The sequence below is a fragment of the Leclercia sp. GLN_9 genome, from assembly GCF_043105735.1.
Classification (GTDB): domain Bacteria; phylum Pseudomonadota; class Gammaproteobacteria; order Enterobacterales; family Enterobacteriaceae; genus Enterobacter; species Enterobacter adecarboxylatus.
The window spans coordinates 57,015-114,419 of the sequence record NZ_JBICLV010000010.1 but is presented as its reverse complement, the minus strand read 5'-3'; the positions used below and the strand labels follow the sequence as shown (position 1 = coordinate 114,419).

General features: G+C 56.9%; 52 protein-coding genes, 1 other RNA gene, 1 pseudogene and 1 other annotated feature (1 of these 55 cut by a window edge). Of the genes and pseudogenes, 25 read left to right on the top strand and 29 right to left on the bottom strand.

All coding sequences use genetic code 11. The features are described 5' to 3' along the window. Position 1 precedes the first annotated feature (1 nt). Positions 2-316, bottom strand: a pseudogene (locus tag ACF8PE_RS05585) (MGMT family protein); the annotation flags it as partial. Between the two features lie 176 nt (positions 317-492). Between ACF8PE_RS05585 and ffs the strand changes: the two are divergent. The 3 genes from ffs to ACF8PE_RS05570 all read left to right on the top strand — a co-directional run bounded on the left by ffs (position 493) and on the right by ACF8PE_RS05570 (position 1,357). Continuing rightward, positions 493-589, top strand: an RNA gene (ffs, locus tag ACF8PE_RS05580) — signal recognition particle sRNA small type. A 301-nt stretch (positions 590-890) separates the two neighbouring features. Next, positions 891-1,142 (top strand): hypothetical protein, encoded by a 252-nt coding sequence (locus ACF8PE_RS05575; protein ID WP_032616854.1) that lies wholly within the window; start codon positions 891-893, stop codon positions 1,140-1,142. Further along, positions 1,139-1,357, top strand: a complete 219-nt coding sequence (locus tag ACF8PE_RS05570; protein WP_032616855.1) for a hypothetical protein — start codon at positions 1,139-1,141, stop codon at positions 1,355-1,357. Before ACF8PE_RS05575 ends, ACF8PE_RS05570 begins: the two co-directional genes overlap by 4 nt. A 127-nt stretch (positions 1,358-1,484) precedes the next feature. On the opposite strand, the gene ACF8PE_RS05565 is transcribed toward ACF8PE_RS05570, so the two are convergent. Beyond that, entirely contained in the window at positions 1,485-2,906 is a 1,422-nt protein-coding gene (locus ACF8PE_RS05565; RefSeq protein ID WP_130589229.1) for a PLP-dependent aminotransferase family protein, read from the bottom strand. Between the two features lie 84 nt (positions 2,907-2,990). On the opposite strand from ACF8PE_RS05565, the gene ACF8PE_RS05560 reads away from it, so the two are divergent. The 4 genes from ACF8PE_RS05560 (at position 2,991) to ACF8PE_RS05545 (ending at position 8,355) form a co-directional block, all read left to right on the top strand. Next, the gene (locus tag ACF8PE_RS05560) at positions 2,991-3,599 is read left to right on the top strand and encodes a YitT family protein (RefSeq protein ID WP_032616857.1); all 609 of its coding nucleotides are present in this window, start codon (positions 2,991-2,993) and stop codon (positions 3,597-3,599) included. Positions 3,600-3,675: 76 nt separating this feature from the next. Further along, positions 3,676-4,749, top strand: coding sequence for a LacI family DNA-binding transcriptional regulator (locus tag ACF8PE_RS05555; RefSeq protein WP_392494672.1), 1,074 nt, complete (start codon positions 3,676-3,678; stop codon positions 4,747-4,749). A 106-nt stretch (positions 4,750-4,855) separates the two neighbouring features. After that, positions 4,856-7,942 (top strand): beta-galactosidase, encoded by a 3,087-nt coding sequence (locus ACF8PE_RS05550; protein WP_392494671.1) that lies wholly within the window; start codon positions 4,856-4,858, stop codon positions 7,940-7,942. Between the two features lie 59 nt (positions 7,943-8,001). Continuing rightward, positions 8,002-8,355: a DUF1428 domain-containing protein gene (locus ACF8PE_RS05545; RefSeq protein WP_059308601.1), complete on the top strand. Its 354-nt coding sequence runs from the start codon at positions 8,002-8,004 to the stop codon at positions 8,353-8,355. A 32-nt stretch (positions 8,356-8,387) separates the two neighbouring features. On the opposite strand, the gene ACF8PE_RS05540 is transcribed toward ACF8PE_RS05545, so the two are convergent. Next, positions 8,388-9,956, bottom strand: a complete 1,569-nt coding sequence (locus ACF8PE_RS05540) for an EAL domain-containing protein (RefSeq protein WP_077226235.1) — start codon at positions 9,954-9,956, stop codon at positions 8,388-8,390. Positions 9,957-10,221: 265 nt separating this feature from the next. Here ACF8PE_RS05540 and ykgO point away from each other — a divergent pair, with 265 nt between their 5' ends. Further along, positions 10,222-10,362, top strand: coding sequence for a type B 50S ribosomal protein L36 (gene ykgO, locus ACF8PE_RS05535; protein WP_032616862.1), 141 nt, complete (start codon positions 10,222-10,224; stop codon positions 10,360-10,362). A 59-nt stretch (positions 10,363-10,421) separates the two neighbouring features. Here the strand turns inward: ykgO and ACF8PE_RS05530 are convergent, their stop codons facing one another. The 5 genes from ACF8PE_RS05530 to acrA form a co-directional block, all read right to left on the bottom strand. Further along, a complete protein-coding gene (locus ACF8PE_RS05530; RefSeq protein WP_032616863.1) occupies positions 10,422-10,886 on the bottom strand; it encodes a YlaC family protein in 465 nt (154 codons plus the stop codon). 271 nt (positions 10,887-11,157) lie between these two features. Then, entirely contained in the window at positions 11,158-11,376 is a 219-nt protein-coding gene (locus tag ACF8PE_RS05525; protein WP_032616864.1) for an HHA domain-containing protein, read from the bottom strand. Between the two features lie 8 nt (positions 11,377-11,384). Beyond that, a complete protein-coding gene (tomB, locus tag ACF8PE_RS05520) occupies positions 11,385-11,777 on the bottom strand; it encodes an Hha toxicity modulator TomB (protein WP_032616865.1) in 393 nt (130 codons plus the stop codon). A gap of 491 nt (positions 11,778-12,268) precedes the next feature. Beyond that, positions 12,269-15,409 (bottom strand): multidrug efflux RND transporter permease subunit AcrB, encoded by a 3,141-nt coding sequence (gene acrB, locus ACF8PE_RS05515; RefSeq protein ID WP_059308599.1) that lies wholly within the window; start codon positions 15,407-15,409, stop codon positions 12,269-12,271. A gap of 22 nt (positions 15,410-15,431) precedes the next feature. Next, positions 15,432-16,625, bottom strand: coding sequence for a multidrug efflux RND transporter periplasmic adaptor subunit AcrA (gene acrA / locus ACF8PE_RS05510; RefSeq protein WP_032616867.1), 1,194 nt, complete (start codon positions 16,623-16,625; stop codon positions 15,432-15,434). A gap of 142 nt (positions 16,626-16,767) precedes the next feature. Between acrA and acrR the strand changes: the two genes are divergently transcribed. Together acrR and mscK are read left to right on the top strand one after the other, a co-directional pair. Further along, positions 16,768-17,421, top strand: coding sequence for a multidrug efflux transporter transcriptional repressor AcrR (acrR, locus tag ACF8PE_RS05505; protein ID WP_392494670.1), 654 nt, complete (start codon positions 16,768-16,770; stop codon positions 17,419-17,421). 109 nt (positions 17,422-17,530) lie between these two features. Next, positions 17,531-20,878, top strand: a complete 3,348-nt coding sequence (gene mscK / locus ACF8PE_RS05500) for a mechanosensitive channel MscK (RefSeq protein WP_163603722.1) — start codon at positions 17,531-17,533, stop codon at positions 20,876-20,878. Between the two features lie 49 nt (positions 20,879-20,927). On the opposite strand, the gene rsmS is transcribed toward mscK, so the two are convergent. Both rsmS and priC read right to left on the bottom strand, forming a co-directional pair. Continuing rightward, a complete protein-coding gene (rsmS, locus tag ACF8PE_RS05495; protein ID WP_032616870.1) occupies positions 20,928-21,086 on the bottom strand; it encodes a pleiotropic regulatory protein RsmS in 159 nt (52 codons plus the stop codon). A 12-nt stretch (positions 21,087-21,098) separates the two neighbouring features. Then, a complete protein-coding gene (priC, locus tag ACF8PE_RS05490) occupies positions 21,099-21,626 on the bottom strand; it encodes a primosomal replication protein N'' (RefSeq protein WP_117385929.1) in 528 nt (175 codons plus the stop codon). A 50-nt stretch (positions 21,627-21,676) separates the two neighbouring features. Here priC and ACF8PE_RS05485 point away from each other — a divergent pair, with 50 nt between their 5' ends. The 9 genes from ACF8PE_RS05485 (at position 21,677) to gsk (ending at position 31,208) form a co-directional block, all read left to right on the top strand. Next, a complete protein-coding gene (locus ACF8PE_RS05485; protein ID WP_032616872.1) occupies positions 21,677-22,054 on the top strand; it encodes a DUF454 family protein in 378 nt (125 codons plus the stop codon). Positions 22,055-22,206: 152 nt separating this feature from the next. Then, positions 22,207-22,758 (top strand): adenine phosphoribosyltransferase, encoded by a 552-nt coding sequence (gene apt / locus ACF8PE_RS05480; RefSeq protein ID WP_000127359.1) that lies wholly within the window; start codon positions 22,207-22,209, stop codon positions 22,756-22,758. An 88-nt stretch (positions 22,759-22,846) separates the two neighbouring features. Beyond that, positions 22,847-24,781, top strand: a complete 1,935-nt coding sequence (dnaX, locus tag ACF8PE_RS05475) for a DNA polymerase III subunit gamma/tau (protein ID WP_032616873.1) — start codon at positions 22,847-22,849, stop codon at positions 24,779-24,781. Further along, positions 24,111-24,175 (top strand) — a sequence feature (DnaX frameshifting element). Its footprint overlaps the gene before it by 65 nt. Before the next feature lie 53 nt (positions 24,782-24,834). After that, positions 24,835-25,167, top strand: coding sequence for a YbaB/EbfC family nucleoid-associated protein (locus tag ACF8PE_RS05470; protein ID WP_032616874.1), 333 nt, complete (start codon positions 24,835-24,837; stop codon positions 25,165-25,167). Further along, on the top strand, positions 25,167-25,772 hold the full coding sequence (recR, locus tag ACF8PE_RS05465) for a recombination mediator RecR (RefSeq protein ID WP_032616875.1): 606 nt from the start codon (positions 25,167-25,169) through the stop codon (positions 25,770-25,772). Before ACF8PE_RS05470 ends, recR begins: the two co-directional genes overlap by 1 nt. 111 nt (positions 25,773-25,883) lie before the next feature. Further along, a complete protein-coding gene (gene htpG / locus ACF8PE_RS05460; RefSeq protein ID WP_392494669.1) occupies positions 25,884-27,758 on the top strand; it encodes a molecular chaperone HtpG in 1,875 nt (624 codons plus the stop codon). Positions 27,759-27,987: 229 nt separating this feature from the next. After that, entirely contained in the window at positions 27,988-28,632 is a 645-nt protein-coding gene (gene adk / locus ACF8PE_RS05455; RefSeq protein ID WP_032616878.1) for an adenylate kinase, read from the top strand. Between the two features lie 246 nt (positions 28,633-28,878). Continuing rightward, positions 28,879-29,841 carry a ferrochelatase gene (hemH, locus tag ACF8PE_RS05450; protein WP_032616879.1) on the top strand — a complete coding sequence of 321 codons (963 nt, stop codon included), beginning with the start codon at positions 28,879-28,881 and terminating at the stop codon, positions 29,839-29,841. A 62-nt stretch (positions 29,842-29,903) separates the two neighbouring features. Next, entirely contained in the window at positions 29,904-31,208 is a 1,305-nt protein-coding gene (gsk, locus tag ACF8PE_RS05445; protein WP_144883513.1) for an inosine/guanosine kinase, read from the top strand. A gap of 91 nt (positions 31,209-31,299) precedes the next feature. Here gsk and ybaL read toward each other — a convergent pair whose 3' ends face one another. Both ybaL and ACF8PE_RS05435 read right to left on the bottom strand, forming a co-directional pair. After that, positions 31,300-32,976 (bottom strand): YbaL family putative K(+) efflux transporter, encoded by a 1,677-nt coding sequence (ybaL, locus tag ACF8PE_RS05440; protein ID WP_103791845.1) that lies wholly within the window; start codon positions 32,974-32,976, stop codon positions 31,300-31,302. A 233-nt stretch (positions 32,977-33,209) separates the two neighbouring features. Then, positions 33,210-34,415: an MFS transporter gene (locus ACF8PE_RS05435; protein WP_392494668.1), complete on the bottom strand. Its 1,206-nt coding sequence runs from the start codon at positions 34,413-34,415 to the stop codon at positions 33,210-33,212. A 163-nt stretch (positions 34,416-34,578) separates the two neighbouring features. Here ACF8PE_RS05435 and ushA point away from each other — a divergent pair, with 163 nt between their 5' ends. Further along, entirely contained in the window at positions 34,579-36,231 is a 1,653-nt protein-coding gene (ushA, locus tag ACF8PE_RS05430; RefSeq protein WP_392494667.1) for a bifunctional UDP-sugar hydrolase/5'-nucleotidase UshA, read from the top strand. A gap of 97 nt (positions 36,232-36,328) precedes the next feature. On the opposite strand, the gene ybaK is transcribed toward ushA, so the two are convergent. The 3 genes from ybaK to copA all read right to left on the bottom strand — a co-directional run bounded on the left by ybaK (position 36,329) and on the right by copA (position 40,380). Then, positions 36,329-36,808: a Cys-tRNA(Pro)/Cys-tRNA(Cys) deacylase YbaK gene (gene ybaK / locus ACF8PE_RS05425; RefSeq protein ID WP_191153087.1), complete on the bottom strand. Its 480-nt coding sequence runs from the start codon at positions 36,806-36,808 to the stop codon at positions 36,329-36,331. Between the two features lie 200 nt (positions 36,809-37,008). Next, positions 37,009-37,803: a TraB/GumN family protein gene (locus tag ACF8PE_RS05420; protein ID WP_144838285.1), complete on the bottom strand. Its 795-nt coding sequence runs from the start codon at positions 37,801-37,803 to the stop codon at positions 37,009-37,011. Between the two features lie 78 nt (positions 37,804-37,881). Continuing rightward, a complete protein-coding gene (gene copA, locus ACF8PE_RS05415) occupies positions 37,882-40,380 on the bottom strand; it encodes a copper-exporting P-type ATPase CopA (protein ID WP_392494666.1) in 2,499 nt (832 codons plus the stop codon). 107 nt (positions 40,381-40,487) lie between these two features. On the opposite strand from copA, the gene cueR reads away from it, so the two are divergent. Beyond that, the gene (gene cueR / locus ACF8PE_RS05410; protein WP_032616888.1) at positions 40,488-40,898 is read left to right on the top strand and encodes a Cu(I)-responsive transcriptional regulator; all 411 of its coding nucleotides are present in this window, start codon (positions 40,488-40,490) and stop codon (positions 40,896-40,898) included. Here cueR and ACF8PE_RS05405 read toward each other — a convergent pair. The 7 genes from ACF8PE_RS05405 to tesA form a co-directional block, all read right to left on the bottom strand. Then, complete coding sequence (locus tag ACF8PE_RS05405) at positions 40,895-41,608, bottom strand: DUF3142 domain-containing protein (protein ID WP_032616890.1); 714 nt, start codon at positions 41,606-41,608, stop codon at positions 40,895-40,897. The genes cueR and ACF8PE_RS05405 overlap by 4 nt on opposite strands. Beyond that, entirely contained in the window at positions 41,578-43,722 is a 2,145-nt protein-coding gene (locus ACF8PE_RS05400) for a hypothetical protein (RefSeq protein ID WP_032616891.1), read from the bottom strand. Before ACF8PE_RS05400 ends, ACF8PE_RS05405 begins: the two co-directional genes overlap by 31 nt. A 16-nt stretch (positions 43,723-43,738) precedes the next feature. After that, positions 43,739-44,197 (bottom strand): NfeD family protein, encoded by a 459-nt coding sequence (locus ACF8PE_RS05395; RefSeq protein WP_032616892.1) that lies wholly within the window; start codon positions 44,195-44,197, stop codon positions 43,739-43,741. After that, positions 44,194-45,108 carry an SPFH domain-containing protein gene (locus tag ACF8PE_RS05390; RefSeq protein WP_032616893.1) on the bottom strand — a complete coding sequence of 305 codons (915 nt, stop codon included), beginning with the start codon at positions 45,106-45,108 and terminating at the stop codon, positions 44,194-44,196. Before ACF8PE_RS05390 ends, ACF8PE_RS05395 begins: the two co-directional genes overlap by 4 nt. A gap of 213 nt (positions 45,109-45,321) precedes the next feature. Beyond that, positions 45,322-46,176, bottom strand: coding sequence for a co-chaperone YbbN (locus ACF8PE_RS05385; RefSeq protein WP_032616895.1), 855 nt, complete (start codon positions 46,174-46,176; stop codon positions 45,322-45,324). Between the two features lie 57 nt (positions 46,177-46,233). Continuing rightward, on the bottom strand, positions 46,234-47,043 hold the full coding sequence (locus tag ACF8PE_RS05380; protein WP_103791850.1) for an SDR family oxidoreductase: 810 nt from the start codon (positions 47,041-47,043) through the stop codon (positions 46,234-46,236). Then, the gene (gene tesA / locus ACF8PE_RS05375) at positions 47,033-47,659 is read right to left on the bottom strand and encodes a multifunctional acyl-CoA thioesterase I/protease I/lysophospholipase L1 (RefSeq protein ID WP_130589218.1); all 627 of its coding nucleotides are present in this window, start codon (positions 47,657-47,659) and stop codon (positions 47,033-47,035) included. Before tesA ends, ACF8PE_RS05380 begins: the two co-directional genes overlap by 11 nt. On the opposite strand from tesA, the gene ybbA reads away from it, so the two are divergent. The 3 genes from ybbA to ACF8PE_RS05360 all read left to right on the top strand — a co-directional run bounded on the left by ybbA (position 47,627) and on the right by ACF8PE_RS05360 (position 52,052). Further along, complete coding sequence (gene ybbA / locus ACF8PE_RS05370; RefSeq protein ID WP_032616898.1) at positions 47,627-48,313, top strand: putative ABC transporter ATP-binding protein YbbA; 687 nt, start codon at positions 47,627-47,629, stop codon at positions 48,311-48,313. The two genes, tesA and ybbA, sit on opposite strands and share 33 nt — an antisense overlap. Continuing rightward, on the top strand, positions 48,310-50,724 hold the full coding sequence (gene ybbP / locus ACF8PE_RS05365; RefSeq protein ID WP_103791852.1) for a putative ABC transporter permease subunit YbbP: 2,415 nt from the start codon (positions 48,310-48,312) through the stop codon (positions 50,722-50,724). The genes ybbA and ybbP overlap by 4 nt, the downstream gene beginning before the upstream one ends. A 182-nt stretch (positions 50,725-50,906) precedes the next feature. Continuing rightward, positions 50,907-52,052: a porin gene (locus ACF8PE_RS05360; protein ID WP_032616900.1), complete on the top strand. Its 1,146-nt coding sequence runs from the start codon at positions 50,907-50,909 to the stop codon at positions 52,050-52,052. Positions 52,053-52,135: 83 nt separating this feature from the next. Here ACF8PE_RS05360 and mnmH read toward each other — a convergent pair whose 3' ends face one another. From mnmH to ppiB, 7 genes are all read right to left on the bottom strand, one after another. Further along, positions 52,136-53,206, bottom strand: a complete 1,071-nt coding sequence (mnmH, locus tag ACF8PE_RS05355; protein WP_144883524.1) for a tRNA 2-selenouridine(34) synthase MnmH — start codon at positions 53,204-53,206, stop codon at positions 52,136-52,138. Between the two features lie 74 nt (positions 53,207-53,280). Further along, a complete protein-coding gene (gene purK, locus ACF8PE_RS05350) occupies positions 53,281-54,348 on the bottom strand; it encodes a 5-(carboxyamino)imidazole ribonucleotide synthase (protein ID WP_204231093.1) in 1,068 nt (355 codons plus the stop codon). Beyond that, positions 54,345-54,854, bottom strand: coding sequence for a 5-(carboxyamino)imidazole ribonucleotide mutase (gene purE, locus ACF8PE_RS05345; RefSeq protein ID WP_032616904.1), 510 nt, complete (start codon positions 54,852-54,854; stop codon positions 54,345-54,347). Before purE ends, purK begins: the two co-directional genes overlap by 4 nt. A 173-nt stretch (positions 54,855-55,027) precedes the next feature. Continuing rightward, positions 55,028-55,216 (bottom strand): hypothetical protein, encoded by a 189-nt coding sequence (locus ACF8PE_RS05340; protein WP_032616905.1) that lies wholly within the window; start codon positions 55,214-55,216, stop codon positions 55,028-55,030. A 70-nt stretch (positions 55,217-55,286) separates the two neighbouring features. Then, positions 55,287-55,496, bottom strand: coding sequence for a YdgH/BhsA/McbA-like domain containing protein (locus ACF8PE_RS05335; protein WP_392494665.1), 210 nt, complete (start codon positions 55,494-55,496; stop codon positions 55,287-55,289). A gap of 145 nt (positions 55,497-55,641) precedes the next feature. Beyond that, a complete protein-coding gene (gene lpxH / locus ACF8PE_RS05330; protein ID WP_144883528.1) occupies positions 55,642-56,364 on the bottom strand; it encodes a UDP-2,3-diacylglucosamine diphosphatase in 723 nt (240 codons plus the stop codon). A gap of 3 nt (positions 56,365-56,367) precedes the next feature. Continuing rightward, complete coding sequence (ppiB, locus tag ACF8PE_RS05325) at positions 56,368-56,862, bottom strand: peptidylprolyl isomerase B (RefSeq protein WP_032616908.1); 495 nt, start codon at positions 56,860-56,862, stop codon at positions 56,368-56,370. Between the two features lie 205 nt (positions 56,863-57,067). Here ppiB and cysS point away from each other — a divergent pair, with 205 nt between their 5' ends. Beyond that, positions 57,068-57,405, top strand: partial view of a cysteine--tRNA ligase gene (gene cysS / locus ACF8PE_RS05320; protein ID WP_032616909.1) — the 5' end (the start) only. It continues 1,048 nt past the right edge of the window; only the first 338 of its 1,386 coding nucleotides appear in the window; it begins with the start codon at positions 57,068-57,070; its stop codon lies off the right edge, out of view.

Below are 57,405 nucleotides of genomic sequence, written 5' to 3'. Positions count from 1 at the left end.
TTTAATACCGCCAGCGGTATTGTTGCAAATCGATCTGCCCACTGCCTGAAACCTGCACCCCTTCGCTGAGCAAGGCCTGACGCTGCCGCTGCAAATCGGGGCCGGTTAAAGAGATTGCCCCATGGCGGTTCACCACCCGATGCCAGGGCAGAGTGCTCCCTTCCGGCAACCGTTTGAGAACGCCACCCACCTGCCGTGCTGCACGAGGAGAACCTGCCAGTCGTGCTACCTCACCATAAGTCGTGACGCTCCCTTCGGGAATCGAGGCCACTATCTGCCAGACCCGTTGGGGAAAAGTGTCGTGTTCGTCCATTTTTTTACTCCTGTGTTGAGAGCATGATAAAGATTCACCGCCAGGACAGGAAGAAAACGTGCACTCTGTAAACGCTTTGCGCAATAAAGCACCACCCGGACGCGGTTAACTTGCAATTGCGATCGGGTACAGTGATAATGCGCCAGCGCGTTGGTTATCAACGCTCTCAATGGAGGCTCTGTTGGTTCTCCCGCAACGCTACTCTGTTCACCAGGTCAGGTCCGGAAGGAAGCAGCCAGGGCAGACGACGTGTGTGCCGGGATGTAGCTGGCAGGGCCTCCACCCATTTCTGCCTCTGAAAACCTTTCAATTCTCTTTATCCTTCACTCTTTCATCTCTTACGCTCCTTGTCGGTCCAATATCCATGGCAACAGTAAGTACATTATATATTTCTGAGTTGTCCTGTTTATTTCGTTAATTGTCATCATACTGAAATGTGGTTGTCATTATTCTGTCATAAATGTTGTGCAGGGTAAGTGTGACATTTTTATGATATATAAGCTGGCAATATATATCTGGATAATAATGATAACTTCGTGTATTAATTTAACAAATTGATGTCAAGGATGTAGCCACTATGACCACTGCCGTGCTGAATGTAAAAATTGACGAAGCGCTAAAAGAGAAGCTTCGTCACTACGCAGAAGTGAATAATGAGAATCTCAGCGTTACCACAGAGAAACTGCTGCAAATGGCATTTTCTGTAGCAGACGAGGCGGGAGTAACGGAAGAGGATATCGATAATCAACATACGGAAGAAGAGAGCGTAGCACCTTTTACTCCTAAAGAAATCAAAGCATTAAGAAAAATTCTGAAGAAGAAAAAATGAAACAACATCAGCAATCAACCGCCAGCAGCTACTCGGAAGCCTGTACGCTTCTGCGCTCTGGCTATGTCAAACATGTCCGCCTGGGCTGGGATGTTGGCAGTGATGAGTTCTTTCGAATTGCGTCTGACTGGTGCGATACCGGGGCTAAAATAAAGAAAGAAGGCGATAGTTTTGTTATTTCCCTTAAAGGTTTCCCTATCCCTGCTCAGCACTGACCTCCTTCCTGCTGAAAATATCTGACTGTAATCGCTACAGTCAGACATTTTTAAATCCTCCCGTCGGGGTAATTATTTGTGCGCCCGCTCACTTTTTTACGGTAATAAATATTACCGTTGCAGAACGTTATACAAAGGGGCGTTTGAATGCTTGCCCGCCTTTATTCAGCGCCAGCCACAGCGGCTTGATCCGCATCAGCGCACTTTCCAGCTCCGCTGTCTCCAGCGAAAAGGGCATCCGCAGATAGCGGTCGAAGGACCCGGAAAGCCCAAAGCGCGTCCCGGTCCCCAGATGGATCCCTGCCGCTTCGGCGCGGGTGGCCAGCTGGGTTGCCAGCATATCCGGCAACTCCACCCAATAGGAAAGCCCACCTTCCGGCATCTGAAAACGCCATTCCGGGAAATGTTCACGCAGCAACGCCGCACAGCGATCCCGCCGCTCGCGCAGCATCTCCCGCCTGGCGGGTAAAAATGTGTCGCCATTTTCAATCAACCACAGGGTGGCCAGCTGTTCAAGCAGCGGCGATCCCAGATCGAGCGTATCGCGGGTTTGCGCCAGCGCCGCGATAGTGCGCGCCGGCGCACGCACCCAGCCCAGACGCAGGCCTCCCCAAAAACTTTTTCCCGCTGAGCCCAGGGTAATGACATTGCCGTTTGGGCAGAAGGAGGCCAGCGGCGGGGGCGGGGGCGCATCGAACCAGAGATCAACCATGGTTTCATCCACCACCAGCGTGGTGCGGGCATGGGCGGCAATGGCGGCAATGGCCTCACGGCTGGTCGCATCCATGCAGCGGCCGGTGGGATTATGAAAGTCCGGCATCAGGTACGCCAGGCGCGGCGCGGTCTGGGCGAGGGTGGCGGCAAAGCCATCAATATCCCAGCCTGTCTGTGGCAGCGATACGCCAACCGGACGGCAGGAGGCACCCTGAATGGCGGCGATAGCCAGCGGGTAGGTAGGGTGATCCACCACCACCCGATCGCCTGGGCCGGTGAACATCCGCAGCACCAGCGCCAGCCCGCTGACGGCCCCGTTAACCACCATCACCTCTTCTGGCCGGGTAGGCAGACCCCGTGCCGTATAGCGCGCAGCGATGGCATCGCGCAGCGCCAGCAATCCCAGTTGGTCGTAGCCGGTTTGCGTCAGATGCTGCGTAATGGCGGTCAGGGCGTGGGTGTAAGCCTGATGGATCTCCGGCCCGGCACCCAGTGCGGCGGTAGAGAGATCCAGCGCCGCACTGGCGTTAGCGCGGGTAGGGGGCGTGCGGCTGTCGGGCAGGATCACCCGCGACCCGCTGCCATGGCGGCTTTCGAGGTAGCCTTCATCACGCAGGTGCGCAAGCGCGCTGCTGACGGTGGTACGGCTTACCGCCAGGGTTAAGGCCAGCTCGCGCTCGCCTGGCAGGCGCGTATCCAGCGCCAGCCTGCCATCAAGGATCAGCAGGCGTAGTGCATCGGCAAGCTGACGCCAAAGCGGGGTACGGGAGGTGTCCTGCTGCCAGTGGCCTAACAGGCGAACTAATGACTGGCTTCCAAATCGACGCGATGACATAAGCAGTCCACTTTTTCAAAACTGGACATTAATCATAGTGCCATTTCAGGTGATGATGAAAGTCGAGATAACCGGAGAAAGATTATGCTGCGTCGATTACTTCAGCTTTACGTCGGATTAAGCCTGTATGGCCTGTCAACGGCGATGTTTATACGTTCGGATCTGGGTGCCGATCCGTGGAATGTCTTCCACCTTGGGGTGGCTAAACTGCTGGCAATGGATATTGGCACTGTCATTATTCTCACCGGCGTGCTGGTGCTACTGCTGTGGATCCCGCTGCGACAGCGCCCCGGCCTCGGCACCATCAGTAACGTGATTGCCATTGGTCTGGCCGCCGATGTCGCGCTAAGGTTCATTCCGGCTATCGACTCCCTGATGGTGCGCAGCCTGTTGCTGGTCAGCGCGGTGATCGTCAATGCGCTGGCGACCGGCATGTACATTGGCGCCGGGTTTGGTGCCGGGCCGCGCGACGGCCTGATGACCGGGATCAACGCCCGCACCGGCTGGTCGGTTCGCAGCGTGCGCACGGCGATTGAGGTGTCAGTCCTGCTGACAGGATGCGTGCTGGGGGGCACGTTTGGCGTGGGAACCGTGCTCTATGCCTTAAGCATCGGCCCGCTGATCCAGATCTGCCTGCCGTGGTTTCGTCAGAAGCCGCGTATGTTAGCCCCGCAGCCTGAGCGCGTTGTTTGATTTTGCGAGGCGCTCACATGCTTTGTGCGGTGGGTTATGACAAAATACGTGCATCACTCCTTGCAACGCGACGCGCATGAAAGCCATAACCCTTTACGACGTTGCCCGCCTGGCGGGCGTTTCCTATCAGACCGTCTCACGTGTCATTAATGATGCGGCGCATGTCTCTGCCCGGACCCGGGAGAAAGTACAGCAGGCAATGGCCGAACTGCACTATGTCCCCAACCGCGGGGCACAGCAGCTGGCCGGGAAACGCACCCGCACCCTGGGGCTGATCACCACCGATCTGGCCCTGCATGCCCCCTCGCAGATTGCTTCTGCGGTCAAGACCCGTGCAGGCGAGCGCGGGGCGAGCGTGTTGATCTCGATGGTCGAACATCCGCAGCAGTGCCTGGCGGCGGTCCAGGAGCTACTGGCGCAGCGCGTAGAGGGACTGCTGGTTAACGTGCCGCTGGAGGACGAACAGGCAGAAAGCCTCCAGGCGCAGGCCGTTCCGGTGCCGGTGCTCTTTCTTGATGTCTCGCCCACTGCCCGGGTGCACAGCCTGGTGTTTGATGCCGGACAGGGGGCAGCCCTTGGCGCGCAGCATCTGCTGGCGCTGGGCCATCAGCGGATCGCCCTGCTCGGTGGGCCGCAAAGTTCTGTGTCGGCGCGTGCGCGCCTGGCGGGTTGGTTGTCGACGCTGGCGACGGCGGGGGTGGAACCCTGTGCCATCGCCGAGGGCGACTGGAGCGCCGCCTCGGGTTACGAGAAAGGCCATCAGCTGCTGGCGGGTGCCATGCTTCCGCAGGCGATCCTGGTGGCTAATGACCAGATGGCGCTCGGTGTAATGCGCGCCTGCGCCGATAAGGGCATTAGCGTTCCGGGCCAGCTCTCGGTAGTCGGGTTTGACGATACCACCGACAGCGCATGGTTTACCCCGCCGCTGACCACCATTCGTCAGGCCTTCCGCGAGGCGGGGTTGCGCAGCGTAGAGTGGCTGCTGGCGCAGCAGGGCATCGTCGGGCAGGCACCTGCGCAAACCCGTCTTCCGGTATCCCTGATCGAACGTCACTCCAGCGCCCGGGAAGGGATCCCGCAGAGCAGTGAAGAGCTGGCCCAGCAGCTAAAATCGCTGGCTGTACTGGCTGAACAACTGGCGCGCCGATAACGCTTTTGTGATCCCCATCGCTTCATGACGCTCTCCCGCTTTACCCTGTTCCCCCGACAGGGCATTGTAGTTTGAAAATTGTGAGCGCTTCGCAAAAGAGGTAACTATGTCCCATTCTGATCCGCTGACTCTCAGCGCACTTCTCGCCCGCCGTGACTGGGAAAACCCCGGCGTCACGCAATGGAATCGCCTCCCTGCCCATGTGCCGCTCAGCGGCTGGCGTGACGAGCAGGCGGCGCGGGAGGAGGGTGATTCACCTGGCGTTCGCTCGCTGAACGGTGACTGGAAATTTAGCTTCTTTGCCGCGCCAGAGCGCGTTCCCGATAGCTGGACGCAGGAAGATTGTGCGGATGCGGTGATCATGCCCGTTCCCTCCAACTGGCAGATGCAGGGCTTCGATACCCCGATCTACACCAACGTGACCTATCCCATTGCGGTGAATCCGCCGTTTGTACCGGCAGAGAATCCAACCGGTTGTTACTCGCTCACATTCGATATGGATGCCAGCTGGCTGGAGAGCGGCATGACGCGGCTGGTATTTGAAGGCGTCAACTCGGCCTTTTACCTGTGGTGCAACGGACAGTGGGTCGGCTATTCCCAGGACAGCCGTCTGCCCGCGGAATTTGATATTTCCGCTTTCTTGCGCCCGGGCAGCAATCGACTGGCGGTGATGGTGCTTCGCTGGTGTGACGGCAGCTACCTTGAAGATCAGGATATGTGGCGCATGAGCGGCATCTTCCGCGATGTCACCCTGCTGCACAAACCCGACACCCATATTGCCGATTACCATGTGGTCACCGAACTGAACGCCGATTATGATCGCGCTCAACTCCAGCTTGGACTGACCCTCGGGGGAGCCGACTACGCGAACCGCAAGATCGACGTGAATCTGTGGCGGGCAGGGGAGTGTATCGCCAGCGCAACCGGTACGCCCGGCTCGGCCATTGTTGATGAGCGTGGTCACTGGCAGGAGAGAGTGAATGTCTCCCTCAGGGTGGATCAACCGGCCCTGTGGAGCGCTGAAATCCCCGCCCTTTACCGGTTAACCCTCGTGCTGCGCGACGAGAAGGGCCAGGTGCTGGACGTTGAAGCCTGCGATGTCGGTTTTCGTCGGGTCGAAATCAGCAACGGTCTGCTGAAGCTCAACGGTAAGCCGCTGCTGATCCGCGGTGTTAACCGCCACGAACATCACCCTGAGCACGGGCAGGTGATGGACGAAGCCACCATGCGCCGCGACATTGCGTTGATGAAGCAGCATAACTTTAACGCCGTGCGCTGTTCGCACTATCCTAACCACCCGCTATGGTATCGCCTGTGCGACCGCTACGGGCTGTACGTGGTGGATGAAGCCAATATCGAAACCCACGGCATGGTGCCGATGAGCCGTCTGGCCGACGATCCGCGCTGGCTGCCTGCCATGAGCGAGCGCGTTACCCGCATGGTGCAGCGCGATCGTAATCACCCGTCGATTATCATCTGGTCGCTGGGCAATGAGTCCGGTCACGGCGCTAACCACGATGCCCTTTACCGCTGGGTGAAGGCGACGGATCCTACCCGTCCGGTGCAATATGAGGGCGGCGGGGCCAACACCGCTGCAACTGACATTGTTTGCCCGATGTATGCCCGCGTCGATCAGGATCAGCCCTTCCCGGCGGTACCGAAATGGTCGCTTAAGAAGTGGATCGGCATGCCGGACGAGACACGTCCGCTGATCCTTTGCGAATACGCCCACGCGATGGGCAACAGCTTTGGCGGTTTCGCTAAATACTGGGAGGCCTTCCGCAAGCATCCTCGTCTGCAGGGCGGTTTCGTCTGGGATTGGGTGGACCAGGCGCTGACGAAGCATGACGAACAGGGCAACCCTTTCTGGGCCTACGGCGGCGACTTTGGCGATAAACCCAACGACCGCCAGTTCTGTCTGAACGGGTTAGTCTTCCCCGATCGCACGCCGCATCCGGCTCTGTATGAGGCCCAGCGCGCCCAGCAATTCTTTACCTTTACCCTGGTGAGCCATTCCCCGCTGGTGGTGGAGGTACAGAGCGATTATCTCTTCCGCAATACCGACAACGAGCATCTGCGCTGGTCAGTGCTGCGTAATGGCGAGGTGCTGGCCTCTGAGGTGGTGGCGCTTAACATCCCGGCGCAAGGTACGCAACGGCTGGAGATTGTGCTGCCGCAGGGCACACCGGCAGAGGGCGAACTGTGGCTGAATGTGGATGTGTTCCAGCCCGCGGCCACGCCGTGGTCTGCGGAAAATCATCTCTGTGCCTGGGATCAATGGCCGCTGCCGGTCCCGTTACTTGTCGCACCAACGAAAGCTGGTGGGGTGGCACCACAGCTCATGCGCGAAGATGACGCGCTGGTGGTCACCCATCAACAGCAGCGCTGGCAGTTTAACCGCGCCACCGGTGATCTGACCCAGTGGTGGCGGCAGGGGGAGACGACGCTGCTCGCGCCGCTGACCGACAACTTCACCCGCGCCCCGCTGGATAACGATATCGGCGTCAGTGAAGCGACCCGTATCGATCCCAATGCCTGGGTGGAACGCTGGAAGGCGGCGGGGATGTACAGTCTGACGCCGCGTCTTTTGCAGTGTGACGGCGAGCAGCTGACGCAGGCGGTGGCGATCACCACCCTGCACGCCTGGGAGCACGACAACCAGGTGCTATTCCTGAGCCGCAAATGCTGGCGCATCGACAGCCAGGGTGTACTGCATGGCGATATTGAGGTGCAGGTGGCAAGCAACATACCAGAGCCGGCGCGTATCGGGCTGAGCTGTCAGCTGGCGCAGGTGCCACAGAGCGTGAACTGGTGTGGGCTTGGGCCTTATGAAAACTACCCGGACCGCAAACTTGCCGCCCGGCAGGGTCGCTGGGAGTTGCCGCTTGCGGCGCTGCATACGCCCTATATTTTCCCGACCGAAAACGGCCTGCGCTGCAATACCCGGCAACTGACGCTGGGGCAGCATCAGCTGGATGGCGATTTCCACTTTGGGGTGAGCCGTTACAGCCAGACGCAGCTGCGCGAGACCTCCCATCACCATCTGTTACGGGAAGAGCCTGGCTGCTGGCTGAACCTGGATGCGTTTCATATGGGCGTTGGGGGCGACGACTCCTGGAGTCCGAGCGTGTCGCCGGAATTTATCCTGCAGGGGAAAAAGGTACGTTACGCCTTTAGCTGGCAACAGAACTAAACTTAATCGCTGATGCGGTCACACCATGTGGCCGCACATTCACTTCGGAGGTTTATCTGATGAAGTATGTCGATGGTTTTGTGGTTGCCGTTCCCGCGAATAATAAGGAGGCTTATCGCGAGATGGCCGCGAAAGCCGCGCCGCTGTTTAAAGAATTTGGCGCGCTTCGCATCGTAGAGTGTTGGGCAGATGATGTCCCCGACGGCAAATTAACGGACTTTCGCCTGGCGGTGAAGGCGGAAGAGAACGAAGAAGTGGTCTTCAGCTGGATCGAATATCCTTCCAGAGAGGTTCGCGATGAAGCAAACCGGAAGATGATGAACGATCCCAGAATGAAAGCGTTTGGCGACGCAATGCCGTTCGACGGCAAGCGTATGATTTATGGCGGCTTCTCGCCGCTGCTGGATGAATAATTATAATGCCCGGCGGTACACTCCGCCGGGCGCTAGTTGTGTGATTCCGGATCGAGATTGTTGTCTGCCCACTGAATAAAGGCCTCTTTCGGCAGCGCTTTACTGAAAAACCAGCCCTGGCCGTACTGCACACCGTGGCGGCGAAGCCATGCCAGCTGGCCCTCGGTTTCAATCCCTTCCGCTACCATATCGAGATTCAGCGACCTGGCCATCTCAATGATATGTGACGTCACATTCTTGTATTCCAGCGCGTCCACGAAAGATTTATCGATTTTCAGGGTATCGACGTCCAGATCCTGCAGGTAGCTGAGGCTGGAATAGCCAGTGCCAAAATCGTCGATATAGACAGCGTGCCCAGCGCGGCGGAAGCTGGCAATGGCGGGTGCGCTGACGGTAGGATCGGCAAATCCCCGCTCGGTAAGCTCAAGCGCAATCTGAGACGGGTGGAGCTTCCATTGATTCAGAAGACGGCTCAGCAGCGGGAGTACGCTACCCGATATCAAATCGGCCGGGGCGAGGTTAATCGAGATATGGTGGCCAGGATGCTGGCGCAACCACTCGCCCATCTCTTCAAATACCTTTTCAATGATCAGAGTCGTTAGCGAGTTTGTCAGGCCAGTTTGCTCTGCCAGCGAAACAAAAATATCAGGTGACAGGTAACTGCCGTCCGGCTGTGGCCAGCGGGCAAGCGCTTCTGCACCGGTTAATCTGCCGCTGTTTAATGCAACAATTGGCTGGAAATGCACCTGAATCTCCCGGGCATTGATCGCATCCAGCAGGCGATGCCGGGGAGATTGCAGGCGGCGTAACACGCGCAAAATAAACCCGGCCGTCAGCAAGCTGATCAAAATGCCAAAAGGTAGCCAAAAATAAAGCTGGTGATGCCAGCTCTCTTTTAACGGTTTCAGGGACGCCCACGTCACAATGGCAAAACCCAGATCGGGCACATTGTGCACGTTATACATCGCGCCGTTATGTTGAAAATGCGTGCTGTTAGTCCGCTGCATTTCATTGAACACCTGCATATCCAGGCTGTTGCTGCTGGCGAAAACGATATTGCGCCGGATCCCGACCAGGGCAACGTCTATCGGCCAGGAGCCAAAGGGGATCACGTCGATCAGCGAGCCCGGGTCGATCATCACGATATAATGCCCTGTGCCAATAGCGGCCATATAGCGATTAACATTTAAATCGTTGTGCGAAGTCACCCAGGCCCGATAGCCATCGGGGGTGATCCGCAGTGCGGGTGGAAAAGAGGGAGTCTGGCTCTCTTGTTCCAGCGAAGAGCAGCGTGGCTTGAGATCGTCAACGTAGAGCATTTCCTGAATATAACGCCAGGAGAATGCGGTGCGGCGCATCATCAGCGTATGTTCGCGACTACAGGGGATCCCTTTGAAGGACTGCATTTCGTTTAACGCAGATTTGGCCTGAGTAATCACTCGGTCGGTACGGATCTGGACGCGGGAAGCGTAGCTGTTCAGGTCCTCAACAAACTTATCTTCCGCATTACTGTGCGCCAGCCAGACGCTGAGGCAGACAGGAACAAGCACTGCAATAACGAGTACGCAGGTCACCACACTAACCAGGTGTCGGGTTGTCATGCTCCTGTTTCCTTTTTATTACGCCGGGCGAGGGGCGCACAAGTCGATGACATTAAAACGGAAAGCCACGCTGCATTGTAGTGTTATAGCACGCCCCTGCCATTGATTTCATTTAGCAACCGGGCGCACAAATAAAAATATTTTAGGCGAGTTTAACGAAGGGCGAAGAGTTGAGGAGGCGCTTATCCGTCGTGGGTTGTTTTTGCAACTCCACTCGGATATGCTAATTGTTATGTTATAACAATTCACTTCGGTAAGGGTAAATATGCAGGTCCTCAATTCATTGCGCAGTGCTAAAAAACGTCATAAAGATTGCCAGATCGTTAAACGCAAAGGTCGGCTGTATGTGATATGCAAATCCAATCCGCGGTTCAAAGCCGTGCAGGGACGTAAGAAGAAACGGTAGACCAGGATAGCAGGCTTGCCGCTTACAGCGAGGCTATAGGCGGCAGGCCGGGACAGGCTTCAGGCAGATACGCGGGAAAGGGTAAAGACGTCGTAGAAAGAGAGTTCGCCTTTAGTGGCGATCATTTTTTGCAGTTTCTCTTTTTGTTGTGACTCAACCTGGGGGGAGTGCAGGATGCTCTCGATCAGCTGGTTGGGCACATAGCGCGTGTTGTACCACTCACCGTTGTAGCAGACGCGAAAATCGAGCACATCAATATCTTCGTAGCGGTAGCGCGGATTAACGTCAAAAAAGAAGAAGGCGTTAAAGACGACGAATAATACCACCAGTAGCCAGACGGAACCGATCAGCGTCTCCGATTGCAGCATCACCACCAGCGTTGCCAGCCAGGCGGCGTACATGGCGATAAACAGACCCGGGTGTTTGCGAATAAAGCTGATGCTAAAGCGCGGTCTGTTGTCACGCTTTTCTCGAACATTGAGGTCATCAATGGTTTCGGTAAGCAGGCGTTGTATCTCGGTCATCTTCTGCCCTTTCTCAAATCACTTAAAACGGGGATCTGTATATTTTAAGTGACCACAATGTTTGTGGATAGTAACAGTTAGGCTAAGAAAAAACATAACAGTTGCCAGAAAAGGGCGGGTCAGATAAAGCGGTCAGTCTGTTCAGTACGAGGCAGCGTCTCCGTTGGGCGATAACGGTCGCCCATACGGGTGAGGAACTCATGCTGGTGGTAGAAAGCAGTGTTTAAACGTCTAATGCAGTGTGATGCTCTTCGGCGTGTGAATCACCCAATCAGCGTACAAACTTCCACACGGCTGTCGGAATTTTATCATACAGCTTATTCATAGTGAGTTCAGCCAGACGATGATCGGCTGCAGAATAGAATACTGCTAACTCATTATCAGAAAGCTCGTATTTATTTTTCTCAATCACACGTTCAAGGGTGTCAATTGACTGACAGCGTCGCAAACGCATCAAATAATCTGTCTTGGTTAAGGGTTTATCAGACATAAAGTCACCTAATTGTTTGTAATAATTTTAACTGGCGAAGCTAACGGGTTAGCCTTGCTTGCATTGACAAAACAACGAAAAAGCCGATTGCCCGATTTACGCCATTTTTGCAAATCCTGTGCATTAATGCCGTAGCTACTGAATAACATAAAAGTGTCATCCAGGTATTCGTCAATTTGCTCAATCAACTTATTATCTTCGTTATACTTAATTTTATAATTAAGCGCGAAGGTTGCTATATGCTCAATCAACTCGTTTAACTGCAAATTAATGGCAGAAGTAGGGTCATTGACCCAGCCATGGTTGCTTTCATCGAGATTGGAAAGGCAGTCATGGTACAGGGATTCACAAAGGAATTTCAACTGTGCAATATCTTGCCTTTTAGGCGAGTATTCGTCCATAGCGCATCCCCTTTTTGAGTGATTTTTTACTCACCGAACATCGTTGTCGGGAAGGGTACAACTGACTTAGCGTCAACGACTACTGTATGCGTCTTACCATTAACTATAATCTACTCTGATTAGGATTTCACCGAGCTATTACGAAAAATTACAATTACGCCGGAGGGTAAAGGTTTAGGCAGACACTCTGTTATATATTGTTTTTCCAGTTGCCCCCCGGGTTCTTATCTCCCGACTCGATGTTAAGACCATTTCAAAAGCGCTATTACGCGCCATCGTAAACAAAAAACACCAGGAATACTCTTAATAACTAAGAAGCAACGCAAGAAAGTGAGAATTTGTGTAAGAGGATTAGGTTAAATATGAAAAGTGGTTTAAAGGTGACATAAAATATATAAATCGCCAATAAGCTTATTTTATGATTTTCAATTGCCAAAAAAAAGGCCGCATTAGCGGCCTTTTTAACTGTTAACAGCACATTCCGGGTGGTCTTACACCGAATGTTTGTGTTCGACGTCTTCAGATTTACGGCTGAAACGACGACGTACTACCACAAAGAAGACCGGAACAAAGAAGATGGCCAGTACGGTTGCGGTGACCATCCCGCCCATTACGCCAGTACCTACGGCGTTCTGCGAACCGGAACCTGCACCCGAGCTGATTACCAGCGGCATAACCCCGAGGATAAATGCCAGGGAGGTCATCAGAATCGGACGCAGACGCATACGCACCGCTTCCAGCGTGGCTTCGATAAGCCCTTTGCCCTCTTTATCCATCAGATCCTTGGCGAATTCCACGATAAGTATCGCGTTCTTCGCCGACAAGCCAATGGTTGTCAGCAGGCCCACCTGGAAGTACACGTCGTTACCCAGCCCACGGAACGTGGCCGCCAACAGGGCACCAATAACCCCCAGTGGCACAACCAGCATAACCGAGAACGGAATCGACCAGCTTTCATACAGCGCTGCCAGACACAGGAATACCACAATCAGCGAGATGGCATACAGGGCAGGAGCCTGGTTGCCGGACAGGCGTTCCTGATAGGACATGCCCGTCCAGTCGTAGCCGATGCCTGCTGGCAGTTTTTGCGCCAGCTCTTCCATCAGGTTCATGGCCTCACCGGTACTTCTACCCGGTGCCGCCTGACCCAGGATCTCCATTGATGGCAGACCGTTGTAACGTTCCAGACGCGGCGAGCCGTATTCCCAGCGTGAAGTGGAGAAGGCGGCGAATGGCACCATCTGTCCGTCACTGCCGCGAACGTACCAGTTGTTGATATCGTTCGGCAACATACGGTACTGCGCTTCAGACATCACGTACACTTTCTTCACACGACCGCGGTCGATGAAGTCGTTGACGTAGCTACCGCCCCAGGCCGCGCCCAGTGTGGTATTGATGTCACTGATAGAAACGCCCAGCGCCTGTGCTTTTTCCTGATCGATATCCACTTTGAACTGCGGCGTATCTTCCAGACCGTTCGGACGTACGCCTACCAGTAGCTCAGGATGCTTGGCAACTTCACCAAACAACTGGTTACGCGCCTGAGTCAGTTTTTCATGGCCCAGACCGCCCTGGTCGATAAGCTGGAAGTCAAAGCCGGTTGCCGTACCCAGCTCGACGATCGCAGGCAGGTTAAAGGCAAAGACCATCGCATCTTTAATCTGCGAGAAGGTGCCCATCGCGCGGCCAGTAATGGCTTCAACCTTGTTCTCTTCGCCCGGACGTTCAGCCCAGTCTTTCAGAGAAACGAAGGCAATACCGGTGTTCTGGCCACGACCCGCAAAGCCGAAGCCGTTAACCGCAAACACCGATTCAACGTTGGCTTTCTCTTTGGTGAGGTAGTAATTCGTCACCTCATCCAGCACTTTCTGGGTACGTTCCTGAGATGCACCCGCTGGCAGCTGGGCCATGGTCAGGAAGACGCCCTGGTCTTCGTCCGGCAGGAAGGAGCTTGGCAGACGAACGAACAGGTACGCCATACCCACCACGATGATGATATAGAGCAGCAGATAACGACCGGTGCTGCGCAGGATATTGCCTACGCTGTCGGTGTAGTGGTGCGTACTCTTATCGAACATCCGGTTAAACCAGCCGAAGAAGCCTTTTTTGTTCTCGCCGTGATCGCCTTTGGCCACTGGTTTCAGCATGGTGGCGCACAGTGCAGGGGTCAGGATCAACGCAACCAGTACCGACAGGGCCATTGCCGAGACGATAGTGATCGAGAACTGACGATAAATCGCACCGGTAGAACCCCCGAAGAAGGCCATCGGGATAAATACCGCCGACAACACCATGGCGATACCGACCAGCGCGCCCTGGATCTGACCCATCGATTTACGGGTAGCTTCCTTCGGCGGCAGTCCCTCTTCGGACATGACACGCTCGACGTTTTCTACCACCACGATGGCGTCATCCACGAGCAGGCCTATCGCCAGCACCATCCCGAACATCGTCAGGGTGTTTATCGAGAAGCCAAAGGCCGAGAGGATCGCGAACGTTCCCAACAGAACGACCGGCACGGCGATGGTTGGAATCAGCGTCGCACGGAAGTTTTGCAGGAACAGGTACATCACGATGAACACCAGGATAATCGCTTCGACCAGCGTTTTGATTACCTCGTGAATGGAGATTTTCACGAATGGCGTGGTGTCATACGGGTAAACGATTTTCAGGCCTGATGGGAAGAAAGGTTCCATTTTCTTCAGTTCGGCACGGATCGCGGTAGCGGTATCCAGGGCGTTAGCGCCAGTTGCCAGCTTAATCCCCAGACCGGATGCCGGCTGGCCGTTAAACTTGGCGATAACGTCATAGTTTTCACCGCCCAGCTCTACCTTCGCCACATCACGCAGGCGAACCTGGGAACCGTCCGGGTTCACTTTCAGCAGAATTTTACTGAATTCATCTGCCGAGGTCAGACGGGTCTGCGCGATGATTGAGGCGTTCAGTTGCTGGCCTTTCACCGGCGGCGTGCCGCCTAACTGACCGGCTGCCACCTGGGCGTTCTGCGCTTTAATCGCGGTGATCACGTCAACTGGCGTCAACTGGAAGTTGTTCAGTTTGTTCGGATCCATCCAGATACGCATCGCGTACTGAGAACCGAACAGCTGCACGTCACCCACGCCTGAAGTACGGCTGATGGCGTCCTTCATGTTGGCGCCCACGTAGTCGGAAATATCCTCCTGCGTCATGGTGCCATTGGTGTTGATAACGCCGACAACCATCAGGAAGCTGCTGGAGGATTTCTCCACGCTCACACCCTGCTGTTGTACTTCTTGCGGCAGTAACGGCATCGCCAGCTGCAGTTTGTTCTGCACCTGAACCTGAGCGATGTCCGCATCCGTACCGGATTCGAAGGTCAGCGTGATCTGCACTGTACCGGTGGAGTCACTGTTGGAGGACATGTACATCAGGTTATCGATACCGTTCATGTTCTGTTCGATAACCTGAGTTACGGTATCCTGCACCGTTTTGGCATCAGCCCCTGGGTAGGTTGCGGCGATTGAAATTGCTGGCGGCGCAATAGTTGGATATTGCGCGACAGGCAGCTTCAGGATCGCAAGTCCCCCGGCTAGCATGATGATTATGGCGATCACCCATGCAAAAATGGGGCGATCGATAAAGAAATTAGGCATGTCTTAACGGCTCCTGTTTAAGTTAAGACTTAGGTTGTTCTGACTGGCCGCCTGCGGAGGCTTGTTGTTGATTGTCAGACGTGACCTCTTGCGCTTTAACCTGGGCGCCCGGGCGAACTTTTTGTAAACCGGTAATGATGACGCGATCGCCATCTTTCAGACCTTCGGTAACCAGCCATTTGTCGCCAATTGCCTGGGTTGCGGTGATCTGGCGGACTTCAACTTTGTCTTCAGCGCCAATGACCATTGCACTGGCATCGCCGCGCGGCGTACGGGTCACACCCTGCTGTGGAACCAGCAGTGCGGTTGGGTTAGTCCCTTCTTCCAGGCTTGCGCGAACAAACATACCTGGTAACAGCGTATGGTTCGGGTTCGGGAAGATGGCGCGCAGGGTGATAGAACCGGTGGTCTGATCGACCGTCACGTCAGAAAACTCGAGGCTGCCGGCCTGTGGGAACTTAATGCCGTCGTTAGTGACCAGCTCCACTTTCGCTTTGCCATTTTCCTGCTTCAGGGTGCCGTTCTCCAGCTCCTGTTTCAGACGCAGGAAATCATTGCTCGACTGGGTGACATCGACATAGATCGGGTCAAGCTGCTGCACAGTGGCCAGTGCGGTAGTCTGGCCATTCTGCACCAGGGCACCTTCGGTCACTGCCGATTTACCAATGCGGCCGCTGATAGGCGACGTCACTTTGGTATAAGCCAGGTTAATACGTGCGGTTTCAACGGCGGCTTTCGCAGCGGTAACGGCAGCGTTTGCCTGCTGAGCATCGGCCTGGGCGCTATCAAATTCCTGTTGGCTGATGTACTGAGTGCCGATCAGTTTCTGATAACGGCTGACGGTCAGCTGGGCAATTTTTGCTGCAGCCTGGGCTTTAGCCAGATCGCCTTTTGCACTTTCATAATTAGCCTGATAGGTAGCGGGATCAATCTGATACAGAGATTCACCGGCTTTAACATCGCCGCCTTCCGTAAAATTACGTTTCAGGATGATGCCACTCACCTGTGGACGCACTTCAGCAATGCGGTAAGCGCTGGTTCGGCCGGGTAATTCTGTTTTTATCTGGAGAGGTTCGGATTTGAGCGTCACGACGCCAACTTCTGGCACCTGCTGAGCCCCTTGTTGAGCCTGTTTTTCGTCACATCCTGTAAGCGCTAAGCTGCCTGAGAGCATCAGAACGATCGCCAGAGGCGTTAACCCTCTGTTTTTGTTCATATGTAAACCTCGAGTTTCCGATTTCAAATTGATCAATGGATCACGCGTCCACAAACCCATTGCTGCGTTTATATTATCGTCGTGCTATGGTACATACATTCATAAATGTATGTAAATCTGACTCCTGTAAATTCACCTGGGTATGGCACGAAAAACCAAACAACAAGCACTTGCGACACGCCAGCACATCCTTGATGTAGCTTTGCGCTTGTTTTCGCAACAGGGTGTTTCTTCCACTTCGCTGGCACAGATTGCTCAGGCGGCGGGGGTAACCCGTGGAGCGATTTACTGGCATTTCAAAAATAAGTCAGATTTATTTGGTGAAATTTGGGAGCTTTCAGAATCCAATATTGGGGATCTCGAGACTGAGTATCAGGCAAAATTCCCCGACGATCCACTCTCAGTTTTAAGAGAGATTCTGGTCTATATCCTTGAGGCGACAGTTATAGAAGAACGCCGCCGCCTGATGATGGAGATCATCTTCCACAAATGCGAGTTTGTCGGGGAAATGGCGGTAGTGCAACAGGCACAGCGCAGTCTTTGTCTGGAGAGTTACGATCGTATTGAACAGAGCCTATTGCATTGTATTAAAGCCCGCATGTTACCTGCCAATTTATTAACCCGCCGCGCCGCCATCCTGATGCGCAGCTATATTTCCGGCCTGATGGAAAACTGGCTTTTTGCTCCCCAGTCTTTTGATCTGCAACGTGAAGCCCGTGATTATGTGGAAATCCTGCTGGAGATGTACCAGTTCTGCCCCACGCTGCACGCGCAGCCAGACTCGCTCCATGCCTGATCCCAGGAATTGTCCGGGAGCCACGCGTTGATGCTATTTTGCACCCGATTGCCGTGATATTCTTCACGCCGGTCTTTTTTGTTATTCATCACACGAATTACACATAACTATGTTGCACTACACACGCAAACAGCATCCCATCTTTGCTTTTATTCTGGTTTTATTTCTCTCGTTGATGGCTTCACCGGCTGCGTTTGCGCGTGCCGATAATAGCAGCGACATGCCTACCCGGGCAGATGTGCAGAGCCAGCTTGATGCCCTGAGCAAACAGAAAGAGCTTACTCCGCAGGACAAGCTGGTCCAGCAGGATCTGACGGAAACCCTGGAGACCCTCGACAAGCTCGAGCGGGTCAAAGCAGAAACTACGCAGTTACGCCAGAAGGTAGCGCAAGCGCCTGAGATGATGCGTAAGGCGACCGAGAGCCTTAACGCGCTGAGTGATGTCGATAACGATGCGGAAACCCGCAAAACGCTGGCGACCTTGTCGCTGCGTCAGCTGGAACTGCGCGTGGCGCAACTGCTCGACGATTTACAAACCGCACAAAACGATCTCGCCACTTACAATAGCCAACTGGTTTCCCTGCAAACCCAGCCGGAGCGCGTGCAGAATGCGATGTATTCGGCATCTCAGCAGTTGCAGCAGATTCGCAATCGCCTGAACGGCACTTCTGCGGGCGAAGCGGCGTTACGCCCCACGCAGCAAACCTTGCTCCTGACGCAGCAGCAGCTGCTCAATGCCCAGATCGAACAGCAGCGTAAGAGTCTGGAAGGCAACACCGTGCTGCAGGATACCCTGCAAAAACAGCGCGACTATGTTACCGCCAACATTAACCGTCTGGAGCATCAGCTACAGCTGTTGCAGGAAGCGGTCAACAGCAAGCGACTCACCCTGACGGAGAAAACCGCGCAGGAAGCCGTTAACCCGGACGAAACCGCGCGTATCCAGGAAAACCCGCTGGTGAAACAAGAGCTGGATGCCAACCATCAGCTCAGCCAGCGTTTGATCACGGCCACTGAAAACGGCAACTCGCTGGTTCAGCGGAACATCAAAGTCAAAAACTGGCTGGATCGCGCCCTGCAGTCTGAGCGCAACATTAAAGAGCAGATCGCCGTCCTGAAAGGCAGCCTGCTGCTGTCGCGTATCCTCTATCAGCAGCAGCAGACTTTACCCTCCGCCGATGAACTGGAGGACATGACCAACCGCATTGCGGATTTGCGTCTCGAACAGTTCGAGGTCAACCAGCAGCGCGATGCGCTGTTCCAGAGCGATGCCTTCGTCGCCAAAGTGGAAGAGGGGCACAGCAGCGACGTCAACGCTGAAGTCCACGATGCGCTGCTGCAGGTGGTAGACATGCGCCGCGAGCTGCTCGATCAGCTGAATAAACAGCTGGGTAATCAGCTGATGATGGCCATTAACCTGCAGATCAACCAGCAGCAGCTGGTGAGCGTATCCAAAAGCCTGCAGGAGATCCTCACCCAGCAGATCTTCTGGGTAAACAGCAACAAACCGATGGACTGGGAGTGGATCAAATCCTTCCCGGGGATGCTGAAAGACCAGATCAAAGGAATGAAAATCACCGTTAACTGGGAAAAAGCCGGTCCGGCGGTGGCCTTTGCCTTCCTGGCGGGTCTGCCGCTGTTGCTGATTGCCGGGTTGATCCGCTGGCGTCTCGGCTGGCTGAAAAAGTACCAGGCGAAACTGGCGAATGAAGTAGGGCAATTGCGTAATGACAGCCAGCTTCATACCCCGAAAGCCATTCTTATCGATCTGATCCGCGCTCTGCCGGTCTGCCTGTTAATTCTGGCGGCGGGGCTGATCCTGCTCACCATGCAGCTTAATATCAGCGATCTGCTGTGGGCCTTCAGTAAAAAACTGGCGCTGTTCTGGCTGGTGTTTGGCCTGTGCTGGAAAGTGCTGGAAAAAGACGGCGTGGCGGTGAATCACTTTAATATGCCTGCTCAGCTCACCAGCCACTGGCGACGCCAGATCGTGCGGGTGAGCCTCGCGCTGTTGCCACTGCACTTCTGGTCGGTGGTGGCGGAACTCTCTCCGCTGCATCTGATGGATGACGTGCTGGGGCAGTTCGTTATTCTGCTTAACCTGCTGGTGATCGCCATCCTTATGTGGCCGATGTGCCGCGACAGCTGGCGCGATAAAGAGTCCCATTCCATTCGCCTGGCGACGGTCACCGTGCTGTCCATTATCCCGGTGGCGCTGATGGTGCTCACGGCTACCGGTTATTTCTATACCACCCTGCGTCTGTCGGGCCGCTGGATTGAAACCGTCTATCTGGTGATCCTCTGGAACCTGTTGTATCAGACCGTCCTGCGCGGGTTGAGCGTTGCCGCCCGTCGTATCGCCTATCGCCGCGCCCTGGCGCGCCGGCAGAATATGGTGAAAGAGGGAGCCGAAGGCGCGGAGCCGCAGGAGGAGCCGACCATCGCCCTCGAGCAGGTCAACCAGCAGACGTTGCGCATTACCATGCTGGTGATGATCGCTCTGTTCGGCGTGATGTTCTGGGCCATCTGGTCTGATTTAATTACCGTCTTTGCCTATCTCGACAGCATCACCCTGTGGCACTACAGCGGCACTGAAGCTGGTGCGGCAGTGGTGAAAAACGTCACCATGGGCAGCCTGCTGTTTGCATTGGTTTCGGCGGTAGTGGCCTGGGCCTTGATCCGCAACCTGCCAGGCCTGCTGGAAGTGCTGGTACTCTCGCGCCTGAATATGCGCCAGGGGGCCTCCTACGCCATTACCACCATTCTGAACTATGTGATTCTGGTGGCGGGCGCGATGACCGTCTTCGGTTCGCTCGGGGTCTCGTGGGACAAACTGCAGTGGCTGGCGGCGGCTCTGTCGGTAGGTCTTGGGTTCGGTTTACAGGAGATCTTTGGTAACTTCGTTTCAGGTCTGATTATCCTGTTCGAGCGCCCGGTGCGCATCGGCGATACGGTGACCATCGGCACCTTCTCGGGAACGGTCAGCAAGATCCGTATTCGTGCCACCACTATTACGGATTTCGATCGTAAAGAGGTGATTATCCCGAACAAAGCCTTCGTGACCGAGCGGTTGATCAACTGGTCGCTCTCCGACACCATCACCCGCGTGGTGATCAGTCTGGGCGTGGCTTACGGTTCCGATCTGGATACGGTGAAAAAAGTGCTGCTGAAAGCGGCGATGGATCACCCGAAAGTGATGCACGATCCTGAGCCGGCCGTGTTCTTCACCACCTTCGGCCCGAGTACGCTGAATCATGAACTGCGTCTGTACGTGCGTGAACTGCGTGACCGCAGCTACACCGTGGATGAACTGAACCGCACCATTGAGCGTCTGTGCCGTGAGAACAACATCAACATCGCGTTCAACCAGCTTGAAGTGCATCTGCGCAATGAGAAGGGCGACGAGCACACAGAAGTGAAACGTGAAGTGAAGGGGGATGACCCAACACCGGCATGATTTTCTTAAGGGGAGGGCGGATCAGGTTCCCTCTCCCTTTGGAATAAGGTTAGGGTGAGGGGGAAGCGGCGTCGATTTTCCCCTCAAAATCCCGCTTCACAATCTCCAGCGCCTTCAGCACCGTCTCGGCCGGGATGTCATGATTTTCCAGCAACATGATCAGATCAACCGCCAGCTTTATTTCATCGGGGGCGTTTTCCAGTGACACACACTACTCCTGTTAACGGGTCAGACGCGCAATCACGCGTTCAATATCATCCAGTGCTTTGTGACAGCGTTCAAGCCGCCCCTCCAGCGCAGTAATTTCGCGCATCAGCATCTGCTGCTCTTCCAGCGTTTCGGCCTGGTTCAGCCGCGCCTCGCGTTCAGACTTCATTTCACACAGCCGCCGCTCAAACTCCTGATGCTCCAGCCGCTTGCGCTGCCATTTTGTCGCACCGGCAGAAGCACTGTCCCAGACCCGTAAAGGCCAGGCGGCAATCTCCCTGTGCAGGGCGGCGATCTGCTCCGCCAGATGGGTAGCCAGCCAGTTGACCTGCTCCGTTTGCGCCTTCTCTACCGCATGACCCAATTCATCAAGATTGGCCTGAGCTTCATCAAGATAATCTTTCATCACTGTGCTGCGGGTACGAAACAGCTGCCGGTCAAAGCGCGGTTTTAGCGTAGCGTGCTGCATCAGGGGGGCGGCCTGCGTACGCAGGGACGTCAGCTGATTTTGCAGCGTCTGTAAAAGCAAGGCTGTTTTCAATCCGCTCTCCAGTGGTACAGTAGCCGTTCAGTTTGATAACGAATCGCATTATGCAGCGTACTATTTTAATCATCATTGGCTGGCTAGCGGTAGTGCTCGGCACGCTGGGCGTCGTTTTACCCATTCTGCCAACCACCCCCTTTATATTACTGGCCGCCTGGTGCTTCGCCCGTTCTTCTCCGCGTTTCCACCAATGGCTGCTGTACCGCTCATGGTTTGGCGGCTATCTGCGCCACTGGCAACAGTACCGCGCCATGCCGCCCGGCGCGAAGCCGCGGGCCATTGCGGTGATCCTCGTCACCTTCGCCATTTCATTATGGATGGTAAAAATTATGTGGGTGCGGATCCTGCTGTTGGCTATCCTCGCGTGCCTGCTAATTTTCATGTGGCGGATGCCCGTAGTTGATGGAAAGCAACAAAAGCAATAATCCTCAGACTGGCTGTTGCAATTCTTGTGCGCAGCCAGTAAATTCGACCGTTTTCGAGCACGGGCAGGCTTGGTCAAAGGTTAAGCAATTGTTATTTTGACCGACCATCTCTCCGCTCCGTGAGTAACACCGTTTTCATCAGGCATCCATTTATGACCGCAACTGCGCAGCAGCTTGAATACCTTAAAAACAGCATCAAAAGTATCCAGGACTATCCAAAACCTGGCATTCTTTTCCGTGATGTCACCAGCTTGCTGGAAGACCCGAAAGCGTACGCCCTCAGCATTGAATTGCTGGTCGAGCGTTACAAAAACGCCGGGATCACCAAAGTTGTCGGCACCGAAGCCCGCGGTTTCCTGTTTGGCGCCCCGGTTGCGCTGGCAATGGGCGTTGGTTTTGTGCCGGTGCGTAAGCCGCGCAAACTGCCACGCGAAACCATCGCTGAAAGCTACGAGCTTGAGTACGGTACCGACCAGCTTGAGATCCATGTTGATGCGATCAAGCCTGGCGACAAAGTGCTGGTGGTTGACGATCTGCTGGCAACCGGTGGCACCATTGAGGCGACCGTGAAGCTGATCCGTCGTCTGGGTGGCGAAGTGACCGATGCGGCCTTCATCATCAACCTGTTCGATCTGGGTGGCGAACAGCGCCTGGAAAAACAGGGCATCACCAGCTACAGCCTCGTGCCTTTCCCGGGACATTAATCCTCCCGCCCGCAACCTCGCCCAACGGGTGAGGTTGTGTTAGCATTACCCCCTGATTATCCACCTTCCAGCGTTGCAGAGCCTGCCCATGAGTTATCAGGTGTTAGCCCGTAAATGGCGACCCCAAACCTTTGCTGACGTTGTCGGCCAGGAACATGTGCTGACCGCCCTGGCGAACGGCTTATCGCTAGGACGTATCCATCACGCCTATCTTTTTTCCGGCACCCGCGGCGTCGGTAAAACATCTATTGCCCGTTTACTGGCGAAAGGCCTCAACTGCGAAAGCGGGATCACCGCCACGCCGTGCGGCGTCTGCGACAACTGCCGTGAAATCGAGCAGGGGCGCTTTGTCGATCTGATTGAGATCGATGCCGCCTCGCGCACGAAAGTTGAAGATACCCGCGATCTGCTGGATAACGTCCAGTACGCCCCGGCGCGCGGCCGCTTCAAGGTCTATCTGATCGATGAAGTGCACATGCTGTCGCGCCACAGCTTTAACGCCCTGCTGAAGACGCTGGAAGAGCCGCCTGCACACGTCAAGTTCCTGCTGGCGACCACCGATCCGCAAAAGCTGCCGGTGACCATCTTATCCCGCTGCCTGCAGTTCCATCTGAAGGCGCTGGACGTCGGGCAGATCCGCGATCAGCTTGAACATATTCTGAATGAAGAGCAGGTGACGCACGAACCGCGTGCCCTGCAGCTGCTGGCGCGTGCCGCTGACGGCAGCCTGCGCGATGCGCTCAGCCTCACCGATCAGGCCATTGCCAGCGGTGATGGGCAGCTGACGACGCTTGCGGTCAGCACCATGCTCGGCACTTTGGACGACGATCAGGCCCTGTCGCTGATTGAGGCGGTGGTCGAGGCCAACGGCGAGCAAGTGATGGCGTTAGTCAACGCCTCGGCGGCGCGCGGCATCGAGTGGGAAGCCCTGCTGGTTGAGATGCTTAGCCTGCTGCACCGCATTGCGATGATACAGCTCTCCCCGGCTGCGCTGGGGCCGGACATGGCCGCGATTGAGCAGCGCATGCGCGAACTGGCGCGTACTATCCCGCCAACCGACGTGCAGCTCTACTATCAAACCCTGTTAATTGGTCGCAAAGAGCTGCCTTTTGCACCGGATCGCCGCATGGGCGTGGAAATGACCCTGCTGCGCGCGCTGGCGTTCCATCCGCGAATGCCGCTGCCGGAACCCGAGGTGCCGCAACCCTCTTTCGCACCGGTCGCCCCCACGGCAGTGATGACGCCGCCGCAGGTTCCCGTGCAGCAAAGTGCGCCGCCACTGCCGCGCCACGATGTGCCGCTGTCGGATGCCACCAGTTCGGTACTCGCCGCCCGCAATCAGTTGCAACGCGCGCAGGGAGTAACCAAGCCAAAAAAGAGTGAACCGGCAGCGCCTGCAAGAGCGCGGCCGGTAAATAACGCCGCGCTTGAACGTCTGGCCTCGGTCTCGGAGCGCGTGCAGTCGCGTTCTACCTCGGTCACGTCTGAGTCACAGGCTCCGGCAAAGAAAGAGGCCTATCGCTGGAAAGCAACCACTGTCACCGAAGAGGTGAAGGTGGAAGTCGCCACGCCGAAAGCGCTGAAAAAAGCGCTGGAGCACGAGAAAACCCCGGAACTGGCCGCTAAGCTTGCCGGGGAGTCGTTGGAGCGTGATGCCTGGGCGGCTGAGGTCAGTCAGTTAAAACTGCCCAAGCTGGTGGAGCAGGTTGCCCTGAATGCCTGGCGTGAACAGGACGGCAACCGGATCTGCCTGCATCTGCGTTCAGGCCAGCGCCATCTGAACTCAGCAAGTGCCCAACAGGTCCTGACTGAGGCGCTCTCCACATTACAGGGTGCGCCTGTTGAATTGACCATCATTGAAGATGATAATCCGGCGGTGCGAACGCCGCTGGAGTGGCGTCAGGCCATCTATGAAGAGAAACTCGCGCAGGCGCGTGAGTCGATTATCGCGGATAATAACATTCAGACCCTGCAACGTTACTTTGATGCAGAACTGGATGAAGAAAGTATTCGACCCATTTGATCGTGAGTCTGACTTACGGTTGTTATCTTTAACGTGAAAGAAGAGAGAAGCCTATGTTTGGTGGTAAAGGCGGTCTGGGTGGTCTGATGAAGCAGGCCCAGCAGATGCAGGAAAAAATGCAGAAGATGCAGGAAGAGATCGCACAGATGGAAGTGACTGGCGAATCTGGCGCAGGTCTGGTCAAAGTGACCATCAACGGTGCGCATAACTGCCGTCGCGTGGAGATCGACCCAAGCCTGCTCGAAGACGACAAAGACATGCTGGAAGATCTGGTCGCCGCTGCATTTAACGATGCTGCGCGCCGTATCGACGAAACCCAGAAAGAAAAAATGGCCTCTGTATCCTCTGGAATGCAGCTGCCACCGGGCTTTAAGATGCCGTTCTGATGCAAACCAGTCCGCTGCTCACGCAGCTAATGGAAGCGCTACGCTGCCTGCCGGGCGTAGGCCCGAAGTCAGCGCAGCGCATGGCGTTTACCCTGCTGCAGCGCGATCGTAGCGGCGGCATGCGTCTGGCGCAGGCGTTGACCCGCGCCATGTCAGAAATCGGACACTGTGCAGACTGCCGCACCTTTACCGAGCAGGAAGTGTGTAACATCTGCGCCAATCCGCGCCGTCAGGAAAACGGCCAGATCTGCGTGGTGGAGAGTCCTGCGGACATCTACGCCATCGAACAGACCGGGCAGTTTTCTGGCCGCTATTTTGTGCTGATGGGCCACCTGTCGCCGCTGGATGGTATCGGCCCGGATGATATTGGTCTGGACCGTCTGGAACAGCGTCTGAAATCGGAAACGATCAACGAGGTGATCCTCGCCACCAACCCAACGGTGGAAGGGGAGGCAACGGCCAACTACATCGCGGAACTGTGCGCGGAGTCAGGCGTCGAAGCTAGCCGTATCGCCCACGGCGTACCGGTGGGCGGTGAGCTGGAGATGGTGGACGGCACCACGCTGTCACACTCTCTGGCCGGTCGTCACAAGATTATTTTCTGACCAAACGGAGGCTGCAGCCGTGGCCTCCGCTTGAAAACCTTCCTCGCTATCCCCATCTCTCCCTCAACGCTTTTAAACCCCATTAAATGGCATTGTTGAGGTCGACTTAGTATGAAAGGACAAGAAACCCGCGGTTTCCAGTCAGAAGTAAAACAACTTCTGCATCTGATGATCCATTCTCTTTATTCCAATAAAGAAATCTTCCTGCGTGAGCTTATCTCTAACGCCTCTGATGCGGCAGACAAGCTGCGTTTCCGTGCGCTCTCGAAGCCAGAGCTGTATGAAGGTGACGGCGAACTGCGCGTGCGCGTCTCGTTTGATAAAGAGAACCGCACCCTGACCATCGCGGATAACGGCATCGGCATGACCCGCGATGAAGCCATTGACCATCTCGGTACTATCGCGAAATCCGGCACCAAAGCCTTCCTGCAGTCCATGGGTTCCGATCAGGCTAAAGACAGCCAGTTGATCGGCCAGTTCGGCGTGGGCTTCTATTCGGCGTTCATCGTGGCGGATAAAGTCACCGTACGCACCCGTGCGGCAGGCGAGAGCGCTGAAAACGGCGTCTTCTGGGAATCCCACGGTGAAGGCGAATACACCGTAGCCGACATCACTAAAGCCGATCGCGGCACCGAGATCACCCTGCACCTGCGCGAAGGGGAAGACGATTTCCTCAACGACTGGCGCGTGCGCTCCATCATCAGCAAATATTCTGACCATATCGCTCTGCCGGTTGAGATCGAAAAACGGGAAGAACAGGACGGCGAAACCGTTATTTCCTGGGAGAAGATCAACAAGGCGCAGGCGCTGTGGACGCGTAACAAGTCTGAGATCAAAGACGAAGAGTACACCGAGTTCTACAAGCACATCGCCCACGACTTTACCGATCCGCTGACCTGGAGCCACAACCGCGTGGAAGGGAAGCAGGAATACACCAGCCTGCTGTACATCCCGGCGCAGGCGCCGTGGGATATGTGGAACCGCGATCACAAGCACGGCCTGAAGCTGTACGTGCAGCGCGTGTTCATCATGGACGAAGCCGAACAGTTCATGCCGAACTACCTGCGCTTTGTGCGTGGCCTGATTGATTCCAACGATCTGCCGCTGAACGTCTCTCGTGAGATCCTGCAGGACAGCACCGTGACCCGCAACCTGCGCACCGCCCTGAGCAAACGCGCCCTGCAGATGCTGGACAAGCTGGCGAAAGACGACGCAGAAAAATACCAGACCTTCTGGAAACAGTTCGGCCTGGTACTGAAAGAAGGCCCGGCGGAAGATTCCTCCAACGTCGAAGCCATTGCCAAACTGCTGCGCTTTGCCTCCACATATACCGACTCCTCCGAGCAGACCGTGTCGCTGGAAGAGTACATCTCCCGCATGAAGGAAGGGCAGGAGAAGATCTACTACATCACCGCCGACAGCTATGCCGCGGCGAAGAGCAGCCCGCACCTTGAGCTGCTGCGTAAGAAAGGCATCGAAGTGCTGCTGCTTTCCGATCGCATCGATGAGTGGATGATGAACTACCTGACCGAGTTCAGCGGTAAAGCGTTCCAGTCCGTGGCGAAAGCCGATGAGTCCATCGACAAGCTGGCGGATGAAGTGGACGAAACCGCGAAAGAGGCGGAAAAAGCGCTGGAGCCATTTGTTGAGCGTGTGAAAACCCATCTGGGCGATCGCGTGAAAGAGGTGCGCTTCACACACCGTCTGACCGATACGCCAGCCATCGTCACCACCGAAGCCGATGAGATGAGCACCCAGATGGCGAAGCTGTTCGCTGCTGCGGGCCAGAGCGTACCGGAAGTGAAGTACATCTTTGAACTAAACCCGGATCACGCGCTGGTGAAACGCGCGGCAGACACCCAGGACGACGCCCGCTTTGCCGAGTGGGTTGAACTGCTGCTGGATCAGTCCCTGCTGGCCGAGCGCGGCACGCTGGAAGATCCAAACCAGTTCATCAAGCGCGTCAATGCGTTGCTGCTGGCGTAATTAAACGTCTGCCCCTCACCCTAACCCTCTCCCCAAAGGGGAGAGGGGACTTCAATACCCTCTCCCCTTTGGGGAGAGGGCGGGGTGAGGGGAAATCCTCTGCCCTCTGTCAAATTATCTCCCTCGTTAACCGTTTCAGCCTTCCCGCCTTCCTTGAGCCACGTCCGTTCTGATGGTATTGTTTAGCGCTTTTTGAAAAATTGAACCAACTTTTGAGGGGATTTTCGCAATGCGTATTATTCTGCTTGGCGCTCCGGGCGCGGGTAAAGGAACTCAGGCTCAGTTCATCATGGAGAAATACGGTATTCCGCAAATCTCTACGGGTGACATGCTGCGTGCCGCTGTTAAATCTGGCTCCGAGCTGGGCAAACAGGCGAAAGACATTATGGACGCCGGCAAACTGGTAACCGATGAGCTGGTTATTGCTCTGGTTAAAGAACGCATTACTCAGGAAGATTGCCGCAACGGTTTCCTGCTGGACGGCTTCCCACGTACCATTCCTCAGGCTGATGCCATGAAAGAAGCGGGCATCAACGTGGATTACGTGCTGGAGTTCGACGTACCGGACGAACTGATCGTGGACCGTATCATCGGTCGTCGCGTACACGCCGCTTCCGGCCGCGTTTACCACGTGAAATTCAATCCACCGCAGGTGGAAGGTAAAGACGACGTGACCGGCGAAGAGCTGACCACCCGTAAAGACGATCAGGAAGAGACCGTGCGTAAGCGCCTGGTGGAATACCATCAGATGACCGCGCCACTGATCGGCTACTACTCTCAGGAAGCGCAGGCGGGTAACACCAAATACGCTAAAGTTGACGGCACCAAGCCTGTCGCTGAAGTTCGTGCAGAGCTGGAAAAAATCCTCGGCTAATCGCACACCCCCACCCAGTCATTCGGGTTGTATCACGGCGGCACGTACGCGAATCCCAGTCACTCAGATAACGCTGTGACTGGGGTAAGGGTACGCAGCCAACACAGAGGCAGCCTGAAGGATGTCGTGACTCTCACCCGGGCCCCCGGGTGAGAAAAATTCTCATCTTATCTATCGCAGCAATGGGTTCCGTTTACGCACTTTTCAGATACACTTATCAGCCTGTTATAAGGTTATGAGGCGTGAATGAGTCAGGCGAAAACCGGCATCCTGCTTGCCAATTTAGGTACCCCCGAAGCCCCCACCCCCGCAGCGGTCAGCCGTTATCTGCGTCAGTTTCTGAGTGATACGCGCGTTGTGGATACCCCGCGCCTGCTATGGTGGCCATTACTGCGTGGCGTGATCCTGCCGATCCGTTCGCCGCGTGTGGCTAAGCTCTATCAGTCCGTCTGGATGGAAGAGGGGTCGCCGCTGATGGTCTACAGCCGCCGCCAGGAGAAGGCGCTGGCCGCCCGTCTGCCGGATATTCCGGTTGCGCTGGGGATGAGCTACGGTAAACCGTCGCTGGAAAGCGCTGTCACAGAGCTGCTGGCGCAGGGCGTGGACCATATTGTGGTGCTGGCGCTCTATCCGCAATACTCCTGCTCCACCGTCGCCGCGGTCTGGGACGAGCTGGCGCGTATTCTGGCGACCCGACGCCGTATTCCTTCCGTGACCTTTATTCGCGATTACGCGGATAACGAAATGTATATCAACGCCCTTGCCAGCAGCGCACGCGCGTCCTTTGCAAAACACGGCGAGCCGGATCTGCTGCTGCTTTCCTATCACGGTATCCCGCAGCGGTTTGCCGATGAAGGTGACGATTATCCGCAGCGCTGCCGCGATACCACGCGTGAGCTGGTGTCCGCCCTGGGCCTGCCGCCGGAGAAGGTGATGATGACCTTCCAGTCGCGCTTTGGCCGCGAGCCGTGGCTGACCCCTTATACGGATGAAACCCTCAAAATGTTGGGCGAGAAAGGCGTGAAGCACATCCAGGTGATGTCGCCGGGCTTTGCGGCCGACTGTCTTGAAACCCTGGAGGAGATTGCGGTACAAAACCGCGAGTTCTTCCTCGAAGCGGGCGGAACGAAATACGAGTACATTCCGGCGCTGAACGACGACCCAGAACACATCGAGATGATGGTGTCGCTGGTGACTAACAGCCGCTGATCGCGTTAAAGGCCGGGATTGTGCTACCATTTCCGGCCCATCCGTTACTCGTAGCTCAGAAGATGAAATTTCCCGGTAAACGCAAATCCAAACACTACTTTCCCGTTAACGCCCGCGATCCGCTGCTCCAGCAAATTCAGCCGGAGAATGAGACCAACGCCGCCTGGGTGGTGGGTATCGATCAGACGCTGGTGGATATTGAAGCAAAAGTGGACGATGCGTTTGTCGCGCGTTACGGCCTGAGCGCCGGGCACTCCCTGGTCATTGAAGACGATGTTGCGGAAGCGCTGTACCAGGAGCTGGTACGGAACAACCTCATTACCCATCAGTTTGCCGGTGGCACCATCGGCAACACCATGCACAACTACTCGGTGTTGGCGGATGACCGCTCCGTTCTGCTGGGTGTGATGTGCAGCAACATCGAAATTGGCAGTTATGCCTACCGCTACCTCTGCAACACCTCCAGCCGTACCGATCTGAACTACCTGCAAGGGGTGGACGGGGCGATTGGCCGCTGCTTTACGCTGATCGGCGAATCCGGCGAGCGTACCTTCGCCATTAGCCCAGGGCACATGAACAAACTGCGCGCAGAGAGCATCCCGGAAGAGGTGATTGCCGGGGCATCTGCGCTGGTGCTGACCTCCTATCTGGTGCGTTGCAAGCCGGGCGAGCCGATGCCGGAAGCCACCATGAAGGCGATAGAGTACGCGAAGAAGTATAACGTGCCGGTGGTCCTGACCCTGGGTACCAAATTCGTGATCGCTGATAACCCGGAGTGGTGGCAGGCCTTCCTGAAAGAGCACGTCTCTATTCTGGCGATGAATGAAGAAGAGGCCGAAGCCCTGACCGGCGAGAGCGATCCGCTGCTGGCTTCTGATAAAGCGCTGGACTGGGTCGATCTGGTGCTCTGCACCGCCGGGCCGGTAGGCTTGTATATGGCGGGCTTCACCGAAGAAGAGGCGAAACGCAAAACCCAGCATCCACTGCTGCCAGGGGCGATCGCCGAGTTCAACCAGTTTGAATTCAGTCGCGCCATGCGCCACAAGGATTGCCAGAACCCGCTGCGTATCTTCTCGCATATCGCCCCGTATATGGGTGGGCCAGAGAAGATCATGAACACAAACGGCGCAGGAGACGGCGCGCTGGCTGCGCTGCTGCACGATATCACCGCCAACGCCTTCCATCGCACCAACGTGCCGAACTCCAGTAAACACAAGTTTAACTGGCTGACCTATTCGTCACTGGCGCAGGTGTGTAAATACGCGAACCGCGTGAGCTATCAGGTGCTGAACCAGCACTCACCGCGCTTAACGCGTGGCTTGCCGGAGCGGGAAGATAGCCTGGAAGAGTCTTACTGGGACAGGTAAAAGCAAAAAGGCAACGTGAGTTGCCTTTTTAGTGTTTGTTCCCTCTCCCTGTGGGAGAGGGCCAGAGTGAGGGCATCAGCCCGCAGCAAACTTAACCCGTCACCGTCGCTTCAACCGGCGGTTTCTCCAGCAGCGACAGCATGGTATTCGCAATCTCACGCTCGCCCATTACCACCTGATTAGCGCCGCGTTCCATGATGTATTCCACTTCGTCGTCGTAATGCGCCCGGGCAATAATCTCCAGGTGCGGGGATTTTTCACGGGCGGAAACCACAATCTCACCGGCTTCGTAACCGTTGGGGATGGTCAGCAGCAACCATCGCGCGCAGTCAAGATGCGCCAGATTCATGATTTCTTCATTCGCCGCATTGCCCAGCACCGCGCGGATACCACGCTCGCGCAGTTCGTCCACTCGCGTGCGGGAGGTTTCAATCACCACCAGCGGAATGCCCTGGGCCATCAGCTTCTCGCCCAGCAGGCTCCCGACGCGGCCAAAGCCGACCAGCAGGGCGTGGTTGCAGATATCCACCGGGATCTGTTTCTCTTCTTCCGTCGCCTCTTCCAGCGTCTGCTCTTCAAGGGTTTCGGTTTTTTCGAGGTATTTTTCCAGCAGTGCGAACAGCACCGGGTTGAGCATAATCGAGAGGATTGCCCCCGCCAGCACCAGATTTTGCCCGGCCTGTGGCAGCAGATCCAGCGCCATGCCCAGCCCGGCAAGGATAAAGGCAAACTCACCAATCTGCGCAAGGCTGGCGGCGATGGTCAGTGCGGTACGCGGCGAGTGACCGAACATACGCACCAGGAAGAACGCGGCGACCGACTTACCAAAGATGATGATTGCCAGGGTGCCAAGCACAGCCAGCGGCTGATCAATCAGCACCCGCGGGTCGAACAGCATCCCCACGGAGACGAAGAACAGCACGGCAAATGCATCACGCAGGGGCAGGGTATCGTGGGCGGCGCGGTGGCTCAGCTCAGATTCATTCAGCACCATCCCGGCAAAGAAAGCGCCGAGGGCGAAGGAGACATCAAACAACTCAACGGCGCCAAAGGCGATGCCCAGCGCCAGGGCCAACACCGCGAGGGTAAACAGCTCGCGCGAGCCGGTCGCGGCGCTACGGGAGAGGATCCACGGCACCAGGCGGCGGCCTACCAGCATCATAATGGCGATAAACGCCACCACTTTACCGATGGTGATACTCATATCCAGCGCCAGCGTGGCAAAGCCGACGTTGTCTTTTTCGAGCATCCCGGCGACAGCAGGCAGCAGCACCAGGGTTAATACCATCACCAGATCTTCAACAATCAGCCAGCCAATAGCGATCTGCCCCCGCTGGCTGTCAATTAACTGCCTCTCTTCAAGCGCGCGCAGCAGCACCACGGTACTGGCGGTAGAAAGACACAGACCAAACACAATGCCGGTCATCAGCGGCCAGCCCAGCATCGCTGAAAGCGCCATACCCAGCAACGTCGCCACGGCTATCTGGGCGATCGCGCCGGGAATGGCGATGGACTTTACCGCCATCAGATCCTTCAGGGAGAAATGCAAACCAACACCGAACATCAGCAGGATCACGCCAAGCTCCGCCAGCTCCGGGGCAAGTTTAGTATCAGCAACAAAACCTGGGGTAAAGGGACCGGCTAACACGCCAGCTAATAAATAGCCCACCAGAGGCGAAATGCGAAGTTTATTGGCAAGCATACCGAGTATAAATGCGAGTACAAGTCCACCGACAATGGTGGTGATAAGCGGTGTGGCGTGATGCATTCCGTCTCCTTTCGTTGCTGAGTTAATCCATTTTTGGTTTAAAACCAAAAAGCCGAGTAATAGTTTATGACAAATTTAATGATTATGTTTATGAATAATTGTTGAAATTTGAGTAAAACAGCAATAAGAGTTAAACGAAAGCAGAACAGGACGATTTTGCAGAGGCTATGCTAAGAAAGGCTTATGGCAGTAGGGAAGGTTGCGGCCAAACCAGGAGTTTGACCGCGGATAAATCAGGCTTTATGTCGATTATCAGGCAGGAATATGGTCAACATCCCAAGAAGTGGCAGGAAAGCACAGATTTTGTAGACCAAAAAGATGCTGGTATGGTCTGCAATCAGCCCTAATACCGCCGCGCCAAGGCCGCCCATCCCGAAGGCGAAACCAAAAAACAGCCCGGAAACCATGCCGATACGGCCCGGAAGCAGCTCCTGGGCATACACCAGGATGGCCGAAAACGCCGAAGCGAGTATAAAACCAATGATCACGGTTAAAACACCCGTCCACCACAGACTTGCGTAAGGCAAAATAAGGGTGAAAGGCGCTACGCCGAGGATAGAGCCCCAAATAACATATTTACGCCCAATCTTATCCCCCAATGGCCCGCCAATAAACGTCCCTGCCGCTACCGCAAACAGGAAGGCAAACAGGTGAAGCTGGGCGTTTTGTACCGATAATCCGAATTTTTCCATCAGATAAAAGGTGTAATAGCTGCTGATGCTCGCCATGTAGAAGTATTTGGAGAAAATTAGCATCAGCAGGATGCTGACGGCGAGAATTACCTTATTGCGCGGCAGGGGATTAATTACCGGCGCTTTTGGTTTGCCCTTATTTACCTTGTGCTGGGCCGCATACCAGCGGCTGATCTGCGCCAGCACCACAATCGCTAACAGCGCCGCCAGCACAAACCACGCCACGTTGCCTTTACCGTACGGGGCAATAATCACTGCTGCCAGCAGCGGGCCGAGGGAGCTACCGAAGTTACCGCCCACCTGGAACAGCGACTGCGCCAGACCGTGACGGCCCCCGGAGGCCATGCGCGCCACGCGGGACGACTCCGGGTGGAAGACCGACGAGCCGGTACCCACCAGTGCGGCGGCCACTAAAACGCCCTCAAAGCTCCCCGCCATAGCCAGCAGGATCAGGCCGCTCAGGGTAAAGCACATGCCAATCGGCAGTGACCACGGCATCGGATATTTATCCGTCCAGTAACCCACCACCGGTTGCAGCAGCGATGAGGCCAGTTGGAAGGTCAGGGTGATCATGCCGATCTGCACGAAGGTAAGGGAGAACTCGGACTGTAATAGCGGATAGATCGCCAGAATTAGCGACTGGATCATATCGTTCAGCAGATGTGAAAGACTGATTGCGCCGAGAATACCAAATGAGGTGCGAGACTTAGCAGCCGACACCGGTGGAGTAGATTCACTGATTGCCATAAATACCACGTCGATTGTTATAGGAAATGCAGGATGTAATTATTATCCGACTAACATACCTGTCCCCGACATTTGAGGAAAGTCGCATTTCTGAAAACAAAGTTGTCTATTCTGCTTACTCGCTGTAATTTTTGCCTTTGTCTATGGATCAGGGAGTGAAGAAATGAAGTTAATGAAGCGAGGCATCGCGCTGGCAATAATCGCGGCGTGCGGTCTGTTAAGCCTGCCAGCCCAGGCCTGGGAGCAGGATAAAACCTATAACATTACCATCCTGCATACCAACGACCACCACGGCCACTTCTGGCGCAGCGAATATGGCGAGTATGGCCTCTCGGCGCAGAAGACGCTGGTGGACGGGATCCGCAAAGAGGTGGCAGCCAAAGGCGGCAGCGTGCTGTTACTCTCCGGCGGCGACATTAATACCGGCGTGCCGGAGTCGGATTTACAGGATGCAGAACCCGATTTCCGCGGTATGAATTTGATTGGTTACGATGCCATGGCCGTCGGTAACCACGAATTTGATAATCCTATCGAAGTATTACGCCAGCAGGAGAAGTGGGCCAAATTCCCGTTCCTCTCCGCCAATATTTACCAGAAAAGCACCGGCGAGCGTTTATTTAAACCCTGGGCCATTTTCAAACGCCAGGATATTAAAATTGCCGTGGTCGGGCTGACCACCGATGACACAGCCAAAATCGGCAACCCGGAATATTTTACCGATATCGAATTCCGTAAACCGGCCGACGAAGCGAAGCTGGTGATCCAGGAATTACAGCAGAACGAAAAACCGGACGTGATTATCGCCACCACCCATATGGGCCATTACGATAATGGCGATCACGGCTCGAACGCCCCGGGCGATGTGGAGATGGCGCGCAGCCTGCCAGCGGGTTCGCTGGCGATGATTGTGGGTGGTCACTCCCAGGATCCGGTCTGCATGGCGTCAGAAAATAAAAAACAGGTGGACTATGTGCCTGGCACGCCGTGCGCGCCGGACAAGCAGAACGGCATCTGGATTGTGCAGGCCCATGAGTGGGGTAAATACGTCGGCCGCGCGGATTTCGAATTCCGTAACGGGGAGATGAAGCTGGTGCATTATCAGCTGATCCCGGTCAACCTGAAGAAGAAGGTGACCTACGATAACGGCCAGAGCGAGCGCGTCCTCTATACCCCGGAAATTGCGGAAAACCCACAGATGCTCTCCCTGCTGTCGCCGTTCCAGAATAAAGGCAAAGCCCAACTGGATGTGAAGATCGGTACACTCTCCGGCAGGCTGGAAGGGGATCGCAGTAAGGTGCGTTTCGTGCAGACCAACATGGGGCACCTGGTGCTGGCATCGCAAATGGCGCGTACTAACGCCGATTTTGCGGTAATGAGCGGCGGCGGGATCCGCGACTCCATTGAAGGCGGTGATATCACCTATAAAGATGTCCTGAAGGTGCAGCCGTTCGGCAATGTGCTGGTGTATGTCGATATGAGCGGCAAAGAGGTGACGGATTACCTGACTGCGGTAGCACAGATGAAGCCTGACTCCGGTGCCTATCCGCAGTTCGCCAACGTCAGCTTTGTGGCGAAGGGCGGGGTACTCAACGACCTGAAGATCAAAGGCGAAGCGGTTGACCCGGCCAAAACCTACCGGATGGCGACCCTGAGCTTTAACGCCACCGGCGGCGACGGTTATCCGCATATCGATGACAAACCGGGCTATGTGAATACCGGCTTTATCGACGCCGAGGTGCTGAAGCAGTACATCCAGCAGAATTCTCCGCTGGATGTGAACGCGTATGAACCTAAGGGTGAGGTGAGCTGGCAGTAATGAAGGCCGTGCCGGGTGGCGTTTCGCTTACCCGGCCAGCGGTTGGATGGTTTTCATGTTGTAGGCCGGGGAAGGCGTAGCCGCCACCCGGCTTTTTTTATTCCCGGCGTGCGATATCCGCAAACTGCGCATCCAGCATTCTGGCCAGATCGCTGGCCGCCAGCTCAATATCCAGCCCTCGCTTGCCGCCCGAAATATAGATCGTTTCAAAGGCCTGAGAAGGGGCATCGATCAGGGTTGGCAGACGTTTTTTCTGGCCCAGCGGGCTAATACCGCCCACCAGATACCCCGTCGTGCGCTGCGCCACCATTGGGTCGGCCATATCCACTTTTTTGGCGCCCAGCGCCTTCGCCACCTTTTTGAGATCCAGCTGCCCGGCAACCGGCGTCACCGCCACGGCGAGATGCTTCATATCGCCGTTGACCGCAACCAGCAACGTTTTATAAACCTGGTCGGCGTTCAGCCCCAGTTTACGCACCACTTCATCACCAAAATTGGTCTCACTCGGATCGTGGTCATAGGTATGGATCCGAAAAGTGATTTTGTTTTTTTCGAGTAATTTCACGGCGGGTGTCATAGCAATCCTTCTTAGCCCGGACAATAAACGCTCTAAGCATACGCCTCAGAAGAGGCTAAAAAATAGCACCATCTTGCGCATATAGTGTTGGCAGTGATGGTCACTTTGAGCGACAATCGGCTCAACCGGAGGTCTCCTTCGGCATAATAATAACGATGAAATTCCTCTTTGACGGGCCAATAGAAATATTGGCCACTTTTTTATCTCAGCAATGACGGCAAATTCCCCTCGCCGTACAAATGCAGTGCCCCAACCGCAACCACATACCGTCCCGCAGGCAGCGCGCGAAGCTTCTCGCACCATGCCTGGTTACGCTCGTGCATCAGTACGTCATACAGCGATTCGCTGAAGGTGGCCGGAAGTGCCAGCCTGTCGACGATGGGGGGGGAATCCAGCCACCAGCTCACCATGGTTTGCAGCAACCGGGCATTGGTATGCCAGTGAGTCAGGGTATCTTCAAGCAGCAGTAAGCCGTCGTTTGGCATCTGGCGCAGCAGGGCAATCTGGCTGGCGGCCCCCTCCAGCTCAATAATGGGCAGCTGCTGTGTACGGGCGGCATTCAGCAACTGGTAATCAATGCCGTAATCGCCCCGCAGCCCCAGACGCTGGGCCTGCGTGGCCTGCAACACCATCGCGATTTGCCATAACGGCTGGCTTTCTAGCATAGAGAGCGACAGCCCAAGCTCGTCGGCAAGCCGTTCCACCTCGGCCAGCTGGCTGGCGCTAAGACGCTCACTGAGCGGAGGCGGGATCGCCAGGCCTGAAAAGGGCGACTCCTCCCCGGAAATATCCGCTTCTACAATCAGCGCATCGGCATTGTGCAGCCTGTCGATCAGGCCCGCGGGCAGGGGAGACATATCCCGGGTGCCCATATGGATGCTGCCGACCAGATGCAGGTGCTGCCCGCCAGGCAAGGAGATATCGAGGCCGGGCCAGCGATAGCGGCGGGGGAAAAGGGCGCGAAACGATGCTTTTATACGTTGAAACAGACTCATACGCGCTCCAGGATGGTAAAAATTCATGCTAGCGCGTGGGAAAGGGCGGTGCAAGACGTCCTTGTCTTATGCACGCGGTTACTCTTTCGGTTTAAACCGCAGCAGGCGGTTGGCGTTGCTCACCACGGTAATCGAGGAGAGGGCCATGGCGGCACCCGCGACCACCGGGTTGAGCAGCGTACCGGTCAGCGGCCAGAGGATCCCGGCGGCGATGGGAATGCCGAAGGCGTTATAGACAAAGGCTCCCAGCAGGTTCTGCTTCATGTTGCGCAGGGTCGCTTTCGAGATGGCAAGCGCATCGGCCACGCCCATCAGGCTGTGGCGCATCAGGGTGATCGCCGCCGTTTCGATGGCGACATCGCTGCCGCCACCCATGGCGATCCCCACATCCGCCTGGGCCAGCGCCGGGGCATCGTTGATGCCGTCGCCAATCATGGCTACGCGGCGGCCTTGATCCTGCAGTTTGATAATCGCATCCGCTTTGCCGTCCGGCAGCACACCCGCGATCACCTCATCAATACCGGCCTCGCTGGCAATCGCCTGAGCGGTGACGGCGTTATCCCCGGTCAGCATCACCAGACGATAGCCCGCGCGGTGCAGGCGTTGCAGCGCACTCACGCTGTCGGCGCGCAGCGGATCGCGTACGGCAAACAGCGCCGCGACCTGGCCATCCACCGCCAGCAGTACCGGGGTCGCCCCCTGCGCGGCATGGGCCTGCAACTGCGCATCCAGCGCCCCGGTGTCGATGCCGTTTTCGGCCAGCAGCGCCTGGTTGCCCAGCAGCAGCCTACGGTTATCAACGTCCCCGCTGACCCCCAGCCCGCGCAGGGTACGGAAGTTATGCACCTGCGGCAGGGTGGCGTCTGCTTTCTCCAGAATCGCCCGCGCCAGCGGGTGGCTGGAACCCTGTTCGAGCGCGGCGGCCAGGCGCAGCGCTTCGGCCTGGTCGATCCCGCCCGTGGTATCGACGGCGACCACCTGCGGTTTACCTTCGGTGAGGGTCCCGGTTTTATCAAATACCAGGGTGTCTAAGGTGCTGGCGCGTTGCAGGGCGTCGGCATCACGCACCAGCACGCCGGATTCTGCGGCCCGGCCAACGCCTGAGATAATCGACATTGGCGTCGCCAGCCCCAGTGCGCACGGACAGGCGATGATCAGCACCGTGGTAGCGATCACCAGGGTGTAGACAATCTGCGGCGCAGGGCCAAAGAAGTACCAGATAGCGGCGCTGAACAGGGCAATACCCACCACCACCGGCACGAAAATAGCGGAAATTTTATCCGCCAGCTTGCCGATCTCCGGCTTGCTGCTCTGGGCCTGGCGCACCATGCGGATGATGCGCGACAGCGTAGTGTGGCTGCCGACGGCACTGGCGCGGAACAGCACGCTGCCATCCTGCACCACCGTACCGGCGTGGACGCTCTCCCCGGCGCTTTTCTGCTGCGGCACCGGCTCGCCAGTGAGCATGGCTTCGTCAAACCAGGCTTCGCCCTGGGTAATGTCGCCGTCTACCGGCACGCGATCGCCGGTCGTCAGGCGCAGGATCATCCCTGCCTGAACCTCGGCCAGCGGCAGGTTTTGTTCACCGTTTTCCGTGACTACCCGGGCGGTCGGCGGGGTTAAATCGAGCAATCTTTCCAGCGCTTTGGAGGAGCGCTGGCGCGCCCGCGCCTCCAGCATATGACCGAGGTTAATCAGGCCGATAATCATGGCGCTGGCTTCATAATAGAGATGGCGGGCTTCCATCGGGAACCACTGCGGCCAGACGTTGACGCTCATCGAGTAGAGCCACGCCGCGCCCGTGCCCAACGCCACCAGCGTATCCATGGTAGCGGTACGGTTTTTCAGGCTTTTCCAGGCGCTGGTATAAAAATGGCCGCCAGCAAAGATCATCACCCCGAGTGTGATAACGCCAATTACCAGCCACAGCGTGCGGTTGTCGTCGGTGACCATCATGTTGTCACCGAGCATGCCCCAGCCCATCACCGGGATCCCCACCAGCAGGGCGACAATCGCCTGCCAGCGAAAACGTTTCATGGTGGCAATGGCCGTTTCTTGCTGGCGTTCACGGCGTTTGAGGTCATCTTCAATCGCCTCGGCGCCATAGCCTGCTTTTTCAACGGCCTGCACTAAATCAGCGGCGGAGGCATGGCCCATCACCAGCGCAGTGCGCTCCGCCAGGTTGACCCGTGCCTGTGCGACACCCGGTACGGCCTGCAAGGCGTTCTGTACTCGGGTAACGCAGCTGGCGCAGCTCATGCCGTTGATCAACAGTTGTTGGCTGTCATCACTGTCGTGAGCTGCCGGAAGCTCAGAGGGGGCCGCTGTCAGTGCTTCCGACGGAGTTGTTGACGCTGTCAGCGGATCAGCCTTTGGGTGGCTTAACACCGCACCGTAACCGGCCTGTTTGATGGTGTCGATCAGGGCATCGGCGCTGGCGCTGCCGGTAACGACGGCGTGGTCGATGGTGACCTCTGCGGTGTCAACGTCCGGGCGTTGCTCCAGACTCTCTTTAACGCGTTTGACACAGTGGCCGCAGGAGAGGCCGTCCAGTGTCAGATCGATGGTGTGAGACATACGAATACTCCTTATAAATCTCCAGCCAGATATTGACCGGAGGGACACTTTCATCTAACTGTTATGAAGGTTAAACCTTCCATCAAGGGGAAGGTCAAGGGGGAAACGTGAATATCAGTGATGTTGCCAAAAAAACCGGGTTAACCAGCAAAGCAATCCGGTTTTACGAAGAGAAAGGGCTGGTGACGCCGCCGCTGCGCAGCGAGAACGGCTACCGGAGCTACACGCAAAAGCACCTCGATGAACTCACGCTGCTGCGTCAGGCTCGCCAGGTGGGGTTCAATCTTGATGAGTGCGGCGACCTGGTGAACCTGTTTAACAATCCCGCGCGACACAGCGCCGATGTGAAAAGCCGGACCCTCGAGAAGGTCGCCGAAATTGAACGCCATATCCTGGAGTTGCAGACCATGCGCGATCAGCTGTTGGCGCTGGCAGAGAGCTGCCCCGGGGATGAAGGCGCCGACTGCCCGATCATCGATAATCTTTCCGGCTGCTGCCATCGCAAGGTGAAGGCCTAACCGCGCGCCGGATTGAGCATAAAGACCACCGTCCCGCGATACCAGGGGGAGCGCTGTAGCTGCGCCTCGGCCTGGCGATCCCGTTTGCCGCCCTCTACCAGCCCGAGCTTGAACGGAATGCGCAGCCGGGCAAGCGCGGGCAAATAGGCCTGATAGTTATCTACCGTATGGCGGCCCTGATAGCTCTGGATCACCAGTTCATCCACCGCCAGGGTGTTCAGCGTGGCGACATCGCCGGTTTTCGCCCAGTCCAGCAGCCCGGTCACCCCCAGCGCAAACTCAGGCGGCAGCTGCTGGCGAAGTGTGCGCAGAAAGCGAGCGTAATCCGCCAGCTGGTGGGTTGCGGCATCAAAATCGATCTGCAACCCCACCACCTGATTTCCGGCCGCCTGCCAGCGCTGCATTAAACGCACGATTCTCGGCAGCACGGTGGGCGGCACCTCAAGGGTGGTAAAGCGCACGGTTAGCCAGATTGACGGAAACGTCAGGCGGCTGACCGGCAGGCCGAGGCGTTGAAACACCACCTCACCAGGCCGGGCCAGCACTTCACCCTGATGCAGATAGACCGTTTGCGCCGCTTTCAACGCGTCACTGGCTTTCACGCCCGACCAGAGCCAGAAGGCCGGGTGCTCGCCAGCGGTGACGATCTCCGCCTGCGCCTGCCCGGCCAGCAGCGCGGCTACCAGTAATACTTGAGCTTTTGCGCCCACGGGCTGCCCGGATACTGCGTTTTCAACTGCGAGAACCAGCTTTTGCGCTGGGCTTTGTCCACGTCTGCGCCGCCACATTCGTTCATGCCGGACGGGGCATAACACATGATGGCCCGATAAAGCGCATAGCTTTTATCTTCTGGCTCTGCCTTCGGAGACGCAATGACCTGCTGATAGTAGGCCTGCCTGTCGAACTGCCCGTAAGGTGCCTTGCGGTGGATCGCCATCTCCAGTACGTCATTACCCCCGCTGTCTTTCCACAGATCGACATGGGTGTTTGAGGTGCGGAAGAACTCACCCAGACAGTTCAGGGCATGGGCATCGTTGGCGTTCTGGCTGAGCACGTGCACCGTTTCATTCAGGCTTCGACAGACGTACCCGTTTTCGGCGGCATCGCCGTTCCAGTCGAAGGCGCTCAGATTCACATCGTCAAACGCCTTGCCCAGAACCGGATGCGTAATGGCGCTGGCGAGCTTTCTGTCTTTTAACCAGTCACTAAAGCGGTTTTCAGTCAAATCGCGCACCAGCAGGGTATGCAGCGCAATGGTGCGCTCTTCGTTGTTAGGTCCCTGGCTGGCCTGCTGGCGTAACCGTTCGGGGGAGGCTACCGTTTTCAGCACCCGCGAGCGAAAACGCAGGTTGGTGATGGCGCTGTCCGCGGCAAAAATTGCCTCTGTGTCGCCGCTAAAGACCAGGGTAGCCGCCAGTTTGGCCTGCACATACTGCTGCTGTTCCGCATCCTGGCTGAGCTTGAGCAATTTGAGCCAGAAATCGCGCGCGGCGGGCCACTGCTTTTGCGCCATCAGCGCTTCGCCATAGAGAACCTGTTCGCTAAAGGTGAGAATGTCGTGCGGCGGGAGCTGTTCTGCCGGTTTGACGGCCTGGAGGATGGCGGCATTGTTGTCTGTCGCCTGCCACAGGTTCAGCTGTAAATTGCGCCACAGCGCCAGCTTGCCGCGCTGTTCAAAGGCCGGTTTGCTGCTGTTGAGATCGTCCTGCGTCAGCGTCGGTTTCTCATCGCTGTTCAGGCGAAGGGCGCGCAGCAGCTCGATATAGCTTATCAGCGGCGCATCGGGGAAAGCCTCCCGCACGGCGCGACCGTTGAACTGCATGCCGTAGACATTATCGTATTCGATAACCAACCCCCGCAGCGCCCCGGCATCGGCAGCCTGCTGGAACTGCTGCTCGTACAGCCCCGCCAGCTGCGGCCACGCCTGCAGATACCAGTTGATGCGGCGCAGCATTCCGCGCGTGGAGTCGGCGTAACGGCCCTCGGGCCAGCGCTGAAGATATGCCTGGGCGGCTTTCTGCGCCTGTTCAGCAGCCGGACGGTCGATGCGATCGATAGTAAAATCGCCATACTCGCCCATGCTGTTCTGGCTACTTTTGTTCAGCGCCGTGCGCATCAGCATATAGTGCGCGGTTTCAGCCAGCCACGGGCGATCGCTGTCGATCAGCGGGGCAAAGGCCCGATCCGCGCCCTCGTAATCCCCGGCATAAAAACGGGCCGCGCCGGTCAGATAGGTTTTATACAGCAGGGCGGCCGAGTCGGCGGGAAGTGTCGCCAGCGAGGCGGAAATCTGCTCATCGGACGCGCCAGCGTAAAGCCCCAGACGCGCCTGCGCCAGGGCATGGCGCTGTTCCGCCGTCAGGGAATCGTCGGCCAGCAGCGCGGCAAAAAACTGACTGAGGCTCCCGGCGTTGTTCGAGACGAAGCGGTTTTCCTGCTCACCATCCTGATGCGTTTCAACGGGCTCAAGCTGCAAGGCGGCCCACTGCTTATTGAGGGGGCTCTCTTCAGCCGGTTTGTCCACGGCTGCGGGAGCCGGATCCTCCAGGTCATCCCACTCCGGGTGGTAGGCAAAATAGACATCCCGGGAGCGGGTAATATCCGCTGGTATCGACTGCACGGGCAGAGTGAAGGATTTGGCTTCGCTCAGCAGACGCAGCAGGTTATCGCGCGAGTCGTTGCCGGGCGTCAGCACCGGATCGCCTTTCAGCAGACAGTGCTCATCGCTCCACTTGCAGTCTTCCATATCAAACGAGGCGAATGCCGGTGCGGCGCTCGCCAGTAATGCGCTAACGCTGATTGCCAGCGTCGTCTTCCTGACCATGATGCTATTCCTGTTCTTATCGGGAAAGGGTTCGGATACGAAGGGTGATCCCCTCGACGGCAACGACCTCAACTTTGGCGCCCGCGCTGAGATCCTCATCGGCAATAACCGGCCAGGAACTGTCGCCCACGCGCATATGGCCGCGCCCGTTGACCAGGGCGCTATCCAGCGTAAACTGCATCCCCACCAGCTGCTGTCCACGCTGGTTGAGCCGGGCGTCGGCGGGCTTTTGCCTGCGCACCTGTCTTGAGAGCCAGCGCCACCAGAGCCAGGCGGCGGTCAGGGTCAGCACCGCAAACAGCGCCCCCTGCCACGCCCAGTTAAACGGCAGCAGCCAGACCAGCAGCCCGGTGATCACCGCCGCCACGCCGCTCCACAGCAGGTAGCCGTTGCCGCCGAGCATTTCTGCCGCCAGCAACAGGCCGCCAAGGCTCAGCCAGAAGACATGCGGATGTGCTGCGATCGTCTCGATCATGATTTGCGCTCGTTGCCGCTGTTTTTGATCAGTTCCGCGATGCCACCGATCGCCCCCATCAGGCTGCTGGCATCCAGCGGCATCATCACGACTTTGCTGTTATCCGCCGAACCGATTTGTTGCAGCGCGTCGGTATATTTTTGCGCCACGAAGTAGTTAATCGCCTGGATATCCCCGGCGGCGATCGCCTCCGAGACCATCTGGGTGGCGCGGGCTTCCGCTTCGGCCGACCGTTCGCGAGCCTCAGCCTGTAAAAACGCAGACTGCCGTTCGCCCTCGGCTTTAAGGATCTGTGACTGTTTTTCCCCTTCGGCCTTCAGGATCTCTGCCTGGCGCACCCCTTCGGCTTCCAGAATATAGGCGCGTTTGGTTCGCTCGGCCTTCATCTGGGCGTTCATGGAGGTGATTAACTCTGCGGGTGGACGCACGTCGCGAATCTCAATACGGGTGACTTTGATGCCCCACGGGTTAGTGGCTTCATCCACGATATGCAGCAGGCGGGTATTGATGCTGTCGCGCTGGGAGAGCATTTCATCCAGCTCCATCGAGCCGAGAACGGTACGGATATTGGTCATGGTTAAATTGATGATGGCCAGCTCAAGGTTGCTCACCTCGTAGGCGGCTTTTGGCGCGTCAATGACCTGAATAAAACAGACCGCGTCGATAGTGACGTTGGCGTTATCTCTGGAGATAACCTCCTGGGACGGGATATCAAGCACCTGTTCCATCATATTGATCTTGCGACCAATGCGATCCATAAAGGGGACGACCAGGCTTAAGCCCGGCTGCAGCGTGTTGGTGTAACGACCAAAACGCTCAACCGTCCATTGATAGCCCTGAGGGACAATTTTCACCCCGGCGGCCACAATGACCAGCGCGACGAAGATCAGAATAGGGATGACGATGAACATATAAAACCTCCTGTTTTGCATTCCTTGTTGCGATAACAACTGTTCGTTTGTTGTTCACTAGTATACCGACAAACAGGCACAAATTCGCGCGGAATCAACGAGGCGGGCGGGATCCAGACATAAAAACGCCCCGCTAAATATGGCGGGGCGAGATAAAAACAGCAAGGTGTGGCTGGCCCGGCGAGCAAGGTGCTACCGGGCTGGTTAGAGTGATCAGTACAGCAGGGCGTACAGCTTACGGCGATAGGTCGAGGCCAGTGAATCGCCCGTACCGAGCGCCGCCAGAATTTCCTGGAACATTTTACGCGCCTGGCCATCAGCGGCAGCCAGATCGGTTTTCAGATGGCTGAACAGCAGTTCCAGCGCCTCTTCGTTGCGACCAACCTGATGCAGCTGCAGTGCCAGCTGGCTGGCCAGCGCGGCATCGGCAGGGTTGGCGGCAACCTGCTGCTGCAACTGCTGAATTTCCGGGGTATCCGCGGCTTGTTTCAGCAGTTCAATCTGCGCTACCAGACCCTGGTAACGGGTATCCTGATCCTGTAGCGGGATGGTCTTCAGCACGACTTCGGCATCTTCGGAGCGTTTCAGGATAATCAGCGTTTCTGCCAGCAGCAGACCGGTCTCGCTGTTCTGACCGGAGAGTTGCCAGGCCTCTTTCAGCAGCGGCAGGGCTTCGTCGTGTTTGCCTTCGGCCATCAGGGCCGCCGCCTGCTGCGCTTTCAGCTCATCTTCGCGCGGCAGCACTTTATCCAGCAGGGCGCGGATCGCCTCTTCCGGCTGCGGCCCCTGGAAGCCATCAACCGGCTGGCCGTTCTGGAACAGATAAACCGTTGGGATGGCGCGCAGGCCAAACTGCGAGGCGATCATCTGTTCAGCGTCGCAGTCCAGTTTTGCCAGAATAAACTGACCGTTGTACTGGGCTGCCAGCTTCTCGAGCACCGGCGTCAGCTCCAGACAGTGCTGACTACGTTCAGACCAGAAGTAGAACAGCACCGGCTTGGTCATCGACTGTTCAAGGGTCTGGTGCAGGTTTGCTTCGGTAATGTTGACAATATTCTGTACGGACATGCGTCATTCTCGGTTATGAGTTTTTATTTACATGGGGGCGTGGCGCGTGGCTTCAACTCAGCCCTGTAAAATTTTGTCCATCATCCGGCCGGGCAGCAGGCGCTTCAGCAGGCCGACGGCGTGGGTCACCAGCGTGACCGGATAACGCATTTTGGGGTTTTTGCTCTCAAAAGCATGGCGCACTTTGGCGACGACTGCCTCCGGCCCCAGCGTAAAACGTGCGGCAATACCCGGATTTTCTACCGGTTTATCGGCCTGGGTCTGGTTAACGTTGTCGGTAAAGCGGGTGCGGATTGGCCCCGGTTCAATCAGGCTGACCTTAATGCCGCTGTGGCGCAGCTCCATGCGCAGCGCATCCGACCAGGCCTCCAGCGCGTACTTGCTGGCGGCATAAGCCCCGCGGCCTGGCGTAGAGATCAGCCCCATCACCGAGGAGGTCATCACAATCCGCCCTTCGCCGTGCGGCAACATGGCAGGCAGCAGGCGCATGGTGAGCTGGTGAACGCCAAAAAAGTTGGCGGAAAATTGCTGTTCAAGCTGCTGGCGGGTCACGCTCTGCAAGGGGCCGTAAACGCCGAAACCGGCATTGTTAAACAGCCCATACAGACGATTATTGGTAAGAGCGATCACCTCATCGGCGGCGCGCTCAATGCTGTCGGTACAATCCAGATCCAGCAATACGCCAGTTAACCCCATGCCGTTCATCCGTTCAACGTCTTCGGGTTTGCGGCAGGCGGCCAGCACCCAGAATCCCTGACGCTTGAGTTCAAGGGCGCTTTCAAGGCCAATTCCGCTGGAACATCCTGTTATTAAGACCGATTTTTGCATAACTTTACCTGTCAGGATCTCCGCTGAATTACGAGTCATGTTTAACTAAAGGAGCCAGCCGGGTTGCCATCCAGTCGGCAATAAACGGCTGTGCGTCCCGATTGGGGTGAATACCGTCATCCTGCATCCATTGCGGCTTCAGATAGACCTCTTCCATAAAAAAGGGCAGCAGCGGAATATCGAACTCTTTGGCAAGCTTCGGATATATCGCGCTGAAGGTTTCATTATAACGACGACCATAGTTAGCAGGCAGACGAATTTGCATTAACAGCGGCTGGGCGTTCGCCGCGCGGATCTGCTGCAAAATTTTGCGCAGCGTCTGCTCGGTCTGCTGAGGCTGGAAGCCGCGCAGACCGTCATTGCCGCCCAGTTCCACCAGCACCCAGCGCGGCTGGTGCTGTTTCAGCAGGGCAGGCAGACGAGAAAGCCCTTGCTGGGAGGTATCGCCGCTGATGCTGCCGTTAATAACCGAGGTTTGGGCCTGCCATTTATCGTTCAGCAGGGCAGGCCAGGAGGCGTTGGCCGCCATCCGGTAGCCCGCGCTGAGGCTGTCGCCCAGAATTAATAACGTGTCCGCCGCCGCGGCGCGAAATGTCATCAGAATCAGAAACAGGAAGGGCAAATGCCAGCGGAAAACATTGTTGAAGTTCATCATCTTAAGAAATCCGTGGGTCAGGGTGAGCACGAGCTTTCCATCCTCACCGGAGTTGAACTCATTGTCAAACGCGGGCAGAGCATCGCCCTGATTGGTGAGTCGGGTTCCGGCAAATCCACCCTGCTGGCGATCCTCGCCGGTCTGGATGACGGCAGCAGCGGTGAGGTCCACCTGGTCGGGCAACCGCTGCATCAGCAGGATGAAGAGGCGCGCGCCGCCCTGCGCGCAAAACACATTGGCTTTGTTTTCCAGTCGTTTATGTTGATTCCCACCCTCAATGCGCTGGAGAACGTTGAGCTGCCGGGTTTGCTTCGCGGCGAGAATACGACCCAGAGCCGGGCGGGTGCTAAAGCTCTGCTGGAGCAATTGGGGCTGGGTAAGCGTCTTGATCACCTTCCGGCGCAACTCTCCGGCGGTGAGCAGCAGCGCGTGGCGCTGGCCCGGGCGTTCAATGGCCGCCCGGACGTGCTCTTTGCCGACGAACCCACCGGTAACCTCGATCGCCAGACCGGGGACAAAATTGCCGATCTGCTGTTCTCCCTGAACCGTGAGCACGGCACCACGCTGATCCTTGTCACCCACGATCCGCAGCTGGCGGCCCGCTGTGACCGCCGCCTGCGGCTGGTCAACGGTGAATTGCAGGAGGAAGCATGATTGCCCGCTGGTTCTGGCGCGAATGGCGCTCCCCCTCGCTGCTGATCGTCTGGCTGGCGTTAAGCCTGGCGGTGGCCTGCGTGCTGGCGCTCGGCAGCGTCAGCGATCGGATGGAAAAGGGACTTAGCCAGCAAAGCCGCGAGTTTATGGCGGGTGACCGGACGCTACGCAGCTCCCGCGAGGTGCCGCAGGCATGGCTTGATGAGGCGAGAAAAACGGGGCTGAAGGTCAGCGAGCAACTGAGTTTCCAGACCATGACCTTTGCCGCCGACACCCCGCAACTGGCGAGCGTGAAGGCCGTGGACGATATTTATCCGATGTACGGCGCGTTGCAGACCAACCCGCCGGGCCTGAAACCGGCCCCGGGCACGGTGCTACTGGCCTCGCGTCTGATGGCACTCCTGAATTTGAAAACCGGCGACAGCATCGACGTCGGGGATGCCACGCTCAAAATTGCCGGGGAAGTGGTTCAGGAGCCGGACTCCGGCTTTAACCCCTTCCAGATGGCGCCGCGCCTGCTGATGAATACCGCGGATGTGGCAAAAACCGGGGCGGTCCAGCCCGGGAGCCGCGTCACCTGGCGTATTAAGTTTGGCGGCACGCCCGCCCAACTGGCGAGTTACGAGAAGTGGCTGCTGCCGCAGCTGAAGGCGGAGCATCGCTGGTCCGGGATGGAACAGGAGGACGGCGCGCTCGGTAAGTCGCTGGAGCGTTCCCAGCAGTTCCTGCTGCTCTCGGCGCTGCTGACGCTGCTGCTGGCCGTGGCGGCCGTGGCGGTGGCGATGGGCCACTACTGCCGCAGCCGCTACGACCTGGTGGCGATCCTCAAAACGCTGGGGGCGGGCAGGGCGCAGCTGCGTAAGCTGATTGTCGGCCAGTGGCTGATGGTGCTCGCGCTCTCTGCCGTGACCGGCGGGGCGATGGGCCTGCTGTTTGAAAAGGTGTTGATGGTACTGCTTAAGCCGGTACTGCCCGCCGCGCTGCCGCCTGCCAGCCTCTGGCCGTGGCTGTGGGCCGTCGGCGCGATGATCGTCATCTCGCTGCTGGTGGGGCTGCGTCCTTACCGCCTGCTGCTGGCGACCCAGCCGCTGCGCGTCCTGCGCCGCGATGTGGTCGCCAGCGTCTGGCCGCTGAAATTTTATCTGCCGGTTATCGTGATGGTGGTAGTAGCCCTACTCGCCTGGCTGATGGGCGGTAGCATGTTGCTGTGGGCGGTGCTGGCCGGAGCGATAGTGCTGGCCCTGCTCTGTGGCATGCTGGGCTGGATGCTGCTCAGCGTTCTGAAAGGGCTGACGGTGAAGTCGCTGCCGGTGCGTCTGGCGGTGAACCGCCTGCTGCGCCAGCCGTGGTCGACCCTTAGCCAGCTGTCGGCGTTTTCGCTGTCGTTTATGTTGCTGGCGCTGCTGCTGGTGCTGCGCGGCGACCTGCTGGATCGCTGGCAACAGCAGCTCCCGCCGGAAAGCCCGAACTATTTCCTGATTAACATCGCCCCGGAGCAGATCGCCCCGCTGAAGGAATTCCTTGCGGAGCACCAGGTTATCCCCGAGTCGTATTATCCCATCGTGCGGGCGCGCCTGACTCAGATTAACGGTCAATCGACCGAGGGCAATAAAGATGAATCCCTTAACCGCGAGCTGAATCTGACCTGGCAGGATAAACGCCCGGATCATAACCCGATCACTGCCGGCAGCTGGCCGCCGAAAGCGGGGGAGGTGTCGATGGAGGAAGGGCTGGCGAAACGCCTCAACGTCGGGCTGGGTGATACGGTGACCTTTACTGGCGATACGCAGGACTTCAGCGCGAAAGTCACCAGCCTGCGCAAGGTTGACTGGGAGAGCCTGCGGCCGAACTTCTTCTTTATCTTCCCTTCCGGGGCGCTGGACGGGCAGCCCCAGAGCTGGCTGACCAGCTTCCGCTGGGAGAACGGCAACGGCATGCTCACCCAGCTTAACCGCGAGTTCCCGACGATCAGCCTGCTGGATATCGGCGCGATCCTGAGACAGGTCGGACAGGTACTGGAGCAGGTGAGCCGGGCGCTGGAGGTGATGGTGGTGCTGGTCACGATTTGCGGCGTGCTGCTGCTGCTGGCGCAAGTGCAGGTCGGGATGCGTCAGCGTCATCAGGAGCTGGTGGTCTATCGCACCCTGGGGGCAGGTAAAAAGCTGCTGCGTACCACGCTGTGGAGCGAGTTTGCCCTGCTGGGACTGGTGGCAGGCCTGGTGGCGGCCATTGGCGCAGAAACGGCGCTGGCGGTGCTACAGACCCGGGTGTTCGACTTCCCGTGGGAGCCTGACTGGCGGCTGTGGGTGATCCTTCCGCTCTGCGGGGCGGTGATGCTCTCGCTGTGCGGCGGCTGGCTGGGTGCTCGTTTGCTGAAAGGCAAAGCCCTGTTCCGTCAGTTCTCTGGTTAATTCCCCTCTGTAGCCATAACGCGCCGGTTAATATACCGGCGCGTTCCACTTAAGTAGCATAAAAAGATAATTCCTTGAATTTTAGCGGCACAAATCATTAAAAACCGAGCAACACGAGCAGATAAATCCTGGTTAATATTCACCTGCTAAATAAATGGCAGTGTGTCTATCAAGGAAAAATAATGACCATAACAAAAAAAGCGCTGGCGGTTGCGATCGGCGCGGCAGTGGCATTGGCGTCTTTTGCATCCCAGGCTGAAATCACCGTACTGAAACAGGATCCACAGGCAGGTAACCCGCTGAGCCGCCTGAACTTCACCGTGGGCGGCAGTATTCGTCCGCAGTTCCAGAACATGACCGGCGATGACGGCAAGAACAGCTACAAGCGTAACGGCTTTGATGGCGGCACCCGTTTCCGTTTCGCGGCAGATTATTACCTGTTTGATGACATCAGCTGGATCAGCTATTACGAACTGGGCGTGAATATTCCGGCCCAGTTCGACTGGGATAATCACCATGCTGAGGGCGCGCACGACACCTCCCGTCGTATGCTCTATACCGGCCTGAAAAGCGACACCTGGGGCACCCTGACCTTCGGTCAGCAGAACAGCGTTTACTATGATGTGGTTGGCGCGAAAACCGATATCTGGGATTACGACATGATCGGCCAGGCACCGGGTAACGGCATCAACGGTGACTATGACGGCTCTTACCGTTCACGTCAGATGCTGAAGTACAAGAAAACCCTCGGCGATGCCGACATCTACGCCTCTTACCTGTTCGAAGACAGCGAATACCTGCCAGGCAATGGCCTGCGTTACAAGCGTAAAGGCGGCGGCTCGCTGGGTCTGGATTATCGTCTGACCACCGACCTGACCTGGGGCGCCGCGTGGAACTACACCCGCGCAGACATGCGTAACCCGGATAACGGCGACAGCAAGTCCTGGGATCAGAATATCCTCGGCACCGCGCTGAGCTGGACCCCGGACAACTGGACCTTCTCCGCGGGCGGCGGCTGGTATCAGAACTTCATGACCAGCAAAAAAGTGTCGGTAAACGACTACTTCGCGGGTGATGCGTGGGGTATTGAGTACTTTGCGGGCTATAAATTCCCGATTGGTCAGTATGCGGTGAAATCCATCCAGCCTTACTTCATGGGTGACCGTATTGAGACCATGAATGGCCGCAACTATCAGCGCATCGACAACGGCGTGGGTATTAGCTTCCAGCTGGATTACGGTTTCCGTGTTGATTACGAACACGTATTCACCTCCAGCACCGACGACCTGGGTGACATGAACCTGGTGCGTCTGCGTTACGACTTCTGACCCTCACCCTCTCTCTGAAAGGGAGAGGGAAGCGTCGGGCAGAACCTGTAGGCCGGATAAGCATGAGCGCATCCGGCTTTTTATTAGCGATTCAACCACTCCGCAACCTCTGCATAGGTTCCGCGATAAACAATCTTCTCTGCTTTTTTCTCAAGCTGATAGCGATACATCGGATCGTAATAATCATTGAGCAGCGGTGCCAGCCAGGTGAAATGCGCCTCGGTATTGCCGGTGCGCTGCTGTTCATCCAGGGCGGTATCCAGCAGGGCGGTAAATTCAGCATAGCGCTGTAATCCCAGCCGACGGCGGATGGCAAACAGGCCGTGGTGCAGATACTCGCTGTACTCTTGCCAGCCTGCCTCTTCGCCCCGCGCGGTGCGAAAGGCCTGCCACATTAGCGCGAAATACTCCTCGCGCAGGCGCTCAAGGCGCACCTCGAACGGATCCTCGACCACCGCAATCGGCGATTGCACCATGCGGTCACGCAGGCATTCTGGCAGGTGGTTGGAGCCAATCATTCGCCCCTCGTCTTCCAGTACCCAGCGCGCGGCGTCTCTCTTCAGCAGTTCCACCGCGAGATGATTTTCAAAGCTTGCCTGCGAACGCTGCGGCGTCAGCGTGCGGCCAAAAGACGAGCCGCGATGGTGCGCCAGACCTTCAAGATCGATGCCGTCAGGCCGGGCCTTCACCAGCAGCGTTTTGCCGCTCCCCGTACAGCCGCCAATCAGCACCATCGGCTTTTGCACCTGCTCAACGGTAGCCTGCATCGCTGCCTGACGCAGGGCTTTATAGCCGCCACGAATCAGCGGGTAATCGACCCCCGCCGCCTGCAGCCACGACTGCACAATGTGCGAGCGCTGCCCGCCCCGGGCGCAGCAGAGATAGCCCTGAGGTTGCGCAAGGCAGGCGGTGCGCCAGGCTTCGAGCCGCTGCTCGCGCGTCTCGCCGCTTACCAGCCGATGGCCGAGCGCCAGCGCCGCTTCCGGCCCCTGGCGTTTATAGCAGGTGCCCACGGCGGCGCGTTCGTCGTTATTCATTAATGGCAGGTTGATTGCCGCAGGCATGGCACCCTGGGTAAATTCCACGGGCGCACGCACGTCGATTAACGGCGTGTCGGCGGCAAGTATGGCGCGGTAGTCCGTCCCATCGTTCATAAGGATCCCTCAAAACAGCGATGGGCAGGATTTTACGCCGGGGAAGGGGAATAGCAACTCCCCGGCGGTGGGGCTTAGCGGAGTGTTGCCTGCGCCCAGGCGATGCCGCTTGCGTACTCCGGCGGCAGCAGAGGCACAATGGCTTCCAGCGTCGCGCTCAGGCGAGGGATATCGCCGTCGTTCAGGTTAAGATGGCCAACCTTACGACCCGGACGAACCTCTTTGTCGTACCAGTGCAGATGCACCAGCGGGAGTTTCAGCCAGTCATAGTTCAGATCGGTGCCGATCAGGTTGATCATCACCGACGGGCTATTGACCACCGGCGGCGGCAGCGGCAGGCCGGTGATGGCGCGCAGGTGCAGTTCAAACTGGCTGATGGAAGCGCCGTTTTGCGTCCAGTGGCCGCTGTTGTGCACGCGCGGTGCCAGCTCGTTGATCAGCAGACCTTCAGGAGTGACGAAGCACTCCATCGCCATCACGCCAACGTAGCCCAGCTCCTGCATAATGGCCGAGAGCATGCTTTCGGCCTGCGCCTGCTGGGCCGCATTGGCCTGCGGGAAGACCACGCTGGTGCGCAGAATGCCGTCCTGATGCAGGTTGTGGGTCAGGGGATAAAAGACGGTGCTGCCGTCGTGGGCGCGGGCACCCACCAGCGACACTTCACCGCTGAAGTTAATGCCCTGCTCAACGATGCACTCGCCATAGCACTCATCCGGCAACTGGTCGGTTTCACCGGCGCGCAGACGCCACTGGCCGCGTCCGTCGTAGCCGCCAACGCGGCGCTTGACGATCGCCAGTTCACCCAGCGTGGCAAAGACGTCAGGCCACTGGCCTCTCTCCGTCAGCAGCTGCCACGGAGCGGTGGCGAGGTGTAGATTGTCGAACAGCTGTTTTTGCGTCAGACGGTCGGCAATGATCGGGAAGACGTCGCGGTTAACGAAGGCATTATGACGCGCCAGCTCCCGGGTTAACGGAGTCTCTGGCCAGCGCTCAATTTCTGCGGTGATCACGCTTTGCTGGAACGGTACGGCTTCGGGTTCATCATCCAGCCCGACCGGCCAGACGGCGATACCCAGTGGTTCACCGGCCTGACGCAGCATCCGGCCTAACTGACCGTTACCGAGGACGCAAACCTGCTTCATGCCGCACCTCGCGGATCCGGGTTCTCCAGCACCTCGTCGGTCTGGGCGGTACGCCATGCGACCAGACGCTGATGCAGTTCTTTATCGTGCGTCGCCAGGATCTGAGCCGCCAGCAGGGCGGCGTTAGCGGCACCCGCTTTGCCAATCGCCAAAGTGCCCACCGGGATGCCGCGCGGCATCTGCACGATGGAGTAGAGGCTATCGACACCGCTCAGGGCAGCGCTTTGTACCGGGACGCCGAGCACCGGCACCAGGGTTTTGGCGGCAATCATGCCGGGCAGATGCGCGGCCCCGCCGGCACCGGCAATAATCACCTGATAGCCGTTCTCTTCCGCACCTTCGGCGAAGCTGAACAGTTTATCGGGGGTGCGGTGTGCGGAAACCACTTCAACGTGGTGAGGAACATTCAGGATGTCAAAGATTTCGGCGGCGAACTGCATGGTAGCCCAGTCGCTTTTGGACCCCATCACGATGGCGACACGCGCCGGATTATTGCTGGAAGACATGCGTCTTAAAACTCCTGTGGTGCACAACTCTCGGCTTTTGAGGTGACAGAGAATAGCACGATACACAGGCAAGGAAAACGGTTGCGCGGCTAAAACTTCAGCCAAAGTCGGTCTCTTGCTGCAATAAAAAAGACCGCCTTTCGGCGGTCTTTCACAGGATACCTGAACCCTTTTTACAGGAGATTGCCTGCGGTCAGGTTCTCTTTGTCGAAGGCATGGTTCACATCAATATGATTGTGATGGATCGCCGTGTCGATATTCGAACCCGCCTCCGGTGTGGAGACAGGATGCGCTGCAGCCATTGCGCCAGATGACAGTGTTGCGGCCAGCAGCAGGGCGCTGACGATGCTGATATTTTTCATTCTCTTTTCCTTCTTCATCGTATTGTCGCTGTCGCGGGTGTGTTATCTGGCGGCACGGCAATCAGTTAAATTATTTGGTCAGTTCAGCGGCCATGTGCACGCGGTTGTCGAACTGGGCGCTGGTGATTTTGTAAGCGGCGCCTTCTTTAGCAGCCTGCGCGGCGATATTGGCTTCGGCACGGTCAAGGGTAGAGGCGGTGGTGCTGATACTCTGCGCAAAAGAACCGAAAGAGATCAGAGACAGAGCGGCAACTGCAACGAAAGTTTTGATGGATTTCATGGTCGTATTCCTTAAGCGTTTTTGTTTGGGATAGGGCGTTGTTGCCCTGATGTGAGTAATCATAGGCCGACCAGAGTGTGATTAAAATCAAAACAATTTGCGGTTACGGTTCAAAAAAATTGAATGAATTTCAGGCGGGGGGATTTTAGAACGGGAAAGCGATCAGCTCTACGCCATCCGGCGTAACCTTGATCATCGAACCTTCGGTATGCCAGGCCCCTAACACCACGCGATGGGCGGGTTTATCGTTGACGGTCAGGTCGTGCATATACGGGCGATGGGTATGGCCGTGGATCAGCCACTGTACCTGGTGTTTTGCCATCACGCTGGCGACGGCCTGGGGATTCACATCCATGATGGTCATGGATTTGCTGCTGTTGGCGGCTTTGCTCCCGGCGCGCATCTTCGCGGCGATGCGGCTGCGGATAAACAGCGGCAGGGCGAGAAACAGGGTCTGGATCCAGGGGTTATGCACTTTGGCGCGAAACGCCAGATAACCGGTATCGTCGGTGCAGAGCGTGTCGCCATGCATGATCAGAATGTTGCGGCCATACAGGTCGAGGACGGTCTCTTCTGCCAGCAGGGTCATGCCGCAATCGCGGGCGTAGCGCTTGCCGAGCAGAAAGTCGCGGTTGCCATGGACAAAAAAGCAGGGAACGCCGGAATCCACCAGCGCCTTGATAGCAATGGCTATTTCGCGGTGCAGCGGGTTTGGGTCGTCATCGCCAATCCAGGCTTCGAACAGATCCCCGAGGATATAAAGCGCATCGGCGTGGCGGGCTTCACCCTGTAAAAAACGCAGAAAACCGGCGGTGATCGCCGGTTCTTCTGTTTGCAGATGCAGATCTGCAATAAAGAGTGTCGCCACGAATTATTCGCTGACGGTCACGCTTGTGATCACGACGTCTTCTTTTGGAACGTCCTGGTGCATACCGCTGCGGCCAGTAGAAACGCCTTTGATCTTATCAACCACGTCCATGCCTTCAGCGACTTCTGCGAACACGCAGTAGCCCCAACCCTGCAGGCTTTCGCCGGAGAAGTTCAGGAAGTCGTTGTCCGCGACGTTGATGAAGAACTGTGCTGTTGCAGAGTGCGGAGCCTGAGTACGGGCCATTGCCAGCGTACCACGCGTGTTTTTCAGACCGTTGTTAGCTTCGTTTTTGATGGCTGCTTTGGTCTCTTTCTGGTTCATACCAGGTTCAAAACCGCCGCCCTGAATCATGAAGCCATTAATGACACGGTGGAAGATGGTGTTGTCGTAGAAACCTTCGCGGCAGTAGTCCAGGAAGTTTTTAACTGTTTCAGGCGCTTTGTCATCAAAGGTTTTGATTACGATATCGCCATGATTAGTGTGGAAAGTAACCATTTTTGCATCCTGTTCCGTTATAGTGGTGCTTCGACCCCTCGGGGGGCCACAATAAGCGCTTGTTATAGCATAACCTCACGGCGCGATCACCTTGCATTGTTGGCGGCTTCGGGTTTGAATTACGGTTACACGCCGCATCCCTTTAAATGATTTTGCGTGTAGAATACGCCGTTTTCGTCCACACACGTCTCACATGGAATCTTCGATGTTAAAAATCTTCAACACACTGACGCGCCAAAAAGAGGAATTCAAACCTATTCATGCCGGGGAAGTCGGCATGTACGTGTGTGGTATTACCGTTTACGATCTCTGTCATATTGGTCATGGCCGGACCTTTGTCGCCTTCGACGTGGTGTCACGCTATCTGCGTTTCCTCGGGTACAACCTTAAGTATGTACGCAATATCACCGATATCGACGACAAAATTATCAAGCGCGCTAATGAAAACGGCGAGAATTTCGTCGCATTAGTCGATCGTATGATCGCCGAAATGCATAAAGATTTCGATGCGCTGAATATCCTGCGCCCGGACCTGGAGCCGCG

Coding starts and splice junctions, on each gene's coding strand:
- ppiB (WP_032616908.1), bottom strand. CDS start 56,862: ATGGTTACTTTCCACACTAATCATGGCGATATCGTAATCAAAACCTTT.
- ACF8PE_RS05570 (WP_032616855.1), top strand. CDS start 1,139: ATGAAACAACATCAGCAATCAACCGCCAGCAGCTACTCGGAAGCCTGT.
- ybbA (WP_032616898.1), top strand. CDS start 47,627: ATGCCAGCGGAAAACATTGTTGAAGTTCATCATCTTAAGAAATCCGTG.
- tomB (WP_032616865.1), bottom strand. CDS start 11,777: ATGGACGAATACTCGCCTAAAAGGCAAGATATTGCACAGTTGAAATTC.
- ybaK (WP_191153087.1), bottom strand. CDS start 36,808: ATGACACCCGCCGTGAAATTACTCGAAAAAAACAAAATCACTTTTCGG.
- ACF8PE_RS05390 (WP_032616893.1), bottom strand. CDS start 45,108: ATGTTCATCGTCATCCCTATTCTGATCTTCGTCGCGCTGGTCATTGTG.
- ACF8PE_RS05485 (WP_032616872.1), top strand. CDS start 21,677: ATGCAGCGTACTATTTTAATCATCATTGGCTGGCTAGCGGTAGTGCTC.
- ACF8PE_RS05340 (WP_032616905.1), bottom strand. CDS start 55,216: ATGAAAAATATCAGCATCGTCAGCGCCCTGCTGCTGGCCGCAACACTG.
- recR (WP_032616875.1), top strand. CDS start 25,167: ATGCAAACCAGTCCGCTGCTCACGCAGCTAATGGAAGCGCTACGCTGC.
- ACF8PE_RS05335 (WP_392494665.1), bottom strand. CDS start 55,496: ATGAAATCCATCAAAACTTTCGTTGCAGTTGCCGCTCTGTCTCTGATC.
- ACF8PE_RS05360 (WP_032616900.1), top strand. CDS start 50,907: ATGACCATAACAAAAAAAGCGCTGGCGGTTGCGATCGGCGCGGCAGTG.
- ACF8PE_RS05470 (WP_032616874.1), top strand. CDS start 24,835: ATGTTTGGTGGTAAAGGCGGTCTGGGTGGTCTGATGAAGCAGGCCCAG.
- dnaX (WP_032616873.1), top strand. CDS start 22,847: ATGAGTTATCAGGTGTTAGCCCGTAAATGGCGACCCCAAACCTTTGCT.
- tesA (WP_130589218.1), bottom strand. CDS start 47,659: ATGATGAACTTCAACAATGTTTTCCGCTGGCATTTGCCCTTCCTGTTT.
- purK (WP_204231093.1), bottom strand. CDS start 54,348: ATGAAGCAGGTTTGCGTCCTCGGTAACGGTCAGTTAGGCCGGATGCTG.
- ACF8PE_RS05380 (WP_103791850.1), bottom strand. CDS start 47,043: ATGACTCGTAATTCAGCGGAGATCCTGACAGGTAAAGTTATGCAAAAA.
- copA (WP_392494666.1), bottom strand. CDS start 40,380: ATGTCTCACACCATCGATCTGACACTGGACGGCCTCTCCTGCGGCCAC.
- htpG (WP_392494669.1), top strand. CDS start 25,884: ATGAAAGGACAAGAAACCCGCGGTTTCCAGTCAGAAGTAAAACAACTT.
- ACF8PE_RS05550 (WP_392494671.1), top strand. CDS start 4,856: ATGTCCCATTCTGATCCGCTGACTCTCAGCGCACTTCTCGCCCGCCGT.
- gsk (WP_144883513.1), top strand. CDS start 29,904: ATGAAATTTCCCGGTAAACGCAAATCCAAACACTACTTTCCCGTTAAC.
- apt (WP_000127359.1), top strand. CDS start 22,207: ATGACCGCAACTGCGCAGCAGCTTGAATACCTTAAAAACAGCATCAAA.
- ACF8PE_RS05385 (WP_032616895.1), bottom strand. CDS start 46,176: ATGTCCGTACAGAATATTGTCAACATTACCGAAGCAAACCTGCACCAG.
- adk (WP_032616878.1), top strand. CDS start 27,988: ATGCGTATTATTCTGCTTGGCGCTCCGGGCGCGGGTAAAGGAACTCAG.
- ACF8PE_RS05435 (WP_392494668.1), bottom strand. CDS start 34,415: ATGGCAATCAGTGAATCTACTCCACCGGTGTCGGCTGCTAAGTCTCGC.
- ACF8PE_RS05555 (WP_392494672.1), top strand. CDS start 3,676: ATGAAAGCCATAACCCTTTACGACGTTGCCCGCCTGGCGGGCGTTTCC.
- ybaL (WP_103791845.1), bottom strand. CDS start 32,976: ATGCATCACGCCACACCGCTTATCACCACCATTGTCGGTGGACTTGTA.
- ACF8PE_RS05545 (WP_059308601.1), top strand. CDS start 8,002: ATGAAGTATGTCGATGGTTTTGTGGTTGCCGTTCCCGCGAATAATAAG.
- purE (WP_032616904.1), bottom strand. CDS start 54,854: ATGTCTTCCAGCAATAATCCGGCGCGTGTCGCCATCGTGATGGGGTCC.
- ACF8PE_RS05575 (WP_032616854.1), top strand. CDS start 891: ATGACCACTGCCGTGCTGAATGTAAAAATTGACGAAGCGCTAAAAGAG.
- ybbP (WP_103791852.1), top strand. CDS start 48,310: ATGATTGCCCGCTGGTTCTGGCGCGAATGGCGCTCCCCCTCGCTGCTG.
- ykgO (WP_032616862.1), top strand. CDS start 10,222: ATGCAGGTCCTCAATTCATTGCGCAGTGCTAAAAAACGTCATAAAGAT.
- ACF8PE_RS05525 (WP_032616864.1), bottom strand. CDS start 11,376: ATGTCTGATAAACCCTTAACCAAGACAGATTATTTGATGCGTTTGCGA.
- ACF8PE_RS05565 (WP_130589229.1), bottom strand. CDS start 2,906: ATGTCATCGCGTCGATTTGGAAGCCAGTCATTAGTTCGCCTGTTAGGC.
- ACF8PE_RS05400 (WP_032616891.1), bottom strand. CDS start 43,722: ATGGTCAGGAAGACGACGCTGGCAATCAGCGTTAGCGCATTACTGGCG.
- ACF8PE_RS05530 (WP_032616863.1), bottom strand. CDS start 10,886: ATGACCGAGATACAACGCCTGCTTACCGAAACCATTGATGACCTCAAT.
- acrB (WP_059308599.1), bottom strand. CDS start 15,409: ATGCCTAATTTCTTTATCGATCGCCCCATTTTTGCATGGGTGATCGCC.
- ACF8PE_RS05420 (WP_144838285.1), bottom strand. CDS start 37,803: ATGAGTCTGTTTCAACGTATAAAAGCATCGTTTCGCGCCCTTTTCCCC.
- mnmH (WP_144883524.1), bottom strand. CDS start 53,206: ATGAACGATGGGACGGACTACCGCGCCATACTTGCCGCCGACACGCCG.
- ushA (WP_392494667.1), top strand. CDS start 34,579: ATGAAGTTAATGAAGCGAGGCATCGCGCTGGCAATAATCGCGGCGTGC.
- ACF8PE_RS05560 (WP_032616857.1), top strand. CDS start 2,991: ATGCTGCGTCGATTACTTCAGCTTTACGTCGGATTAAGCCTGTATGGC.
- hemH (WP_032616879.1), top strand. CDS start 28,879: ATGAGTCAGGCGAAAACCGGCATCCTGCTTGCCAATTTAGGTACCCCC.
- mscK (WP_163603722.1), top strand. CDS start 17,531: ATGTTGCACTACACACGCAAACAGCATCCCATCTTTGCTTTTATTCTG.
- ACF8PE_RS05395 (WP_032616892.1), bottom strand. CDS start 44,197: ATGATCGAGACGATCGCAGCACATCCGCATGTCTTCTGGCTGAGCCTT.
- ACF8PE_RS05540 (WP_077226235.1), bottom strand. CDS start 9,956: ATGACAACCCGACACCTGGTTAGTGTGGTGACCTGCGTACTCGTTATT.
- acrR (WP_392494670.1), top strand. CDS start 16,768: ATGGCACGAAAAACCAAACAACAAGCACTTGCGACACGCCAGCACATC.
- acrA (WP_032616867.1), bottom strand. CDS start 16,625: ATGAACAAAAACAGAGGGTTAACGCCTCTGGCGATCGTTCTGATGCTC.